The following is a 55,365-nucleotide window of genomic DNA, read 5'->3' on the forward strand; positions in this document are numbered from 1 at the left end:
ATTAAGCCCTTATAGGGCTCGTGCAAGCCACCCCTTTTAGGGGTGGTCTTGACTAATGATGAAAGGCTGTAATTATTCGGCGGATTTTTCCCCATCAGCGGCTTCCTCTTCGGTCGGAGCGGCAGCTTCGGTAACGGGAAGAGCACTGCAGCCGCAGGCATCATCCCTTTTGCTGCTGGCAATATAGGTCTTCAGCGCATTTACAATTGGGCCTGTTGCCTTAGCCAAAAAGATAATGATGAAGATGTACATAATGCACTGCACCAAGGCAACAACATACGGGAAAAAGTTCATAGCATAGTAGAGAAAATCGCTCATGGGGAAACAACCTCCAAAATAATTTTAGTGGAACATATTAGTAACAGTATAACACAGCTTTTTGTCGAGCAGAATCCTTTTAAGGCTAAATTTCCATAAAATTCACAAGTATCACATATTATGCACACAAAAAAGCCTGCAAACACACGGGTGTGTTGGTGAATTTGTCGTAGAAAATACGGACATGGAGTTTTTGAAAAAAAGTTTGTGAAAATTGCAAAAAAAGCTTGCAGTGAAGCGGGTTTCGTGATATTATAATTAAGCGTGACTGCACAGGCACTTGAAAAACAGTGCCAGATATGCGATGAAGCGAGAGGTGGCCGCTGAAAATATGCGGGGAATTTTCGCTGAGTATGTCCGATTTTAAACCGGGCGACCAGAATACTGTTGGCACTGCATGAGACAGCGATGTTGCATTATGCTCATGTGTGTCGTATTTATGACATTTTGACGTGTCAGGTCCCGGGGGAACTTTGCGCTTTCTTTGAAAAAGCAGGGTTCATCCGGTTTTTAAATGCTTAAATACGAAACACACGGCACGGTGTCCAGTTTTTGATTCGTCGTCCCAAAGGCAACAAATAAGGAGGCGATGGTAGTGGCAGTCAAAGAAAAAATCAGAATCAGACTCAAAGGTTACGATCATCAGTTGGTTGATGCATCGGCGGAGAAAATTGTTGAAACCGTAAAGCGCACAGGCGCACGCGTTTCCGGTCCTATCCCCCTGCCGACCGAAAAAGAAATTGTAACAGTTCTGCGTGCTGTGCACAAATACAAAGACAGCCGTGAGCAGTTTGAGATGAGAACCCACAAAAGACTCATCGACATTTTGAGACCTTCCAACAAAACAGTGGAAGCGCTTCAAAGTCTTGAGCTTCCCGCTGGCGTAGAGATTGAGATTAAGCTGTAATCACCTGCAGTGATGCAAGCCACATTGCTCCGCCGAACCAGATGAAGACATTCTTTCTTTGTTCAGGCGGCGGTGGTGAGAAAGTTTAAAACCGAACGAAATGTCCGGCAGGTCATGTTGGCAGGCGCCAACCAATAACCTAAGGAGGTATATGTATGCAAAAGTGCATCATGGGCAAAAAGATTGGTATGACCCAACTTTTTGACGAAAAGGGAAAAATTATTCCCGTAACTGTCATTGAGGCAGGTCCATGTGTCATCGTGCAGAAGAAAACAATTGAGAACGACGGTTATGAGTCGCTTCAGGTTGGCTTCGGCGAGACAAAGGACAAAAATGTAAACAAGCCAAGCAAAGGCCACTTCGCAAAAGCTGATGTAGCTTGCAAAAAGCATCTCAGAGAGTTTAGACTTGACGACTGCTCGGTGCTGAATGTTGGCGACATCATTAAAGCGGACACCTTTGTAATTGGTGACAAGGTCGATGTGAGTGGTACATCGAAAGGTAAAGGTTACGCCGGTACGATTAAGCGCTGGGGCACCCGTTCCTTGAAAGACACCCACGGTACTGGTCCGGTTCACCGTCACCCAGGTTCGATCGGTGCTTGCTCCGATCCTTCCAAAGTAATGAAGGGTAAAAAAATGGCCGGTCACATGGGTGCCGAAACCATAACCATCCAGAATCTTGACGTTGTCAAGGTGGATGCAGAGAACAACCTGATAGCGCTAAGAGGTGCTATTCCTGGCCCTAAGGGCGGAGTAGTGTACATCACAGATAGCGTTAAGGCTTAAGGGGAGGAGGAAGCACTATGCCAAATATTAACGTAGTAGACATGGCTGGCAAAGCTGTTGGTGAAATCACCCTTTCCGATGCTATTTTCGGCATCGAGCCAAACAAAGCTGTTATGCACGCAGTCGTAGTGAACTATCTGGCTAATCAGCGTCAGGGTACACAATCAACACTGACAAGAACCGAGGTTAGCGGCGGTGGCCGTAAACCATGGAAACAAAAAGGCACAGGTAATGCAAGACAAGGCTCCATCAGAGCTCCTCAGTGGAGACACGGTGGTATCGCACTTGGCCCGAAGCCGCGCGATTACAGCTATACTCTGAACAAAAAAGTGAAGAGGCTGGCATTCAAATCTGCGCTGTCTTCCAAGGTTCTTGAGAACAATCTCATCGTTGTCGATAAGATTGAGCTGGCAGAATTCAAAACCAAAGCAGTCATAAAAATGCTCGCAGCAGTCGGTGCAGGCAAAAAAGCCCTCATCGTTATGCCCGAGGTTGATGCAAAAGTTGTAAAAAGCGCAAGCAACGTTCCCGGCGTAAAAACAGCTCTTGTCAACACCTTGAATGTTTATGACATGCTCAACTATGACACTATGATCATAGCCAAAGATGCAGTTGCTAAGCTTGAGGAGGTGTATGCATAATGAGAACGGCACAAGACGTTATCATTAAACCAATCATCACAGAGGATTCTATGGCAGCTCTGCAAATAAAGAAATACACTTTCAAAGTTGCAAAAGATGCGAATAAGATCGAGATTGCAAAAGCGGTTGAGGTGCTGTTTGGCGTTAAAGTGAAAAACGTTAACACCATGAACGTCAACGGCAGAGCAAAAAGACAAGGCCTGCACCAGGGTTACAAACCCGATTGGAAAAAGGCTATCGTAACTCTCACTGAGGAATCCAAAGGTATTGAGTTCTTCGAGAGCATGATGTAAGCAGACCAAACCGGTTTGCGCAGTATGGGATGACTCATAAAATCCCGCAAACCATTTATGAGGAGAGTGAAACCGAATGGCTATAAAAACATATAAGCCGACAACTCCGGCGCGTCGCGAAATGACCGTGACCGATTACACCCAGTTGTCAAAGGTTGCTCCGGAGAGATCGCTTACAGAAATCCTGAAGAAGAACTCCGGCAGAAACAACCACGGTAGAATTACAGTTCGTCACCGCGGTGGCGGCGTAAGAACCAAATACCGTATCATTGACTTCAAAAGAGACAAGGGCGGCATATCTGCTCAGGTTTTGACCATTGAGTACGATCCGAACCGCTCGGCTCACATTGCACTGCTTCAGTATGAAGACGGCGAGAAGCGCTACATTTTGGCGCCGAACGGCCTGTCTGTCGGTGACGCTGTTGTCTCCGGCCCTGATGCAGATATCAAACCAGGCAACGCTCTGCCGATGGCGAACATCCCCGTCGGTACATTTATCCACAATGTGGAGCTGTACCCCGGCAAAGGTGCTCAGTTGGCACGCGCTGCAGGTATTCAGGCACAGCTGATGGCGAAAGAGAACGGCTACGCGCTGGTTCGTCTTCCCTCTGGCGAGCTTCGTAATGTTCCCGCAAACTGCATGGCCACAATCGGCCAAGTTGGTAACATCGACCACGAAAACGTTTCGATCGGTAAAGCAGGTCGTAAACGTCACATGGGTTGGAGACCGACTGTCCGTGGTTCTGTAATGAACCCCTGTGACCATCCGCACGGTGGTGGTGAAGGTAAATCCCCTGTTGGTCGTCCCGGACCTGTTACACCTTGGGGCAAACCTGCTCTTGGCTACAAGACAAGAAAGAAACATCACAGCTCCGACAAGTTTATTGTTAAGCGCCGCGATTCTAAATAAGGCGGTCTGAAAGGAGGCAGATGAATAATGGGTAGAAGTGTTAAAAAAGGACCGTTTATACAGCCTGTTCTGTTGAAAAGAGTTCTTGAGATGAACGAAGCCGGCGAGAAAAAAGTTCTCAAAACCTGGAGCCGTTCTTCCACAATATTCCCTGATTTCGTAGGACACACATTTGCTGTTCATGACGGACGCAAACACGTTCCGGTTTATGTAACTGAAGATATGGTAGGCCACAAACTCGGCGAGTTTGCACCTACAAGAACTTACAGGGGCCACGCTGGCTCTAAAAAAACTAATAGCGGTAAATAACGCAGACCTAAAGGAGGTTTACACATGGAAGCAAGGGCTTATCTCAGACATGCCCGTATTGCACCTCGTAAGGTTCAGATTGTGCTTGATTTGATCAGAAACAAGCCTGTTGATACTGCGATGGCAATATTAAAGCATACACCTAAGGCTGCTTGTGAGCCACTGGAGAAGCTGCTGAAGTCGGCAATAGCGAATGCAGAGAACAATCACAACATGGACAAAAACAGCCTGTATGTTGCAGAGTGCTTTGTGTGCCCCGGTCCGATTATGAAAAGAATCAGACCGCGCGCTCAGGGACGTGCATTCCACATTCTGAAAAGAACTTCTCACGTGACAATGGTCCTGAGAGAAAAGGAATAAGCTGAAAGAGGAGGTAAACTTATGGGACAAAAAGTTAATCCACATGGTCTCCGTGTGGGCGTCATCAAAGATTGGGATTCCCGCTGGTTTGCTAAGGACAACGCTTTCGGCGATATCCTCGTTGAGGATTACAAGCTACGCGAATTCTTGAAAAAGACTTTGTATGCAGCCGGTGTCCCACGCATCGAAATCGAGCGTGACGCAACCAAAGTAAGAATCCACATCCACTGTGCTCGCCCCGGTATGGTTATCGGTAGAGGCGGCTCAGAAATCGAGAAACTTCGCCAGCAGTGCGAGGCTCTCATCAACAAAGGCAAAGCGAACAAGGTTTCTGTTTTCCTGAACATTGTTGAGGTAAAACAGCCCGATAAGAGCGCGCAGCTTGTTGCCGAAAGCATTGCTGCACAGCTCGAGCGCAGAGTATCCTTCCGTCGTGCGATGAAACAGGCAATCGGCAGAAGCATGAGACTTGGCGTTAAAGGTATCAAAACCGCAGTATCCGGTCGTCTTGGCGGTGCTGAAATTGCTCGTTCCGAGCATTATCACGAGGGAACCATTCCCCTGCAAACACTTCGTGCAGACATCGACTACGGCTTTGCAGAAGCAAACACAACCTACGGCAAAATCGGCGTTAAGGTATGGATCTACACCGGTGATGTTCTCTCCGATGTGAAGAGACAGCCCCGTAAGGAAGGAGGCAACAGATAATGCTTCTACCGAAGAGAGTAAAATACCGCAGAGTTCACAGAGGCAGAATGAAGGGTGTTGCTTCCAGAGGCAATACCGTAACTTACGGAGATTTCGGTCTCCAGGCAACCGAGCCTGCTTGGATTACCTCCAACCAGATTGAGGCTGCCCGTATCGCTATGACTCGTTACATCAAACGTGGCGGTCAGGTATGGATTAAAATTTTCCCCGACAAACCAATCACCGAGAAACCGGCTGAAACTCGAATGGGTTCCGGTAAAGGTTCTCCCGAGTACTGGGTTGCCGTGGTAAAACCGGGCAGAGTTTTGTTTGAAATTGGCGGCGTAACCGAAGAGCTTGCTCGTGAGGCTATGCGTCTTGCTGCTCACAAACTGCCCATCAAATGCAAATTTGTATTTAAAAATAAGGAAGAGGAGTGTGAAAAGTAATGAAGGCCACCGAGATTCGCGAAATGTCCGCTGCAGAGCTCACCCAGAAGTTAACTGACCTCAAGGCCGAGCTTTTCAATCTGCGCTTCCAGCACGCTATCAACCAGCTCGATAACCCGATGCGCATTAGCGCTGTCAAAAAAGACATCGCCCGTATCAAAACGGTTATGCACGCGCTGGAGCTGAAAAACGTGCAGTAATTGAAGGGAGGATTTAGCTTTGGAGAGAAACCTGAGAAAAACTAGGGTTGGTAAAGTTGTCAGCGATAAAATGGACAAAACAATTGTCATTGCAATCGAAGATAACGTAAAGCACCCCCTTTACAAAAAGATCATCAAGAGAACCGTTAAGTTGAAGGCTCATGACGAGAATAACACTTGCGGAATAGGCGATAGAGTTCTGGTTATGGAGACACGCCCCATCTCGAAAGACAAAAGATGGAGACTTGTAGAAGTAATCGAGAAGGCTAAGTAAGGTTACACACAAATTAGTCTATTCGGAAGGAGGAACGCTCTGTGATTCAGATGCAGACCTATCTTAAGGTAGCCGATAACACCGGTGCAAAAGAACTGATGTGTATTCGTGTACTGGGAGGCACCCGTAGAAGATACGCCAACATCGGCGACGTAGTTGTTGCTTCCGTTAAAAAAGCAGCACCCGGCGGCGTTGTGAAAAAAGGCGACGTAGTAAAAGCTGTCATTGTTCGTTCTGCTAAAGGACTGGGTCGTGACGATGGAACTTACATCCGTTTCGACGAGAATGCAGCCGTTATTATCAAGGAAGATAAAAACCCAAAGGGCACACGTATTTTTGGCCCGGTAGCGAGGGAACTCCGTGATAAGGATTACCTCAAGATATTAAGCCTCGCACCCGAGGTGCTCTAATTGGAGGTGCACTTATAGTGAATAAAGTTCACGTCAAAAAGGGCGACACAGTCGTCGTTTTGTCTGGTAAAGACAAAGGCAAAAAGGGCAAGGTTCTTGAAGTAAGCCCGCGTGAGGAAAAGGTCATCATCGAAGGGGTCAACATGGTTTCAAAGCATGTTAAACCTCGCAAGATGGGTGAGCCCGGCGGTATCATCAAGGCTGAAGCTCCAATGTATGCCTGCAAGGTAATGCTCGTTTGCCCGAAATGCGGCAAACCTACAAGACTTGCGCATAAAATCATGGCTGATGGTTCTAAACTGCGCGCATGCAAAAACGAAAAATGCGGCGAAACATTCTAAAGAGGAGGAAAAAACATGGCTAGAATGAGAGACTTTTATGCAAAAGATGTAGCCCCGGCAATGATGAAAAAATTCGGCTACAAGAGTGTCATGCAGATTCCGAAGCTCGAGAAAATCGTTGTAAACGTAGGTTGCGGCGAGGCGAGAGATAATCAGAAAATGATTGACGCTATCATCACCGATTTGCAGGCAATCACAGGTCAGAGACCTGTCGTTTGCAAAGCAAAAAAATCGGTTGCAAACTTTAAACTCCGCGAAGGACAGAACATTGGTGCGAAGGTTACACTTCGCAACGAGAACATGTATGAGTTCGTCGACAGACTTTTTAACGTGGCTCTGCCGCGCGTAAGAGACTTTCGCGGAATCAATGCCAACGGCTTTGACGGCCGCGGCAACTACAACATGGGTCTGCGTGAGCAGCTGATCTTCCCTGAGATCGACTATGATAAGATCGACAAGGTACGCGGTATGGACATCTGTTTTGTAACCACCGCAAACACGGACGAAGAAGCTCGTGAGTTACTCACACTAATGGGCGCTCCGTTCGCTAAATAAGGAGGGTAATTTAGTGGCTAAAAAGTCTATGAAAATTAAACAACAGTTGGCACCTAAATTCTCCACTCGCGCTTATAACAGATGTAAAATTTGCGGCAGACCACATGCTTATATCCGCAAATTCGGCATATGCCGTATCTGCTTCAGGGAGCTTGCCTACAAGGGCCAGATCCCCGGCGTGAGAAAAGCTAGCTGGTAAGGCTTAAGAGCGAAGGAGGTTGACTGTATGCATATCACCGATACAATTGCAGATTTGCTGACTCGAATCAGAAACGCAAGTTCTGCAAAACATGATACGGTTGATATTCCCGCGTCTAATATGAAAAAGTCAATCGTACAGATTCTGTTGGATGAAGGTTATATCAAAGCTTTCACCGTTATTGAAGACGGTAAGCAGGGTATCATCCGTGTTACATTGAAATACGGACCAAACAAAACACAGGTTATGACAGGGTTGCGTCGCGTTTCCAAGCCTGGGCTTCGTATCTACACCAACTGTGAAGATATGCCCAAGGTTATGAAGGGTCTGGGTATCGCTATCCTTTCCACTTCCAGGGGAATTATGACCGACAAAAAAGCTAGAAAAGAGAATGTAGGCGGCGAAGTCCTTGCATTCATTTGGTAAGGAGGTGCACTAAATGTCTCGTATAGGTAGAAAACCCATTGCGGTACCTGCCGGTGTAGATGTTAAAATCGACGGCAATACCGTAACAGTAAAAGGACCAAAAGGCTCTTTGACCGAATCCTTCCATAAGGATATGGCAATCACACTTGAAGGCGGAGAGATCATCGTAACTCGTCCGTCCGAAGACAAGTTGCACAGAAGCCTGCATGGTTTAACCCGTACACTCGTAGCCAACATGGTTGAGGGTTGTACAAATGGTTTTAAGAAAGAGCTCGAGATTAACGGCGTTGGTTACCGTGCTGCGAAAGCCGGTAAAAAAGTAACCCTGATTCTCGGTTTCTCTCACCAGGTATTCGTTGAAGATACGGACGAAATCACCGTGGACGTTCCCGCACCGAACAAACTGATTGTTTCCGGTATGGACAAACAAAAAGTTGGTCAGTTTGCTGCGGAAATCCGCGAGCTGCGTCCGCCGGAGCCTTACAAGGGCAAAGGCATTAAGTATGCTAACGAGGTTATTATCCGTAAAGAGGGTAAAGCTGGTAAAGGCAAGAAGTAATGAAAGGAGTGTCGTAACATGGTGAAAAAGCCTGATAGTAACAAGGCAAGGCTTAAGAGACACTACAGAGTCCGCAACAAAATTAGCGGAACAGCTGAGTGCCCGCGCCTTAATGTATTCCGCTCCGCCAAACACATCTACGCCCAACTGATTGACGATGTCAGCGGTGTAACGCTTGCAGCAGCATCCACAATGGATAAGGGCTTCGAAGGTTTCGGCGGTAATAAGGAAGCTGCTCACAAAGTTGGAGTGGCAATTGCAGAGCGTGCTCTGGAAAAAGGCATCAAAGATGTGGTTTTTGATCGCAGTGGTTACATCTACCATGGCCGTGTCAAAGATCTTGCAGAGGGTGCACGTGAAGGCGGACTCAATTTCTAACAAGGAGGGATACTTTTGGCAAGAATAGATGCTTCTACACTCGATCTTCAGGAGAGAGTTGTAGCCATTAACCGTGTTTCCAAAACGGTTAAAGGCGGACGTATATTCAAATTCGCAGCGCTTGTCGTTGTAGGCGACGGTAATGGCACTATCGGATTTGGATTAGGAAAAGCTTCTGAGGTTCCGGATGCTATCCGCAAAGGAATTGAGGACGCAAAGAAAAACTTAATTAAAATTTCGCTGAAGGGCACTACAATTCCACATGAGGTGATTGGTGCGTTTGGCGCTGGCAGAGTTTTGATGAAACCGGCTCCACAAGGTACTGGCGTTATTGCCGGCGGCCCTGTTCGTGCGGTTCTTGAAATTGCTGGCATCCGCGACATTCGTACAAAATGTCTGCGCTCCAACAACCCTTGCAACGTTGTAAACGCTACTATCAACGGACTTGCTGCTCTTCGCAGTGTTGAAGAGGTTGCTGCAATCCGTGGTAAAACAGCACAAGAAATCTTAGGATAGGAGGCGTGCAGTATGGCGCTTAAAATTAAACTGGTTAAGAGTTTTATTGGAAGAAAAGACGACCAGATTGCAACCGCGAATTCAATGGGGCTCCGTAATATCGGTGACCAGACTATCCAACCGGATAATGAATCCACAAGGGGTAAAATCGCAAAAATTTCCCACCTCATTGAGGTAACCGAAGAGTAAGCAAGGAGGTGCGAGTATCATGAAATTGCATGAACTTTCCGCGGTTCCGGGCGCAAACAAAGAATGCTACCGTAAAGGTAGAGGCGCTGGTTCCGGTAATGGCAAAACAGCTGGTAAAGGTCACAAAGGTCAGAACGCCCGTTCAGGCGGCGGTGTAAGACCTGGCTTTGAAGGCGGACAAATGCCACTGCAGAGACGTGTCCCGAAAAGAGGATTCGTCAACATCTTCGCGACAAAGTATGCTACCATCAACGTTTCCGACCTCAACAAGTTTGAAGACGGTGCTGTTGTAGATGCACAGGCGATTGTTGCAGCTGGCCTTTTGAAAAAGACTCTGGATGGCGTTAAAGTACTGGGCAACGGCGAGTTGACCAAAAAACTCACCGTCAACGTAGCTGCTTTCTCGGCTTCTGCAAAGCAGAAAATTGAGCAGGCAGGCGGAACGGCGGAGGTGAAATAGGATGTTTAGTACCTTGAGAAATGCCTGGCGTATTGCCGACATTCGAAAGAAACTTCTATACACCTTAATGATTCTGATTGTTTTCAGAGTCGGCTCTGCCATTCCTGTTCCGTTCTTAGACCCCTCCGTGTTGAAGGAGATGGTATCCACCCAGGGCAACCTGCTTGGGTACATCGACATCCTCACCGGTGGTGCATTCGCGAATGCAACCATCTTTGCAATGTCCATTTCCCCTTACATTACATCTTCGATCGTAATTCAGCTTCTCACCATTGCGATTCCAGCATTGGAGAGACTGGCAAAAGAGGGCGAAGAGGGCAGAAAACAAATCCAAAAGATCACCAGATATACTGCTGTTGGTCTTGCGCTGGTACAGGCAACTGCATATTTCATTATGCTTAGAAACCTCGGCGCACTGACTTACACCCAGGGCTTTGCATTCTGGTTCTCTGCAATTGTCATTATCTGCACCTTCACGGCCGGTGCTTGCTTAATCATCTGGCTGGGTGAAAGAATTGACGAAAAAGGCATCGGCAACGGCATCTCCATGATGCTGTTCGCAGGTATCGTGTCCAGAGGTCCGGCTGCTGCCATGAAGATGTGGGCATACATCCAGATGGCAAACCAGGGCGAAACCCAGTACTATTTCTTAGTACCGGCTGTCCTTGTTTTGTTCGTTGCAATCATTGGTTTCATCGTTCTGATGACCAATGCTGAAAGACGTATCCCCGTGCAGTATGCAAAACGCGTTGTTGGCAGAAAGATGTATGGCGGCCAGTCCACACATATTCCCATTAAGGTGAATATGTCCGGTGTACTCCCCATTATCTTCTCATCGGCCTTGCTTTCCATTCCTGGAACAATCAAGGGCTTTGTGTACACCAGCGCAACCGCAAATACCGAGAGCTTTATGTACAAATTCCTCTCGCTGTTTGATTACAACAACATTGCTTACGCAATTCTTTACTTCTTGCTGATTATTGCTTTCAACTACTTCTATGTAGCTGTTCAGTATAATCCCATTGAGATGGCCAATAATCTGCAAAAGAACAATGGTGGTATCCCCGGTATTCGTCCGGGCAGACCTACCTCTGAGTTTATTGCAAAGGTTATCTCGAAGATCACACTCATTGGCGCTCTGTTCCTTGCTGTTATCGCAATCCTGCCTATCGGTTTGGGTGCGCTGACCAAGATGAACATTTCGCTTGGAGGTACTAGCGTTCTGATCCTTGTAGGTGTTGCGCTTGATACAATGAGACAGCTAGAGTCTCAGATGATGATGCGTCACTACAAAGGTTTCTTGGAATAACCCTTCGGAAAGAGGTGTGTCGGTATGAATTTGATACTATTGGGAGCACCTGGTGCAGGAAAAGGTACACAGGCAGAAATGATTTGTGAAAAGCGAAACATTCCTGCGATCAGCACAGGTAATATTATTCGCGAGGCTTTGAAAAATGGCACCGAGCTGGGGCTGAAAGCGAAATCCTTCATGGATTCCGGCGCATTGGTTCCCGACGAGGTTGTCATCGCAATCATCAAAGAGCGGCTTGCTCAAGATGACTGCAAAAACGGATTTATTCTTGATGGTTTCCCCAGAACAGTTCCTCAGGCGGAGGCTCTTGATAAAATGGGTGTTCGCATTGATAAGGTAATTGATATTGAGGTTGCCGATGAGAAGATCGAGCTGAGACTATCCGGCCGCAGAGTTTGTGAGAAGTGCGGCGCGTCGTACCACGTTTTGTATAAGCCTTCGGTGAACGATACCGACTGTGCAAAATGCGACGGCAAGCTTATCATCCGCAAGGACGACCAGCCGGAGACAATCAGAGAGCGTTTGAAGGTTTACCACGATCAGACTGAACCTTTGAAGGATTACTACGAGAAAACCGGAAAGTTGACCGTAGTAGAGGGTCAAGAGGAAGTTGCGGATACAACGAAACTTACCTTTGCTGCTTTGGAGGCATAGCCAATGGTTGTGTTAAAAACTACCAAGGAGCTTCAGCTTATGAGCGAAGCTTGTAAGCTGTCGGCTCAGGCGCTTAAAATTGGCGGTGCGGCGGTGGAGCCGGGTATAACAACCCGCGAAATCGATCACATCATCAAAAAATTCATCACTTCACAGGGTGCGACTCCTTCGTTCTTGAACTACGGCGGCTTTCCGGCCAGTGCCTGTATTTCCATTAACGATGTGGTAATCCACGGTATCCCCTCTGCACGAAAGATTGTCGAGGGAGACATTGTAAGCATCGATGTCGGTGCATATTACAATGGCTACCACGGTGATAACGCTGCGACCTTTGCAGCGGGTAAGGTTTCGGCCGAGGCAGAAAAACTGATGGAAGCAACTGAAAACAGCCTGTATCTCGCGATAAAGGCAGCGCAGCCCGGTGCTCGAATCGGTGACATCGGTAACACGGTGCAAACCTATATAGAGTCGATGGGATTTGCGGTAGTACGCAAATTTGTCGGACACGGTGTGGGTGCGAAGCTCCACGAAGACCCTGAGGTTCCCAATTACGGAACAGCGGGTCATGGAATCCGCCTACTACCCGGTATGACAATTGCGATCGAACCGATGGTCAACATTTCCGGCGAGGACGTCAAAGTTCTTGGAGATGGCTGGACCACGGTAACCAAAAGCGGAAGCCTCGCAGCACACTTTGAGCATACCATCGCCATCACGGAAAATGGTCCTGTGATTATGACGAAAGCTTAAAGGGGGAGCCGCGATGCAAATAGAAAAAGGCTGTGTAGTCAGGTCGATTTCGGGAAGAGATGCCGACCGCTTTTATGTGGTTATGAGCTTGGAAAAGGACTTCGCGCTTATCAGTGACGGTAAGGTGAGGGTAATTGACAAGCCAAAACGTAAGAATGTAAAGCATCTTCGTCCTACGAAAACGTTCATCGACGTCGATAGCCTAACTACAAACAATCAACTCCGGCAGGCACTGCGGGCGTTTAACAACCCCGAAGCTGTCTAGCCCGTCCACCAAAGGGAGGTATACCGCTTGTCTAAGGAAGACGTAATTGAGATTGAAGGAACAGTCGTTGACGCCCTGCCTAATGCTCAATTTCAGGTTGAGCTGCCAAATGGCCATGTCATTCTGGCACACATTTCGGGTAAATTGCGTATGAATTTCATCCGTATTTTGCCTGGAGATAAAGTTACGGTGGAGATGTCTCCATACGATCTCACCAAAGGACGAATTACCTGGCGTTCGAAATAACGCGGGGGAAGCGTCAATGCGATGTCTGTGAGGACATCTACTAAGGAGGTAATTTCAAATGAAAGTAAGACCTTCAGTGAAACCCATCTGCGAAAAATGCAAGATCATCAAACGCAAAGGTCGTATTATGGTAATCTGTGCTAATCCTAAGCACAAACAGCGTCAAGGCTGATTTGATCGGATTTGCAGAGGAACTAGGTATAGTTTAGATAACTATATAATGGAGGTGCAACAAGTATATGGCTCGTATATCTGGTGTCGATTTGCCTCGCGAGAAGCGAATTGAAATCGGCTTAACCTACATCTTTGGTATCGGTCGTCATATGGCGAGCGACATCATCAAAGCAACAGGCGTTGATCCCAACGTTCGCGTAAAGGATCTATCTGAGGATGATTTGGCTAAGCTTCGTGAATACATCGACAAAAACTGCCACGTTGAGGGTGATCTCCGCAGAGAGACAGCTCTTAACATCAAAAGGTTGGTAGAAATTGGTTGTTATCGTGGCGTTCGTCATAGAAAAGGCCTGCCCGTAAGAGGTCAGCGCTCTAAGACAAACGCAAGAACCAGAAAAGGTCCTAAGAAAACAATCGCTAATAAGAAGAAATAATCCAGGGAGGGATAAATGAGATGGCAAAAGTTGCAACAAAGAAAGCCACTCGCCGTCGCCGCGAAAAGAAGAATATCGAACGTGGCGCCGCTCATATCCAGTCCACATTTAACAACACCATCGTAACCATTACAGATACTCAGGGTAACGCATTATCTTGGGCAAGTGCGGGCGGTCTGGGCTTTAGAGGCTCCAGAAAATCCACACCATTTGCTGCTCAAACAGCTGCTGAAACAGCTGCTAAAGCCGCAATGGAGCACGGTTTGAAATCGGTTGAAGTGTTCGTTAAAGGACCTGGTTCTGGACGTGAGGCTGCTATTCGCGCACTGCAGCAGGCAGGATTGGAAGTTAACATGATCAAAGATGTTACCCCGATTCCGCATAATGGTTGCAGACCGCCGAAAAGAAGACGCGTCTAATCACACAGTAATAGGAGGTGTAACCAAATGGCAAGATATACCGGTGCGGTATGCAGATTATGCAGACGTGAAGGTGGGAAACTTTTTCTCAAAGGTGAGAGATGCTACTCTGATAAGTGCGCAATCACTACAAGAAAAGATTCTTTAACACCCGGTCAGCACGGTCAAAGCCGCAAAAAAGTTTCCGAATATGGTATTCAGCTTCGTGCTAAACAGTCCGCTCGTCGCTTCTACGGCGTACTTGAGGGACAGTTCTATAAATACTATGAAATGGCTGAGCGTCAGGCTGGCGTAACAGGTGAAAACCTGCTCAGAATTCTGGAGAGCCGTCTTGACAACGTAGTTTACAGATCGGGCTTTGCTTCTTCCAGAAAAGAGGCCAGACAGCTGGTTCTGCACTGCCACTATACAGTAAACGGCAAGAAGGTCAACATTCCTTCTTACCTTGTAAAAGCTGGCGATGTCATTGCAGTTGCTGAGAAATTTAAAGCAAGCGATAAGATTAAAGCAATCTTAGAGGCGAACGGATCTCGTCCGGCTCCGAAATGGCTTGAAGTTGACCAGGAGAAATTGACTTCTCGTGTTGCTCAGCTTCCCGACCGTGAGGACATTGACCTTGAGGTTGAAGAGCATCTGATCGTCGAGCTCTATTCTAAGTAATAAGCACGAGCTAATCGGCATGGGAACGCGAAAAATCAGACGGGTTTTAATCAAGCCCGTCATTCAAGGAGGGTTTTAAATGATAGAGATAGAGAAGCCGAGAATTGAGACTGCGGAGATAAAATCCGATGGCACCTATGGCAGATTTGTCGTAGAGCCTCTCGAGCGCGGCTTTGGTACAACATTAGGTAACAGCCTAAGACGTGTGCTACTCTCCTCGCTTCCTGGTGTTGCTGTCACATCTGTAAAGATTGACGGTATACAGCATGAGTTTTCAACCATCCCGGGTGTAAAAGAAGATCTCACTGAGATTATCTTGAACATCAAAGGGCTTACCGCGAAGCTGTATTGTGACGGCCCCAAAACCGTTGTAATCGATGCTACCGGCGAGTGTGAGGTTACTGCCGATTCGATTGCCGATGACGCAGAGGTTGAGATTCTAGATCCAAGTATGCATATTGCTACATTGGGAGCTGGTGCAAAGCTGTATATGGAAATTACGCTTGACCGGGGCAGAGGCTATGTCCCTGCAGAGCGTAACAAACAGAACATGCAAGCGCCAACTGCACAGCAAACATTAGGTACAATACCGGTAGATAGCATTTATACACCGGTTTTGAAGGTAAACTACACTGTAGAAAATACTCGTGTCGAGCAGATTACTGACTACGACAAGTTAACCCTGGAGATATGGACTGATGGCACAATTTCTGCCAAAGAGGCTGTGTCCCTGGGCGCCAAGGTCCTCAACGAGCATCTCAACTTGTTCGTTGACCTTTCCGACGAGGCTTATCACACCGAAATTATGGTGGAAAAGGATGACAACGGTAAGGAAAAGGTCCTTGAGATGACCATTGAAGAGCTTGACCTGTCTGTTCGTTCGTTCAACTGTTTGAAGAGAGCAGGCATCAACACAGTGGAAGACCTGATTAATAAGTCCGAGGATGAAATGATGAAGGTTCGCAACCTCGGCAAAAAATCTTTGGAAGAGGTTATTTCAAAGCTGAAGTCTTTGGGATTTAACCTGAACAAGGAAGAAGAATAATTACTTTCGTTTATGTACTTCATAAACCAGGTAAAGGAGTGAATTTCGATGCCAGGTACCAGAAAGCTCGGTAGAACATCTGACCACAGAAAAGCAATGCTCAGAGCGATGGTAACTTATCTGTTTGAGAACGGTAAGATTGAAACCACCGTAACAAGAGCCAAAGAAGTTCGTGCTATGGCCGAGAAAATGATTACAATAGGCAAACAAGACAATCTCCACTCCAAGCGTCAGGTATTTTCCTTTGTTACAAAGGAAACCGTTGCGAAAAAGGTGATTGACGAGCTCTCCCCGAAATACAAGGAGAGAAACGGTGGTTACACCCGTATCGTTAAAATCGGCCCTCGCCGCGGTGACGCCGCTGAGATGGCAATTATTGAGCTTATCTAATTAATTTTTGATAGCACAAAAAAAGAGGATGGTGTATGCCATCCTCTTTTTGCATGCTTAAATAAAACTCGAGATGATAGTGACCACCTTTGGTTTTATTCGACAAGTGTTTTTCACTTCAGCCAATCCAATCTCTTATAAAGCAGGGTAGGGCCTCTTTTCCTTAGTACGGTCTAACAGGTAATCTACACTTGCGCCATAAAAATCTGCAAGTTTAATGAGAACTTCATCCGTAAATGCAATTTTCCCCGTTTCATACTGCGAATAAGTGTTTTGAGCCATGCCTAGTATTTGTGCAATTTGTGCCTGACTTAAATCAGCGTCTTCTCTCAAGTCTTTAATATGTTGAAAAATCATTACTATCACCTATTATAGTATGCGATATCTGGAATACAGATAACATGTAATAAGGGATAATAATATGCCGGATTACGAAAAAATGTATCATGTCCTTTTTAACAAGGTAAGCCATGTCATTGAGGAACTGCGATCGGTGCAGAGGGTGACCGAGGAAGTTTACATTGGAACAGATACGCAGACAGAAGAAAACGAGGGCGGCTAGTGCCACCCTCGTTTTTAGGTGTTGTAATGGTGGTTAAATAATATATTATACAGTTATAAAAGCCACCCGCTCGCGGCAGATGGATTTTAATTTATGATTAAGGCTGTGCAAGAATTTTTACAGCGGAGGTTGCCCACGTCTGCGGGGTTCCGCCCCCACGCGACGGGAAACATTCTTTGCCCGTGCAAAGAAGTTTCGCAAGAAAGCACGCATAAGGGGGAACGTTGAGGCAAAAAGGCAGGGGCTTCTGACACGTTCCCCCTTATGAATCCCCCGCGTGCCACAACAGAGGTGCACATTCCGCGCGTTTTTTTATGCGTACAAAGTCTTATGGCGCTATACCCGCGCGGTCAGGGTGCAGTACATGCTAGCCTTGCACCCTGCACAATAGACGCACCAATGTAGAACAATGAATTTTTATGATATAACACAGTCCGTCTGCTGCAAAATTTTATGTCTACAAGGGTTATAATTTTGTTTTTTACTAAGCTACGTCTGCATGGGGGTGGGCACCGCCTGCCCCGCCTAGTTTTTGAGCGATTGCAGCGGCGCGGGAATGCGCCCACCGCGGCTAATAAACTGTGCGGGGCTATAGGTGTTCAGCTCCATAACAGGGCCAAAGCCGAGCAGACCGCCAAAGTCGAGCTCCTCGCCCTGCTTTTTGCCGATTGCCGGAATCAGACGCACTGCGGTGGTTTTGGAGTTGACCATACCGATTGCCGCTTCATCCGCAATGATTGCCGAAATCACCTCGGGTGGGGTATCACCCGGAACTACGATCATATCCAGGCCTACCGAGCAGACAGCGGTCATCGCTTCAAGCTTTTCAATGCGCAGTGCACCGCAGCGAGACGCTGCAATCATGCCCGCATCCTCGGTGACAGGGATAAACGCACCGGATAGACCGCCTACATGGGAGGACGCCATCACGCCGCCTTTTTTGACCGCGTCGTTGAGCAGGGCAAGTGCGGCGGTTGTGCCGTGTGCACCGCACTTTTCAAGCCCCATTGCCTCCAGAATATAAGCCACCGAATCACCCACCTCGGGTGTGGGAGCAAGCGACAAGTCGACAATACCGAACGGAACGCCAAGCCGTTTAGATGCCTCGGTGCCGACAAGCTGACCCATGCGTGTAATTTTAAATGCGGTTTTCTTGATGATATCCGCCACACCGGTTAGGTCGCAGTCGCCGGCCTTTTTCAGTGCTGCACGTACTACGCCCGGGCCGGATACACCGACGTTGATGACACAGTCGGGCTCACCCGGGCCGTGGAATGCACCCGCCATAAACGGGTTATCCTCAGGTGCGTTGCAGAATACCACCAGCTTCGCCGCGCCAATGCAGTCGCGGTCTGCGGTGAGCTGTGCCGACTTCAGCACCTGCTGCCCCATCAGCTTGACGGCGTCCATATTGATGCCGCTTTTGGTGGAACCGATGTTAACCGATGAACAGACATGGTCGGTGACCGAAAGAGCCTCGGGAATCGATTCGATGAGAGCGAGATCGCCCGCTGCAAAGCCCTTATGTACCAGTGCGGAGTACCCGCCGATAAAGTTGACGCCAACCGCCTGTGCAGCGCGCTCAAGCGTTTTTGCATACTCAACAGGGTTGCCGCCGCTTGCCGCTACCAGCATGGCAATAGGTGTAACCGAAATTCGTTTGTTGATGATGGGAATTCCGTATTCCGCAGAAATATCCTCACCCGTTTTAACAAGATCTTCCGCTAAACGGGTGATTTTTGCGTAGATTTTATTGCAGCTGCGCTCAATATCGCTGTCACAGCAATCCAGCAGCGAAATTCCCATGGTAATGGTACGGATATCAAGATTTTCATCTTGAATCATGCGAATCGTTTCCAGAATATCATTGGTGTTTAACATGTTTTCGCTCCTTTGCCGCTATATACGGTGCATCGAGTTGAAAATATCCTCGTGCATTACATGAATCTGCAGTCCCATTTCTTCGCCGAGCTTACTCATTTTTGTACCGATTTCTTTAAAATCGCAATTGATTTTAGAAATATCCACCATCATAATCATGGCGAACATATCCTGCATTACCGACTGGGTTACATCGTTCACATTCGCGTTGCAAGCAGCGCAAATTGAAGAAACCTTTGCCAGAATGCCTACCATATCTTTGCCCACTACAGTAATCACTGCACGCATAATCAGAACCTCCGAATATATAAATTTTGTTTCCTTACAGAATAAAGCTTTCCAGCTCTTCGAGCATTGCGGCGCAGCTTGCGTCGGAGGGCATATAGAAGTTTACGCCCAGCAAATTGGTTTCGGTAATGGCGGCGGCGTCGGGGGCGCAGCTGCGTTTAAACTGTGCACCGAAAAACCGTTTGATGAACAGCACTAACTTCTCTTTGATTTCGTCAGGCGAAAGCTGTGTGCCGAAGGCCACGCAGGCATAGCGGTACAGTTTGATAGGACGAAAACCATATTTGACAAAATAGAAGGTGAAAAAATCATGCAGATCGTATTTGCCGAGGATATCCTCGGTTTTCTGCACGATCTCACCGCTGTTATTGGCAGGCAAGAGCTCGGGGCTTACCGGGGTATCGAGTATATCACGTAAAATACGGGAGATCTCTTTGCCCTCGAACAAATCGCTGTCCGCAACGTATTTTACCGCGGCGCGAATCATACTCTTGGTGAGGCAGACGTTTACGTTAAAGCCCGCGAGGTGGTCGCCGCCAAAGGTGCACCAGCCCAGCGCTTCCTCCGAGAGGTCACCGGTGCCCAGTACGAGTGCACCAACTTGGTTGGCAAGGTCGAACAGCACCTGTGTGCGTTCACGCGCCTGTGCGTTTTCATAGGTCACATCGTGTGTGTCAGGGTCATGACCAATGTCTTTGAAATGCTGCAGGCAAGCATCTTTAATGGAAATTTCACGGCATTCGCAGCCAAGAAGCTCCATTAAGCCCAGTGCGTTCTGGTAGGTGCGGTCGGTAGTGCCAAAGCCGGGCATGGTAACTGCAAGAATATTCTCAGCGGGCAGCTCCAAGCAGGCCATGGCGCGTGCAGCAACCAGCAGTGCAAGGGTACTATCCAAGCCGCCTGAAACACCAAGCACCACGCGCTGAATACCGCTGTTTTGAATGCGGCTCATCAACGAAGCAACCTGCAAAGCAAACAGCTCGCTGATATACGCGTCGCGGTTGGGATAGTTGAGAAATGGGTTTTGCGGAATGCGCCGCAGAATCCCTTTCTTGGTTTCTTCGATATCGATGGAATAATAGGGCTTTACATAAACGCCCCCTAGCTTTTGAGCGCCGATGATATCGATGTCGATATCGGCGGTGACAATATCTGCACAGGTTTCGGGGTCGGCGTTTTTGTGCGCGGCAAAGCGTATTTCATCGCCGCATTCGTAAATGCCCGCAAACCCGCCAAACAGGTACGGGCAGGAGGTATCGCCTGTGCCGCCGTTGCAAAGCGCAATGGCGCAGCCCAGCGATTTTGAGATAAGACGTACCGCACGGCGCACGTCGCTGATATAGCCCGCATAGATGGGCGCACAGGAGGGGCACAGCACAAGGTCGCAGCCGCTGGCGAGAATATCGGCGGTTTTGAGGGTAAGCTTGTCGGGTGTGTACGAAAGCACGGTAAAACGGCAGCCGCCCACACTGAATACAGTGCCGGCAGGCAGCACCTTGTCGGAATACTCGCCGTCAAACTTCATGGTGACGCTTTTCTCGGCGGGCACAAAACCAATCAGCTCGCCTTTGTGCAGCACTGCACAAACAGGCGCGGGCTTGTTCCAGTCGTCAATTACCAGCCCCACAATTACAAAACAAGGCAGATCAGCGGTAACCATACGAAGCTCATCCAACGCAGTTTTTGCGCTGTCGAGCAGTGTTATATTATGAAACAAACTGCCACAGCTTGCAGAAGTTAGTGCAAAGCTTGGCAGTACAATAATGTCGGGGGAACTTTCACGCACCTCGTCGATGGCGCTGCAGATATAATCCAGACATGTGTCGGGACGCATGGAACGCACTCGATTGGAGATGCAGCAGACGCGGATTAAGGAATTCACCAGCCACACCCTTTCTAATCAATAATAGATAAAATAATTCTATCACATTTGCACAATTAGTCAAATAAAAAGTTGTCGGGGCATCTACAAAAAAGAAAGTAAATGTGTTACAATAAACACATTGTGGATTTACCAAAATTTTTAACTTATCGGCGGTTGATTTCCATACATTATGCCCAACAACAAAAGGAGTTGTTTTTATGCTTTACAATTTGTTTGATAGCCATACCCACAGCGATAATTCATTTGACGGTACGCACTCGGTTATGTTTATGTGCGAAGCCGCCGTCCAAAAGGGGCTGTTGGGCATTGCCATAACCGACCATGCCGATATGGACTACCTAGAGGAGCAGCAGTTTTTACAGCGCCTCAAGCAGTCGTATTTTGACGTACGCAAGGCGCGTATGGCATATGGAAACAGCTTTATTCTTTCTTCGGGCATTGAACTGGGTGAGCCGGATGCCGACTATGAGCTTGCAGAGCGCGTTCTGGCTCTTGATGAGTTTGATTTTGTGATTGGCTCGATACATACCGTTCAGGATAAAAACGACTTTTACTACAACGATTTTCAGCAGGTTGACCCTTACGGATTGCTTGGCTGCTATTTTGAGCGTATGCTCAAGCTGGTGCAGTGGAACAAATTTGATGTACTGGGGCATTTCACCTATCCCATGCGCTACATTTTACGCGACGGCAGACGAGACGTCACCCTCGAACGCTACGACGATATTATTGACGAAATTCTGCGCCTCACCGTGCAAAACGGCAGGGGCATTGAAATCAACACCTCCGGCCTGAGGCAGGATATGGGGGAGACAATGCCGCCGCTCAAATACATAAAGCGCTTTAAAGAACTGGGCGGAGAGATTATTACCATTGGCTCGGATGCGCACCGCGCCGAGCATTTGGGCAGCAATATAGCCGACGGTATGGAGCTTGCCAGAGAGGCTGGTTTTGCTTATTTTAGCTTTTTTAAACAGCGCGAGCCGCGCATGCTTGCCCTTTACTAAAGTTTTGCTGCAGCCTTGCACAATGGAACTTGCAAAAATAACCAAGTTGTGATAAAATTTCCCTTAATCACCTGCGAAACAGCAGGTAGATAAATTAAAAAAAGATGGAGTGAAAGTGTCATGGATAAACTGTTGAAACTACTTGAAGACAACGCCAGAATGTCGAATGCCCAGCTGGCCGTCATGCTTGATACAAGCGAGGAGAATGTGGCCGCCGCCATTGCGCAGTACGAAAAAGAAGGCGTAATCCATGGCTACACTACCTTAATTGATTGGGAAAAAACCGGCAGAGACCTTGTCATGGCGCGGATTGAAATTAAAGTTTCACCCAAAAAGGACAGAGGCTTTGAAGAAATTGCAGAGACCATTATGGAGTTTGACGAGGTAGAAACCGTTTACCTGATGAGCGGCGGCTATGACCTTGCGCTCACCGTAAAAGGCAAAACCTTTAAGGATGTTGCGATGTTTGTAGCACACAAGCTCTCTCCTTTGGATTCTGTGCTTTCCACGGCAACTCACTTTGTGCTGCGCAAATACAAAGAGCGCGGCTTTCAGGTGATCGGCGAGGAGCGCGACGAGAGGAGTGTCACCCTGCTGTGATGGATTACGAAAATATACTTTCGGGCAAGGTGAAGACCATCAAACCCTCCGGTATCAGAAAGTTTTTTGATATTGCTGCGGAGATGGATGATGTCATCTCGCTCAGTGTTGGTGAGCCCGATTTTAAAACCCCGTGGGAGATTCGCGAGGCAGGCATCCGGTCATTGGAGAAGGGAAAAACTTGGTACACCGCAAATGCCGGCCTTGGCGAGCTTAAAGAAGAAATTTGCAACTACCTGAAGCGTCACTTTAATTTAAAATATGAGCCTAAGGGTGAAACGCTGGTAACGGTTGGCGGTTCTGAGGGCATCGATATCTGTATTCGTGCATTGGTAAACCCCGGCGAAGAAGTGATTGTGGTCGAGCCATGCTATGTCTCCTACGCACCCATTGCGGAGCTTACCGGTGCTGTTGTTGTGCCAATTGCAACCAAAGCGGAAAATGAGTTTCGCCTTACTGCCGAGGAACTCAAAGCAGCGATTACCGATAAAACCAAGCTGCTGATTCTGCCGTTTCCCAACAACCCCACCGGTGCGGTCATGCGCCGTGAGCACCTTGAGGAGATTGCCGAAGTGCTGCGTGGCACTAACATTATGGTGCTTTCGGATGAAATTTATGCAGAGCTCACCTACGGTGACGAGCGCCATGTATCGTTTGCCGAAATTGACGGAATGTGGGAGCGCACTGTTTTAATCAACGGTTTTTCAAAGGCTTATGCTATGACAGGCTGGCGCTTGGGCTATGCCTGCGGGCCGGAGCCCATTATCAAGCAGATGACCAAGATTCATCAGTTTGCCATTATGTGTGCGCCTACCACCAGCCAGTATGCGGCAATCACCGCGCTGAAAAGCTGCGACGAGCAGATTGCAAATATGCGCAACCAGTACGATATGCGCCGCCGCCTGCTGGTAAGCGAGTTTAATAAGCTGGGGCTCACCTGCTTCGAGCCGGAGGGCGCGTTTTATGTATTCCCATGCATCCGCTCAACGGGGATGACCTCGGATGAGTTTTGCCAGCAGCTGCTGCAATCCAAAAGGGTTGCGGTTATCCCCGGCACTGCGTTTGGCGACAGCGGAGAAGGTTTTGTGCGTGTATCCTACTCCTACTCGGTCAATCATCTGCTTGAGGCAGTTAAGCGCATAGGGGCGTTTATTAACGAACTGAAATGAGCATAATACGTACAGAAACTTTGCACTTCGGCAGGAGGTTCTCTTGAACAAGGTATCAATAATCAGTACAGATGATTATATTCCACATTTGCTGGACTCAGCGGTTGAAAGCCACTTTCAACTGCTGGGTCTTGACTCTTTTTTGCGCCCGGGGCTGCGGGTTACGCTAAAACCCAACCTGCTGATGAAGCGCACCCCCGAGGAGGCGACCACCACCCACCCCGAGGTTGTGGCGGCGGTTGTACGTGCACTGAAAAAGCGCGGCGTTACCGACATCACACTGGCAGACAGCCCCGGCGGGCTGTATACAGTGGGTGCGCTCAGCGGTATTTACAAAACCTGCGGGATGACCGACATGGCACAGCGCGAGGAGATTCAGCTCAACCTCGACACAGGCTGGCGGGAGATTACCACCCAAACTCACCGCGTCACAAGCTTCAACATTATAAACCCTGTAGCGCAGGCCGATCTCATGATTAACATCTGTAAGCTGAAAACCCACTGCATGACGGGGCTTTCGGGTGCTGTAAAAAACCTGTTCGGCTGTGTGCCGGGCCTCCAAAAGCCGGAGTTCCACTACCGCTTTAAAGATGGTGCAGAGTTTAGCGACATGCTCATTGACCTGTGCGAAACCGTAAAGCCCGCCATTACCTTTGTAGACGCGGTGGTCTCCATGGAGGGGGATGGACCTTCGGGAGGTACCCCCATTCATACGGGGCTGACGCTATGTGCGGCAAACCCCTACAGCCTTGATGTGGTGCTGTGCAGGCTTATCCATATGCCAAACGAACAGGCATATACGGTAAAAGCGTCGTTCGAGCGCGGGCTTGCGTCCGCCTATGAAGCAATTGAGCTGGTGGGAGATACACAAAAGATAGATTCGATTCAAAGCTTTCGGTTACCCGCCACCAAACCGGTGGATTTTAACACTCGGCTGCCCAAATGGATACAAGGCGCGGTGAATGCTGTAACCGACCGCTGGCTTGTGCCAAAACCTGTCATTCACCTCAAACAGTGCATCGGGTGCGGAAAGTGTGCCGAAAGCTGCCCGGCAAAAACCATTGCAATTACCGATGGCAAGGCGTATATCGATTACGGTAATTGCATCAAATGCTACTGTTGCCACGAAATGTGCCCGGTAAAGGCCATCCATGTAAAACGCAGCAGGTTGTTCCGTTCGTAAAGGAGGTTTTTATGCCTAGTATCAAACTGAAAGCGCCCGCAAAAATTAACCTTACACTTGATGTTGTGGGCAAGCGCGACGACGGCTATCACTATATGAAAATGGTGATGCAGACCATAGACCTGTATAATTTGGTGACGGTCGGGCTCACCTCCGAGCGGGGGATTGCGATTACCTGCACCAACCCCGAGGTGCCATGCGATGAACGCAACTTCTGCCACAAAGCGGCACGGCATTTTTTTGACGCAACAGGTACTGTGTCGCAGGGGCTAAGCATCGATATCCGCAAGGCGATTCCCATGGAGGCGGGGCTTGCGGGGGGCAGCACCGACGCAGCGGCGACAATCGTGGCGCTCAACGAGCTGTTCCACACCGGTCTTACGCCCCAGCAGCTGTGTGAGATTGGGGTAAAGGCAGGGGCGGATGTACCATTTTGTATTGTGGGCGGCACAGCAATCAGCGAGGGGATCGGCGACCTGTTTACCCACCTGCCCGCCCTGCCTGAGTGCTGTATTGTACTTGCGAAGCCGTACGAGAGCATGAAAACCGCCGAGTGCTTTACCCGCTATGACACTACCGAGATTGCTCGACGCCCCGATCTTGATAATATGACGGTGGCGATTATTGCAAGGGATCTGCACGGGATTGCTCAAAACCTGTGCAATGTGTTTGAAGAGGTCACTACATTTGAGAGCATTGGTACAATCAAGCGTGTGATGATGCAGTATGGCTGTCTCGGTGCCGCAATGACGGGCAGCGGAACAGCGGTATTCGGCCTGTTCGAGAGCAGACGTTTGGCGCGGCGCTGCGCAAACAAGTTAATGGGCAGTTGTAAATCGGTGTTCATTACGCATCCCATCGAACATGGGGTAAAAGTTATAGAGGCAACTGAATAAACCCATATTTTCCCGCCCAGACTAGGAGTAACATCTTAGTAAAGGCGGGATTTTACATATGAAACGTTGGGAACTTTCAATACTAATAGGACTTGTATTGTCGATTATAACGGGCAGTATAACAGGCTTTGCTGCTCAGTGCGATACGGTGCGCGGCAGCACCATTCGCCTGCACATTCTTGCGAACTCAGACAGCCAGAGCGACCAAGCGCTGAAGTTGATGGTGCGCGACGCAGTGCTGACCGAAGCGGCCGACGCATTCGGCGGTGCCGAGACCAAGGAACGGGCGGTGAAACTGGCGCGTGAGAACCTCGGTGAAATTACCGCGGTGGCAGAAAAAACCCTACGTGCAAACGGGTGCAACGATAAAGTGACCGCGCAGGTGGTGAACATGTTCTTTACCACTCGCCAATACGGCAGTGTCATGATGCCCGCGGGGCGCTACGACGCGGTGCGTATCCTCATCGGCGAGGGTGCGGGGCGCAACTGGTGGTGCGTAATGTTTCCTCCTATGTGCCTGCCAGCGGCAGAAAAAAAGCAGAGAAGCGAAATGAGCGCGGCGGAACAGATTCTTATTTCGGCAGAGCCGGAATACGAGCTGAAATTTGCAGTGGTAGAGGCTTACGAAAAGCTGAAAGACAAATGGGAGAAAAAGCAGGAAGAAAAGAAAATTGAAGAGGAAAAGCAAACTGTAACCCATGTAAAAGCACAAATAAGCCGGTAAGGGCTACTTCTAAAGTACCCGCAGAGATCACTGCGATATTTTGCAATGAGCACCTATATTGTGACATGCGGGGTGCAACCTCCTAGCTCCCTTTTTATTTCTTTTGCACAAGACGTATCAGCTTCATTTTAAGTTGTTTCGCCGCTGCGGCGGCGAGTACTACTTCTTTTGTCAAACCACAAAAGAAGTGTACCAAGAAAAAGGTTTTAGGTTACGAAAGCAGTTTCGCGCTGTGCGCGAGGTTCTCAATGAAACCCCTTTTTAGGAAAGGGGTTTCAAACTTCCCCAAACCTTTTTAATATTATTCTGTTGTCGCCATGCAGAATGCACTGTTCTTTATTGGCGCGTCTATTATGCGGGGCTCGTTTGCAGCCTGACCGCGCGGACAAAGAGCGCGCGGTTTTTGTTTATACATGGGCGCGCGGAATGAGCACCTCCGTTGTGGCACGCGGGGTGCAACCTCCCAGCTCCCTTTTTATTTCTTTTGCACAAGACGTACCAGCTTCATTTTAAGTTGTTTCGCCGCTGCGGCGGCGAGTACTACTTCTTTTGTCAAACCACAAAAGAAGTGTACCAAGAAAAAGGTTTTAGGTTACGAAAGCAGTTTCGCGCTGTGCGCGAGGTTCTCAATGAAACCCCTTTTTAGGAAAGGGGTTTCAAACTTCCCCAAACCTTTTCAATATTATTCTGTTGTCGCCATGCAGAATGCACTGTTCTTCATTGGCGCGTCTATTATGCGGGGCTCATCCTCTTTTGTTTCAACTGCATGAAACAGATAAAACCTTTGAAGATGCATGACAATCGTGTTTTTCTTGACAAGTAAGGGATAATATTCTATAATTTAAATGATAATGTAATATGCGTTGAAAAGACCAGTCAAGCCGATTTTGCACCCACAGAGAGAGGATTGCGCCGCTGAAAAATCCTTGTTGCATCAGTTTGACAGCCATCTTGGAGCACCGCGAGAGATTGCGGCGTCTGCCCTGCGTTAAAGGGGTGCAAAGTGGCACAGAAATGTGCAATTTGGGTGGTACCACGGAGTATTGACAAGACCTTCGTCCCTATCGGGATGAGGGTCTTTATCTATTTTTACAACTAATTGGAGTATTATGAAGTTTTATTACAAAGAGGAGAGTACACGCAAATGAAATGGATGGGACTAAACGAGATTCGAGAGAAATATCTCTCTTTTTTCGAGAACAAAGAACATACAAGGCTTCCCAGTTTTCCGCTGATTCCAATCGATGACAAAAGCCTGCTGCTGATTAATTCGGGCATGGCACCTATGAAAAAATTCTTTTTGGGGCAGGCAGTGCCGCCGAACAAGCGTGTCACCACCTGCCAGAAATGCATTCGTACACCCGATATTGAGAACGTGGGCAAAACCGCACGTCACGGCACCTTTTTTGAGATGCTGGGAAACTTCTCGTTCGGCGACTACTTTAAGGTGGAGGCTACCGCCTGGGCGTGGGAGTTCCTCACCGAAGTGATGGAGATGCCCGCAGACCGCCTGTGGATTACCATCTATGAGGATGACGATGAGGCATTTGAAATTTGGACCAAACATGTCGGCATTCCCCCTGAAAAAATTGTCCGCATGGGCAAAGAAGATAACTTCTGGGAGATCGGCTCCGGCCCTTGTGGTCCCTGCTCCGAAATCCATTGGGACAGAGGCCCCGAGCATGGCTGCGGCAAACCGGATTGCGCACTGGGCTGTGATTGCGACCGCTACATGGAGATTTGGAACCTTGTATTCTCGCAGTTTGATGGTGACGGAAACGGCAATTACGAGCGTCTGGCACACCCCAACATCGACACCGGCATGGGGCTTGAGCGTCTGGCATGCATCATGCAGGGCGTCAACAACCTGTTCGAGGTTGACACCGTACAGAATATCATGAAGCATATTCGTGAGATTGCCGGCGTTGAATACGGCAAAGAGTACAAAACTGATGTTTCTCTGCGTGTCATTACCGACCATATCCGCAGCACCGTGTTCATGATCGGCGACGGTGTTATCCCCTCCAACGAGGGCAGAGGCTATGTGTTGAGAAGATTGCTCCGCCGTGCTGCGCGCCATGGCAGGCTGCTTGGCATCAATGAGCCGTTCCTTTATAAAGTGTGCGATACGGTGATTAAAGAAAACGAAACCGCTTACCCCGAGCTTGTTGAGAAAAGAGAGTACATTGAGAAGGTCATTAAGGTGGAGGAAGAGCGCTTTGCCAAAACCATCGACATGGGCATTGAAATGCTCAGCAATCTGATGGACAAGCTTTCGGCAGAGAGCATCAACGGTAAGCTGCTTTCGGGTGAAGAAGCCTTTAAGCTGTACGATACCTTCGGCTTCCCCATTGACCTCACCAAAGAGATTATTGCCGAGCGCGGCATCGAAGTAGACGAAGACGAGTTTAAGCGCCTGATGAACGATCAGCGCGACCGTGCAAGAACCGCGCGCCTTTCGGGCAACGTCATCAGCTGGGCAGACGACGTATTTGCCGATCTGAAAGATCGCCATGTCACCTTTACCGGCTACGCCAAGCTGGCGGATGAGGGCAGTATCATTGCGATTGTTAAGGATAACGAGATGACTGACAGCATGCATGCAGGCGACAAGGGTACCATTATTTTAGATCAGACGCCTTTCTATGCGGAAGGCGGCGGACAAATTGGCGATACCGGAGTTCTCAAACTGGGTGACAGCCTGTTTAATGTTTACGAGACCAAAAAAACCGCGACCGGCTTATTTTTACACAACGGCGAGATGATGAACGGTATGTTCACCATGGGTGACAAGGTCACCGCAAGAATCGACGATGAACGCCGCCGTGCTATTATGCGCAACCATACCGCGGCGCATCTGCTGCAAAAAGCATTGATCGATGTACTGGGCAACCACGTGCAGCAGGCCGGCCAGATGGTGGACGAGGGCCGTGTACGCTTTGACTTCACCCATTTCAGCGCAATGACCCCCGACGAGATCAAGCAAGTGGAAGATGTTGTAAACGGGCTGATTATGCGTGCATATGATGTTTGCATCAAGGAAATGCCGATCAAAGAGGCGAAAGAGATTGGTGCTACTGCGTTATTTGGCGAAAAATACGGCGATGTGGTTCGTGTAGTAAACGTTTCGGGCGAGAGCATTGAGCTGTGCGGCGGTACCCATGTTTCCAACACCGCTAAAATTGGCCTGTTCAAGATTGTTTCAGAGACCTCGGTTGCGGCAGGTGTGCGTAGAATTGAAGCTGCTACCGGCCTAAATGTACTGGAGCTGCTAAACGAAAGCCATGAGATGATGGTAAAAACTGCTGAGAACCTCAAGGCAAGCAACCCGCACGAGCTGGTAGCAAAATCGGCACAGGTTATGGCAGAACTCAAAGAAAAGGTAAGAGAGCTTGAGGAAATCAATACGAAGATTGCCGAGGCAAAATCGAATGAGCTGTTTGGTCAGGCAAAAGAAATCTGCGGTGTAAAATACATCTGTGCTTCATTTACCGGTACCAAGCCCGAGGCGATTCGTGCCATGTGCGATAAAATCAAAGCAGAAGCACCAAACATGGTTGGTATTATCTCCACCGTTACCGACGGAAAAGCGTCTATTTTCGCATCTTGTGGTAAGAATACCATTGAAAAAGGTATGCATGCGGGCAAGCTGGTGAAGGCAATTTGTGAGTTGGTAGGCGGCAAAGGTGGCGGACGCCCCGACAGTGCACAGGGTGGTGCAACCGAGCTGTTTAAAATTGATGAAGCGTTTGCACAGGTTCCATCGCTGATTGAAGAGATGGTAGGCAAGCAACATTAACCGGGGCATCCCCGTGTGAGACACCATTAAAATACTAAGGGAGAACCCGCTGAGCGGGCAGAGTGGCTGGCATAGAGCTGGTACCCTGTCGGCTTGCCTGCGGGGGTATCCCCGCAGGAGGCGAAAAAGATGGATTGTTTGTTTTGTAAGATTGCAGCCGGTGAAATCCCCTCCAACAAAATTTACGAGGACGACAAGGTGCTTGCCTTTTATGACATTGACCCAAAGGCACCGGTACACTTTCTCGTCATTCCCAAAGAGCATATTGCAAGTGCGGATTGCATTACGGCTGAAAACAGCACGCTGATTGCACACGTGTTTGAGGTAATTGCAAAAATTGCAGCAGATCTAAAGCTTGAAAAAGGCTACCGCATTGTGAATAACTGCGGTGAGCACGGCGGGCAGACCGTCGGTCATCTGCATTTTCACATTCTGGCAGGCAGAAGCCTGACATGGCCCCCGGGCTAGCGGGCAGCGCCTGCCGGCAAGCGGGACACAAAACTAAGGCTGCATACAGTAAACCTTAGCCGCTGTGCATTTTAGGTAAGGCCTTTTAACAAGATTATTTGAAAGAGGTGCCATTATGGACAAATACTATAAATTAACAGTTGCCGGGTTGCAGCGCGATTTAAAAATCTGCCCAGTCAGCGATCACTTGGACATTGCTTCCTTCATCATGTTTAGTGATGTAGAATTGACGGTGCGCTGTGCAGAAGAGCTGCTAAAGCTTGCCCCCGAGTTTGATGTTCTGCTTACCGCAGAGGCAAAAAGCATTCCTCTCGCTTACGAGATGGCGCGCCAGTCCGGCAAGCCGTATATTCCGGTGCGCAAGGGTAAAAAAGCATATATGACCGATCCTGTTTGCGTCAATGTAAAATCAATTACTACCGCAAATGTGCAGACGTTGTATCTTGATAAAAAAGACCTCGAGTCACTCAGAGACAAACGCGTGCTGATTGTAGACGATGTCATCAGCACAGGTATGTCGCTAAAGGCGATGGAGGAGTTTGTTGAAAAGGCACAGGGCATTATTGCCGCCAAGGCTGCTGTACTTGCCGAGGGCGAGGCAGCCGACAGAACCGATATTATCTTTTTAGAGAAGCTACCCGTATTCCCAAAGTAATAGAACCATCTACAGGCTTTAAATAACCGCGTCATTTTTTGCAGGGCATGGGGCAACGCCCCCGTAGGCTCTTAGTAAAGAATAAGTGAGGGTAACAATATGAAGCGACCGATTGCTGTAATAGGGCTGACCTATCTTTTTACAGCGGCGGTCGCTGTCTGTTTTTCGTGGACAATCAGCTTTGCAGCAGGTATTGCAATGGGATTGTGCGGGCTGCTTGCGTTGCTTTCGCGCCACCCGATGAAGCGTTGTGTCAGTATGGTTTTGCTTACCGCAAGCGTGGCATGTATAGCGGTAATGCTTTTTACCCTGTGGCGCATAGAGCCACAGCGCAAGCTGGCGGGCAAAACGGTGCCTGTCTCCGGCACGGTAACCAGGGTTGTGGGTGAACGCTCCATTGAGTTGGAATTGGCGAATGGTACGGTTATGGCGGTTTCGTCGCGCGAAACACTGGATACCGACCTTGGAGACCGCTTTTCGGCAACCGTTACGCTCTCGCTCTATGAAAGTGGCAGCACCTCGCTGTATGCACAGCGCAAAGCGAAAACGGTACCCCTGCGTGGTTTTGTGCTGGGCGATTACATCACCGCGCCGCCGCAGGGAAATCTGCGCGGCTGGCTGAATCAGCAAAAGCAGGCGATGTCCAATCAGCTGCGGCGCATGCTACCCAAAACAGAAGGCAATGTGCTGGCAGGCATGCTGCTCGGGCAGCAGCACCTTATTCCGCAGGAGACGAGAGACGACTATGCCGCCGCGGGTATTTCGCATATTATTGCAATCTCAGGTTTTCATATTGCGGTAATATCCGCCTTTTTTCAGATGGTGTTTCAGCGGCTGCGCTTGGGGCATAAGCTGAGCACGATTCTGACGGCTGCTGCTATTCTGCTTTATATGGCACTGGTGGGGTATACTCCCTCGGTGGTGCGAGCGGGCGTTATGGTTATTTTGCATTTGGTTGCACAACTTGTTTGGCGCAAGGCAGATTCGCTCACCTCGCTCGCGGTGGCAGGGCTGTTCATCTGCGTGCCAAACCCGCTTGCCGCAGGTGACATCAGCTTTCAGCTCACATTTTTGGCAACGCTGGGCATGGTATTGTGTTCCTCTAAGCTGTACGGTGCCATTCAAAAGCGACTGGGCAGAGCGCGTTTTCCAAAAACACAGGAGTTTGCCGTTTCTTCGCTGGCGATGACGCTTTGCGCTACACTTTTCACCCTGCCTGTTATCGTGTTTAGCTTTGGGCGTGTTTCGCTCTATGCACCACTCACCAATTTACTCATTGCACCTCTTATACCGCTTTCGCTTGTTTTGGGTTTGTGCGCCGCTGTGCTGAGCGCGGTGCCGCTGATCAGCGTGGCAGCAGTGCCGTTTGCGTTCTTGGCGGGTATTGCGATTAAAATTATCTCCTCGGTATCGGCGATGATGGCAGCTCTGCCGTTTGCACAGCTGCCGGTGGGAGCCGGTTTCGTGCCGGTGTGGATGCTTGGTGCGGCGGTACTCATTGCACTGGCAATGATACGCCCAACGCGCAAAAAGACGATTGTTTGTGGTGCCTTGTGCGCCATTTCGCTGATGGTAGGTATCTTCTCTTATCAGCTTTTGCTGCGAGGCACGGTGCGTGCCACCACTCTCGTCACCGAAAATTCGGTGATATTTGTGGTGGTAAAAGACCGCCGCGCCGCAGTGCTCGGCGACATCAACAGTAAAAACGACGCATACCGGGTGCAGTCGGTGCTCGAACGGTACTCCATCGACAGTATCGACCTGCTTGCGCTGCAGCCCACCACACGGCGGCGAAACAGTGCGGCAGGCAGCTTGCTTGAGCGCTACCAGGTCGGCACTGCGGTTTTAAGTATGGAAGATTACCAGGATGAACGGCTTGCCCAGGCGGTACAGAAGGCGGGTGCGGTGTATGAGTGGGGAGATATGCAGGTTTCGCTGCTTAGTGGGGGAAAGGTACAGCTTTACCAAAACGACATTTCAGCGGAATTTAACGGGATAAAAACTTTCATTCTGACAGGGGAATGTGATATACTAAGCAGTAGCAGAAGGTTTGGCGACTGCGCCATTGCCGTTCTGGCTGGCGATACCCCGCAGGGTATCAGCCGTCTGCGCTGCGATACTTTGGTCACCAATCGCATTTATAGCGGCGAGGTACATACAGGGCTTGCGGTATCCGCCTATGTGCTGGATGACGACAAGTCTGAAATCAGCTGGATGATAAAGGACGGGAAGCTGAAGGTGCTTGCAGGCTGATATGCAGCAAAAAACAAGGGGGCTGTAAAATTGATTTATAAAACCGAAGCCGATTTTGCGGCCAAACTGAAAAATTATAACCCATGTAACGTGTATTTTTTATATGGTGAGCAGAATTACCTGAAAAAAATGTACCTAAAAAAGATTATTGATAAAACTGTGGATAAGGCGTTTGCCGATTTTAACCTCAACCGTTTTGATGGCACGAGTGCCAGCCTTGATGATATTTCAGACGCGGTGGAAGCACTGCCCATGATGGCGCCGCGCAAATGTGTTGTGGTAAACGACCTGGATGTTGGCAAGCTTACCGCAACCGACAACAACAAGCTCAAAGAACTGTTGGCAAGCCCGCCCGAATCCACGGTACTGGTGTTCACCACCACCGATGTTATGGTAGATATGAAAAAGAGTGCGAAATGGAAGGCGTTTGTCAAGCTGGTGGATGCTGTTGGCGACGTAATTGAACTGGGCGCCCGCTCCCCGAGCGATACCAACCGCTTTTTAAAAGTAATTGCCGACAAAAATGGCTGTACAATATCGTCGGACAACTGCTACTATTTAATCGAGCGCTGCGGCGACGATATGCAGGTGCTTCAAAATGAGATGAACAAGCTGTGCGCCTACAAAAGCACGGGCGAAATTACCAAAGCGGATATTGACCTTTGTGCGGTTGCTGTTTTGGATGCAAGCGTATTCGATCTTTCCAAACTGATTATCAAGGGGGATTATCAGGGTGCGATGCAGAACCTTAGCGAGCTGCTGTACCTACGTGAGGAGCCTGTCATGATCCTCGGTGCACTTTCAGCCAGCTTTATCGATCTTTACCGCGCAAGGGTAGCGCGCGAAAACAGCAAAACCGCCGCCGACCTCAGCCGTATCTTCGGTGCGTATAAGGGGAAGGACTGGCGCGTGAGAAATGCCATGCGCGACTGCGACCGTTTTGGCAAGGCTCAGCTCGGCAGTATTTTAGAGTTGCTTGCAAAAGCCGACTACAAGCTGAAAAGCAGCAAAACCGATAACGTAATCATCCTACAAGAGACCATTACCCGCATTTTTGCCGTGGGCAACGCCCGGCGATAAAGGAGAATACCTGTGATTAAACTAAAGCAGGCTGTCGTGGTGGAGGGCAGATATGACAAAATCAAGCTGTCATCTATTCTAGATGCCACCATCATTGAAACCAACGGCTTTCGCATTTTTAAGGATAAAGATAAAATCGCCTTGCTCTCGGAGCTTGCAAAGCGCACAGGACTTGTAGTGCTGACCGATTCCGACACGGCGGGCTTTACGATACGCAACCATATCAAAAACTGTGTGCGCGAAGGTAAAATCTATCATGCTTATATTCCCGAGATTTTGGGCAAAGAAAAACGCAAAGCCAAGGGCTCAAAGGCCGGTACGCTGGGTGTAGAGGGCGTACCGGTAGATGTGATTCTCACGGCGCTTGAAAAAGCAGGCGTGCATGCGCAGCAGGGCGGCGGGGGAACACATCAAATCACCAAAGCCCACCTGTTTGAGGACGGGCTTTCGGGTACAGCGGGCAGCCACGAGCTGCGCATAAAGCTGCTGAAAAAACTGGGCCTACCGCAATATCTCTCGGCAAATTCCATGCTTGATGTGCTGAACACGCTGTTCAGCTTTGAAGAATATAAAAATTTAGTGGCAGAGCTGCAAAGGACGGAGTAATAGTTGACGCTATACAGTTTGACGTTTATCTACTTGTTTTTGCCGTTTTCGGTGCTGATTTATTACATTACGCCAAAGCGCGCGAAAAACGCAATACTGGTTCTTATTTCACTGAGCTTCTATACACTGGCAGAACCGAAGTATCTGCCGCTGATGGTGGGCTCGGTGCTGTTCGATTATGCCGTTTGCAGGCTGATGGAGCGTTTGGACGACAAAGAAAAGCTGCGTAAGGCACTTATGCTTACGGTGCTGATTAAAAATGCGATGCTTGTTATTTTGCTTTCAGCGTTTACCCAAAACCGCGAGCTGTGGCGCCCGCTTGGTGTGATGATTTATGCGGTTACCAGCCTGGGCTACACCTTGGATGTGTACGAGCGCGAGACCGAGTGTGAGCATAATCTCATTGATTTTGCGTTGTTCTGTGTGCTGTTTGTCAAGCTGCCTGCCGGCCCGCTGGTGCGCTGGAACGAGCTGCGCGGCCAAATTAAAGACCGCCGCCCCTCGCTTTCTACGATGAGTGAGGGGGTAATCCTATACATTCAGGGGCTTGCCAAAAAGGTGCTCATTGGCGGCAATATGACTGCGATTTACGACCAGCTTGCCGCGTTTTCGCGCTCTGAGCAATCGGTGGTTTCGTCGTGGCTGATGACCGCGGCGTTGGCGTTTGCCATCTACTTTAACCTTTCATCGCTGTGCGATATGGCGCGCGGGCTTGCAAAAATGTTCTCGCTCGAGCTGCCGCGCAACTTTTATTATCCCTACCAGTCGCGCAGTGTCACCGAGTTTGTCAGCCGTTTTAATATTACCGTCAGCGATTTCTTCCGTGCGTATTTGCCCGAGCGCTTGCGTGGCGAGCTGCAAAACGGCACCGCCTTGGTGCTGAACATCGGTATCGTCACCCTGTTTTGGGGCGCGTGGTTTGGCTTTCGCGTCAACTACATTATCTGGGGGCTTTATTTTGTACTGTTTCAGCTTCTCGAAAAGCTGGGGCTTGGCACACTGCTGAAAAAACTTCCGGTGCTGTTTACACGCATGTACACTTTTGCGGTGGTGCTGCTATCGTTCGTTATTTTTGCGGGCAACAATGTCGATCAAAGCATTCGTTATTTTAAAACGATGCTGGGCATTGGCAGCCCTAAGCTTTATACCGATACGGCCATGTACATCGCATCGTCCAACTATATACTGCTCATCATAGCGTTTGTGCTGTGTACCAGCTTGGTGCACACCCTGCTTGTGTCGCTGCGCAAAAAGGTGCCGGTGTTCTGCCAAATTGTTAACATCGTTATCAACACGCTTTTGCTGGTGGTTTCCACCGCGTTTTTGGTGGTGTAGCGAGCAGAAGCCTATTTTGAAAATTTTGTATTGGTAAGGAGGGTTTTTTATGATGGGAAAACGAGTAAGCGCGTTGATTTTTTTGCTGTTAATGCTGCTTGTACCGGCATGGACGTGGATTTCCGGCGGCTTTGACGCATTCCCCGTCTTTGATATCCTCCAGGTTGCGTCGGGGGACTATGCCAAAGAGGCTGAAAAGAGCTTTCGACAGGTTTTTCCGCAGCGGGAGCAGCTTTCAAACTTTGCGTGGAACTTGCGTTACCGTACCGGAGCCAAGGAGATTGACGGCTATTTCATCACAGATACGAGCATTATTAAAAACGTTGCAAAGCCCAATAGAAAGCTGGTCGAGGCCAACAACGCTGCAATTATGCAGTTTGCGCAGCGCGTAAAAACCAAGACCTATTTTATGCTGCTGCCCACAGCTTCGGCAGTCAAGCAGCAGTCGCTTCCCGATTTTGCGACGCCGTACAATCAAAAAAGCTTTATCGATGATATTTATCAGAGCTTTGGCGGCGAGCTACTCACCGTGGATGTTTACCCCATGCTGTTTGCAAACCAAAGCAAAAACCTCTACTACAACACGGAGGATCAGATCACCCCTCTGGGCGGCTATTATACCTATATGGTGCTCGGCGATAAGCTGGGAACAAACGTCAACTCGCTGGATAAATACACCATTGAGTATGTAAAACACGATTATGAAGGCAGCTTGAAAACCAAGTTCCCCTATGCGCAGGTGAAAAACGACGTTATCACCCTTTACCATTACCGCCTAGATAAATTTTACCGCACCTATACCATCCGAAGAACCGAAGACAATGAGTATGCTTCGCTCAACGATTTGTACGACCGCAGCTGCCTGCTGGGTGAAAAACCGCTGGACGTCTATTTTGGCGGTATGTCGCAGATTGTGGATATCACGATTAAAACAGGTGCGGATAAGCCCAGCCCCAATAAAACCAAGCTGCTCATCATTGGGGATGAAACCGCCAAAAGCTATGTGCCGTTTCTCACCCCGCACTACAGCGAGATTCAGATTATCAATGCAGCAACCGCAACACCCCAGCAGCTATCTGATGCAGATATTTTATACTACGACCAGGTGCTGTTTGCTTTTTCCACCGATACCTATATGCATTGTGAAAACCTTTCGGTACTTGGCGAACTGTAAAAACAAAGCTCCTGCCGGTTTGGCAGGAGCTGCTTTTATTTGTGATACAATTTTTTGGTTTGGTACTGCGGCTCGCAGGTAAGGTTCATACCCAGCTTTTTGAACACCGAGTCATCTACCTGTGAGAGAATTACCGAGGAATGTGCCTCGCAGCCGCGTAGTTTTTCCAGCTGCTTCATGGCGAGCTCTGCAGTGGGGTTGGTTGCCGCACCCATCGAAAGGGCAATCAGCGTTTCGTCGGTATGCAGGCGGGGGTTATGGTTGCCAAGGTGGTCTACTTTAAGGTGCTGAATCGGCTCAATAATAATCGGTGAAATGAGGTGCATATCGTGGCTGATACCGCCGAGATACTTGAGCGCGTTGAGCAGCGCCGCGGAAGAAGCCCCCAACAGTGAGGAGGTTTTTCCGGTAATAACAGTACCATCGGGAAGCTCTATAGCTGCGGCAGGCAAGCCGGTGTCGGCGGCGCGCTTTTTGGCAAGTACGGCAACCGTACGATCGGTGGCACAAACGCCTGCCTGCTTCATCAGCAGCTCCAGCTTGTACACCGAATCGGCCTCGGCACGGCCGGTACGTTGATCGCACAGCATATGGTAGTAGCGGCGAATAATCTCTTGTTTCGAGGCTTCGCGCACCACTTCATCGTCGGTAATGCAGGAACCCACCATGTTAACGCCCATGTCGGTGGGCGATTTGTAGGGGCTCTGCCCAAGAATCTTTTCGAAAATTGCGTTGAGCACGGGGAAAATCTCGACGTCACGGTTGTAGTTGACGGTGGTTTTGCCGTAAGCCTCAAGGTGGAACGGGTCGATCATATTCACATCGTTAAGGTCGGCGGTAGCAGCCTCGTAGGCCAGATTCACCGGGTGTTTGAGCGGTAAATTCCAAATGGGGAAGGTCTCAAATTTGGAGTAGCCCGCTTTCACGCCGCGCTTGTATTCGTGGTAAAGCTGAGAGAGACAGATTGCCATTTTACCGCTGCCGGGGCCCGGTGCGGTTACCACCACCAGCGGGCGGGTTGTTTCAATGTATTCGTTTTTGCCGTAACCCTCGTCGCTTACAATAAGCGGAATATTGGAGGGATAGCCCGAAATGGGATAGTGCAGAAATACGCGAACGCCAAGGTTTTCGAGGCGCTTTTTAAAGGCGTCTGCAGCAGGCTGCCCGGAATATTGCGAGATGACAACACTGCCTACAAACAACCCGATGTCGCGAAATGCATCAATCAGGCGCAGAACATCTACGTCGTAGGTAATGCCGAGGTCGCCGCGTACTTTGTTTTTTTCAATATCTGCCGCACAGATTACAATCACGATTTCCGCGCTGTCCTTCATCTGCATCAGCATTTTCACCTTGCTGTCGGGTGCAAAACCCGGCAGCACGCGGGATGCGTGAAAATCATCGAACAGTTTGCCGCCAAATTCAAGATATAGCTTATTGTCAGACTGTGAAATGCGCTCCAGAATATGCTCCGATTGCATTTTCAAATATTTGTCGTTATCAAATCCAATTACTTTCATGTTTCCCTACCCTTCTATCTTTAAACATACACTCTATATTATAAGTAAGTTTCATTTTTTTTACAACCGTAAATACAACTATTTTGCAAATTAGTGCATGATTGTGCGAAAAAGGTCAAAATCTGTTTGACACGGGAAAATTTAGTCGTTATAATTTTAACCATAAGCAGCGATGCGGTGTAAGTACAGAAAATGCGGTTGCATACTGCCGGCATAGAATAAAGTGGGGAGGTAAGATAATATGCTAGAACTTTTACTGGATTTTTTACCGTGGATTGTTGGAGTAGTGGTGTTTTTACTGCTTCTGATGATCTGCTGGAAGCGTGTGCCTGCCGATAAGGCGATGGTGATTACCGGTTTGCGCAAGAGGGTTTTATCGGGCAAGGGCGGTATTCAAATTCCATTTTTAGAGACCTCGTGCCAAATTTCGCTGGAGGCAATGTCGATGACCACCGATATTACCGAAGCGCCTGCAAAGGGCGGTATCTTTGTTGATATTACCGGCACTGCGGTGGTTAAGGTGGACAATAACCCCGATAAAGTGCTGATTGCCGTGGAGCAATTTTGCAACGGCAACACCGAGCGCACGACCCAAAACATTAAAGCGGTGGTCGAACAGATTCTTGAGGGTAAGCTGCGCGGCATTGTGTCTACCCTTACCGTTGAGCAGATTAATGAAGACCGTGTAGCGTTTGAGAACTCTATTGAAGACAGCATTACTCACGAGCTGGGCGGAATGGGGTTAAAGCTGCTTTCTTATACCGTGCTCAAAATTGCGACGCAGGGCGGTTACCTTGAGAACCGTGCGATCCCGCAGATTGCGCAGTCGAAATCAGATGCCGATATTGCATCTGCAGAGCGTAAACGCGATACTGAAATCAAAACTGCCGAGGCAACCCGCGAGGGTGAAAAGGCACGCCTGAATGCACAGGCGGAGGTTGCACAAAGCGAGCGTGACAAAACCATTCGCACCGAGCAGTACCGCGCAGAGCAGGATAAGGCAAAAGCGGATGCCGACGTTTCCTATCGCCTGCAAGAAATTCAAAACAACAAAATTGTTGCGGAACAGAACATTGAGCTTGCGAAAAAAGAGGCGCTCGTAGTAGAAGAAAAACTGGTTGCAACGGTAAAGAAACCTGCCGATGCAGAAAAATACAAAACGCAGGTGGAAGCAGAGGCCAACAAAATAAAATCGATTCACGAGGCAGAGGCGCGTGCAGAAGCAATGCGCATTGAGGCAGAAGCACGCGCGGCAGCCAAAAGGGTGGAGGCACAGGCTGAGGCAGATGCCATTAAGGCGCGTGGCGAGGCAGAGGCATCCTCCATCAGAGCGAAAGGCCTTGCAGACGCAGAGGCGAAGGATAAATTGGCTGAAGCAATGAAAAAATACGGCGAAGCCGCTGTGGTTGAACTGGTTATTTCACGCCTGCCCGAAATTATGAGTGCCGTTGCCAAGCCGATGGAACAGATTGATAAGATTACCGTTATTGATAACGGCGGAAATCAGGGGGCTTCTAAGGTGGCAAAGGTGGTCTCTGATGTAACGCTGAATGGTTTTGATGTGCTCAACGACCTTACGGGAGTGGATGTTGCGGCTTTAATGCGTAACTTCGTTGAAAAATCTAAGACCGAGGCTAAGGAAGAGGAAGCGGTACCCAACCTGCAATACACAGTTGAAGAATAAAAACAAATAGTGAGGCGCCCGACAGATAGTCGGGCGCCTTCATTTTTTACTATAAAACAAAAACAAAATTGTCGTATTATGCAACGGTTAAGGAAAAAATATCAATGCACAAAGTTTGATATAAGAATTGATTTACATGTGCCAATGCGTAATATTGCCGGAGAGGTTGTCAGTCTGAAATATGTTATTTTTAATTTCTCCAGAGCCACTGCGCTGAATATCACTAAATTCCGGCGTGGAGTTCGCATCTGCTTCATAGGCAACCAGAACAATGTTTTTTCCGGTATCGTGCTGAATTTGTTTTTGAAATCGATCCAGCTCACCTGTGAGGCGCGGCGAGATTTTCGCTATTTTATAGTTGGAATCCAAATTAATCACCTCGGCATTAGTATTACCGAGTACCAAATGATTAAAAGCGGTAAGTTTTTGCAGCTAAAATAGAAAAAACAGCCGAAATACCCGACGTACAGAAAAAGAAAACCGCCCCTAAAAAGGAGCGGGAGGTATTATCTGGTATGAATGTCGCTTGCATCTGCTGCAATCTGGTACCCCATTTTGTTCAGATAATTTTCTATTTTATCGTATGACGTGCCGGCGCTGTTATAGCGGACAGAAACCAAATTTGTCTTAGCGTCAACAGCAGCCGATGTGACACCATGCAAGGTATCGAGTTTCGCTTTAATATCGGTTACGCTCTGGTTGCTTTTTGTACCTTTGACAATAAAATAGGCATTTTCAATCATACTATCACCTCAATAATAGTTTCCCCAAGATGGTGATACAGATTAAAAGCAATTTTTTGAAAATAAACTTAACCAGCTTAATCGTTTGGTTTACTTTGCTTTAAGCTGTCGTCATACGATACTCCCGGCTGTGGGATAGCGTAAATGTTGGTGTAAGATTCTGCTTCATCTTCGGTTGTCGGAGGTATCGGAATCAGCCCGGTGCATTCAGTGGCAGATACAACCGTATCCAAATCCCAAAAATCATCAAACAACTCATCTCGCGGCGGAATACATTGCTTATCATTATCGCTCATAAGTAAACTCCTTTTCCTTTTTTATAGTGTTAGTTTAACCGTAATATCGGTTTTTAACAGGATAGGGAAAAGTTTATAGCCGTTCGTACCATTTCTTATTAGTATATTTCACTGGGCAAGCGTTTTAGCACATCATTTTAAAACAATATAAAAAACAAAGTGGACATGTGTCCTTTTTTAAGATAAAATAAACGTATAGAATAAAGGCAGAAAGCTGATAAAGGCTTCAGTGTTTTTGCCGGATGGGAGAGACCGATGGGTAAACTCAGAGAAGCGGCTGCAGAGCTGCATGGTGCACAAAAAGAGGGGCTTTTCGAACTGATCAAAAACATGCCGGAACCGATTGAAGAGAAGGTAAGAATTATAAAAAAGAGCGCCGGCGACATCCTGGTTAGAATGCAGGACACAGCGAAGAACGTGTATATCCTGCTGGAGGGAGACATCAAGGCAATGAACCAGCAGGTATCGGGCGCCGTTTATGTTTTTGCAACCTTCTCCGCACCCAGCCTTTTCGGCGAATTCGAGGCCTTTTCCCAATGCAGCTACTACAGGGGAACGCTCACCTGTGTGACAAAGTGCACACTCGCGGTAATGCCGACCGAAGCTTATTTGAACTGGATGAGAAAGGACCACGAGGCGCTCTTTCAAAGAACACAGCAGATTACAAAACAGTTGGTAGATCAGGCGGGCAGCGAAAGAAACTTTCTTTTCTTTACCGGAAAAGACCGTCTTGTGGCTTTTTTGATATCCTGCTATCAAAAAACACAGGTTAATGGCATGTGCCATATAAAAGTTACACGCCAGCAGATTGCAGATGAGACAGGCTTTTGTGTAAAAACGGTTCAGCGCGGCTTAAACCAGCTTAAAAGAAAAGGGATGCTGACCTTTGACCGGCGTGAGATTGTAATAAACCAAGAGCAGTACCGGCAGTTGGACGAGCTTGCTTCAGAAAAAATCAACTAATTCAAAGGGGAGTATGCAACATGAGTAACAGAACCTACGATGTGCTTACATCAAAAAAACAAACCTACCGCCAAAAAATTATCGCTTTGGCACGCGAGGCAGAGAATTCTCTGGATGTCTTAAACCTTCCTGAAAGATTTCGCTACTACTTTGAAACACGCGCACTGTGCGACATGGGAGAAGGCAATGCCCCCTACCGCCCGCGTTACGTTATGGTTGACTTTGAGAAGTTTTTAAGGCAGGGCAGTAAATTCTTGAAAATTGACCCGCCTAAGGATTTGAACGGGGCACTGACAGCGCTGCAGATTATTTACTACCACACACCGTCCATCACAACTATGCCGGTATACTTAGGCAACCTCGACAAGCTGATCGACCCGTTCCTTGACGGCGTAAGCGACGAGGACGCAAAAAAACAGATCAAAAACTTCTTAAACTACATAGACCGAACCGTTGCAGACGGCTACTGCCATGCAAACCTCGGCCCGGAGGCCACCCGTGCAGGCAGGCTTATCCTTGAGCTGGAGCAGGAACTGCAAAATGCCGTTCCCAACTTTACTCTCAAGTACGACCCCGAAATTACACCCGATGATTTTGCGGAGCTCGCAATCAAGTGCTCGCTTGCGTGTTCCAACCCTGCAATCTGCAACGACAAAATGAACCGAGACACATACCCCGGCGGGTATGGAATTTCCTCCTGCTACAATCTGCTTCCTATCGGAGGCGGTGCATACACACTTTCCCGCGTGGTTATTCCGCGTCTTGCAAAGCTTTCGAAAGGGATTGACGACTTCCTTGAGAATGTACTGCCCGACGCACTGGCTGCACTGGGTGAGTACATGAACGAACGCATTGCATTCCTTGTTGAAAAATCCGGCTACTTTGAGAGCGATTTTATGACACAGGAGGGCCTTGTTGAAAGAGAAAGATTCGTCGGCATGTATGGTGTTGCCGGCCTTTGCGACGGTGTTAACTACCTGCTGCAAGATAAGGGCCTGCGCTACGGTCACGATGAGGAAGCAAACCTGCTCGCTGAAAAGATTCTGACAATTATTGATAGTACGGTAAAAGAACTGCCCGCAAAGTACTCTGAAATTGCAGGCGGACACTTTATGCTTCATGCGCAGGCAGGGCTTTCCGACGATGTCGGTGTAACCTCCGGTGTGAGAATTGTTGTGGGTGACGAGCCGGAAAACATCCTCGACCACCTGCGCCACTCCACCCGTTACCACCGTTTCTTCCCCACAGGCTGCAGCGATATCTTCCCGTTTGATACAACCGCAAGCAGAAACCCCGCTGCCGTTCTTGATATTGTGAAAGGCGCGTTTAAGCTGGGTGACCGTTACTGCGCATTCTATGGTTCGGACAGCGACCTTGTCCGCATTACAGGTTACCTTGTAAAGCGCAGTGAGCTTCAAAAGTACGACAGCGGAGAAGTTGTTCTCCACGATACGGTTCAAAACGGCAGTGCAAACTACAAGCTGAACCGTCTTAACGAAAGAAAGGTAAGGAACGTATAAAATGCTTACGGCTATCGTCAATAAAATACTGCCGACCAGCGTGGTAGACGGGCCGGGGAACCGGGTGTCGATATTCCTACAGGGGTGCAACATTCACTGTGCCTACTGCCATAACCCCGAAACGCAGCGCCTTTGTGTACATTGCGGCGCCTGTGTGCCGGGGTGCCCCGCACAGGCCTTGGCTATAGAAAATAGAAAAGTGGTTTGGAACGAGGATAAGTGCATAGACTGTGATGCCTGCATTAAAATCTGCCCCAATTTTTCTTCCCCCAAGGTCAAAGAGATGACCCCGCAGCAGGTGTATCAAAAAGTTCTGGAAAGCGTGCCCTTTATTAGGGGGATCACGGTATCGGGCGGCGAATGTATGCTGTACCCCGAATTCCTTGCAGAGCTTTTTCGTATGGTCAAAGCAGAGGGGCTTACCTGCCTGATAGATTCCAACGGAATGGTGGATTTAAGTGCATACCCTGAGCTTGTTGCACTTTGTGACGGCGTTATGCTGGATATAAAATCGTGGGATAACGAGGTGTATCGCACTTTGGTAGGCTTTGATAACCTGCCGGTAAAAAAGAACCTTGTGTACCTCTCGCGCAACGATAAAATAGAAGAGCTTAGAATTGTCTGCTTGCCGGGCGAAGTGGATGCCGAAGCGGCACTGCAAGGCATTGCACAGACCATAGGACCCGAAAAAACAAAAACCACCCGCATCAAACTGATTAAGTTTCGCCCGTTTGGGGTAAAAGGCAGGCTGGCAGAGATGACTGCGCCGGAAAACAGCTATATGCAGATGCTGGAGGCAAAAGCAGCAGAGCTTGGATTTGAACATGTGATGGTTGTATAAAGGCAGTGTCCTATTTATGTAAAAGCACATGAGAAATAGTAATCTCTTTTAGTGTCTATCGTAAAAAGAATAAAAGCAAAAACCTCCCGGCACCGTGGTGCCGGGAGGTTTTCGCTTTAAGGAGGAGGGACATCGGCTTTCGACGTTGCCCCTGAGGTTTGTATTGTTTAAGCGTTGTTTTCTTTTTCTTTGTCTTTTCGAATCGTGATTCTGAGAGCCTCGATAGCGGTCTCAATTGCAGGTGCGGTATCCCAAGATGTTTCTGTTTTGTTGTAAAGGGCTTCTCTTTCGCGGTTGCGGCACAGCAGAAGCACGGTTGCAGCGCGAACACGGCGAGCTGCGGCTACAATAAACAGCGTTGCACTTTCCATTTCGCTGCCAAGCGCACCGGCCATTTTCCATGCCTTCCATTTCCCTTTCAGCTCATCGCCGGTTGGCATGCTGTCGGGGTCGTGCTGGCCATAGTAACTATCTTTGCACTCAACAACGCCCATGTGGTGAGTTTTGCCGAGGTTGGTAGCAGCCTGATCGAGGGCGGTAAGAAGCTCGTAGTTTGCAACAGCAGGGTACTCGATTGGCACGTACTCACGGCCGGTGCCTTCTTTTCGAATGGCGCCCGTTGCAACAATAAGGTCGCCGGGGATGAGGGTAGGGTCCATACCACCGCAGGTGCCGACACGAATAAAGGTATCGGCGCCGCATTTGATCAGTTCTTCCACAGCAATGGATGCGCTCGGTCCGCCAATGCCGGTAGAGCAAACACTTACCTTAACACCCTCGAGGTATCCGGTCCATGTATTGTATTCACGATAAGTTGTGACATGCTCTGCATTGTCCAGGTAAGCGGCAATCTTTTCAACTCTGCCGGGGTCGCCCGGAAGAATAACATAGCGGCCAACATCTCCTACGCCACACTTAATATGATGCATCAGTTCTTTTTCCATCTGCAATATACCTCATTTCTTACGGGCAAGGTAACAGCCTCATCATAGTTTCTTTTGAAAATCCTAAGTCTTTATCGATTTTGGCTGTTTCATGTTCTTAGAAAAGCCCTAATCCGCTGCGCCTATAACCGTTATATTTTTGTACCAAGTATAGCACAAAAAAAGTGATAATACAATAGTTGTATTATCTTTTGTTAAATTGTAATATGATTAGTGTGTCAAATTTGTAAACTATATGAATTGACCGTGCATTTTTTGTAGGATATAATAACATTACTGAGTAACAAGGAGATATTATGAACAAATTTAGTCCCGAATCAAGATTTCCCAAAAATAAAAACGACTTGAAAAATAAGACAATAAAATTTACAAAAGATACAATTGTAATAACTCTTGGCTTGATGATCTCTGCACTTGGCACAGCACTCTTTTATGCAGCGGAGTTAGGCTCATCGCCGATGGCAACCTTTTGCGACGGACTCCATAACATTCTTGGAATATCCTATGGCGCAGCAAATACGCTGGCAAACCTATTGTTATTGTTTGTACTTTTCCTTGTTGAGCGCAGTTATATCAATGTAGGTACCGTGCTTTGCGTTTTTGTAATTGGGCCATTTGTAAACCTGTTTACACCGCTTCTCATCGGGTTTAATATAGGCAAATGGTCGCTGCTGTTAAAGATACTGTGTACAGCAGCGGGCACTGCGCTGATGGGAATTGGACTTGGACTCTATGTTGCCGTGGACAGGGGCTTTGGTGCACTGGAAGGCCTGGTCAAGTTCTTTTGCGCTAAGAAAGGTGTTTCGTATACCAAAGCTAAAATCATTCAAGATTTGATTCTCGTTATCGGCGGTATTGCGCTGAGCGCACGCTGGGGCATCGGCACAGTGGTTGCCATTTTCCTTACAGGCCCGGTGCTTCAGGCATCCATCCAGTTTTTTAGCAAACGTTTGGCAAGTTCATCCCACCCGCAGGCCGTTAAATAGTTTTTAATTTCACAGTAAAATGTGAGTTAACTAAATTAAGCACATAAATTTCAGGAGGAGAAATAACATGAAAAAAATTCTTGCAGTAGTTCTTGCAATGATGCTCGTTCTGGGCTCTTTTGCAGGCTGCGCCGCTAAACCTGGGGAAAGCACCTCAGAACCGGATGCTTCCAGCAGCGATGCCGTTACAAAGGACCCAAGCGAACTTGGCGTTGTTATGATCGTTAACACAAACCTCGGCGACAAATCTTTCTGCGACCTTTCTAACGAAGGCCTTCAGCAGGCAGCTCGTGAGTTTGGTTTCCGTTTTAAGGTTGTAGAGCTTAATGGCGACGCAACAAAACAAATTCCGACTATGACTGAGTTTGCAGAAGACCCTGAGTGGGATATCATCATTGGTGGTACCTACAACATTCTTGAAAGCATGCAGACAGTTGCAGAGGAGTTCCCTGACAAAAAATTTATCCTCTACGATGCAAAAGATGATCTGAACCTGCCCAACATCTATGCGGTTGAGCACCTTCAGAACGAGGGTTCCTTCATTGTTGGTGCTGCTGCAGCGCTGCTCACAAACTCCGATGCACCTCTGGCAAACAAAGAGAAGCTGATCGGTTTTGTAGCAGGCAGCGAGAACACAGCAATCAACGACTTCCTCGTTGGTTACATTCAGGGTGCACAGGCAGTTGATCCTGAGGTTAAGGTTCTCATCTCTTATATCGGCGACTTTAAAGACAGCGCAAAAGCAAAAGAGATGGCAATTGCACAAATCAATCAGGGCGCAGACGTTGTATTCCAGGTTGCCGGCGGTGCAGGCCTTGGTGTTCTGGACGCCTGCAAAGAGAAAAACGTTTATGCAATCGGCGTTGACGCTGACCAGGCTGTAGCATTCGAAGAGACAAACCCTGAACTCTCCAAAATCATTGCTACCTCTATGCAGAAAATGGTTAACAACACCGTTTACAACGCACTGAAAGCTGCAGTTGAAGGCACACTGCCTTGGGGCGCATACGAGACAGCCGGTTTGGCTCAGAAATCTGTTGGTGCAGCAAAGAACCAGTACTTTGATGCAATCTTCTCTGACGAAGCACAAACCAAGCTTGATGAGCTTGAAGCAAAAGTTGCTTCCGGTGAGATCAAGGTTGAAACTGCAGTTGGTATGGCCAACGACAGACTCAACGAAATTCGTGATTCCGCAAGACCTTAATTAAAAAAGAGATACGAAACGGGCTGGCATTGCGCTTTCGGGCGCAATGCCCAAACCCTTGATGGATGCTTTTCTGCCCGCATAGCAGATCAAAGTGCGCAGACTCTGTATTGGTAAGCTTTCAGAAACGAGTCTAACGACCGGAGGATAATTATGCTTAAAAACATACTCTCAATGGAAAACATCACAAAGGTGTATTCGAACGGCTTTGTTGCCAACAAAAACGTGAGCCTCTCTGTGCATGAGGGCGAAGTACATGCATTGGTTGGAGAAAATGGCGCAGGTAAAAGCACTTTGATGAAGGTTCTTTTTGGCGTTGAGAAGCCTGAGGAAGGCCGTATTCTTCTTCGCGGCGAAGAAATTCATATTGACAACCCCACAGTTGCCATCAAGCTTGGAATAGGAATGGTACATCAGCACTTTATGCTGGTGCCCTCGCTTACGGTTGCTGAAAACCTTGTAATTGGCATGGAGCCCAAAAAGAATGGTTTCTTTAGCATGAGCGAAGCGGTAAAGATTACACGCGAAGCTTCAGAGAAATACAATTTTAAAGTTGACCCGTTGGCAAAAATAGAAGACCTGTCTGTTGGACAGAAACAAAAGGTCGAAATTCTTAAGGCTCTGGTTCGCGGAGCTAAAATACTAATACTTGACGAACCCACCGCAGTTTTGACACCACAGGAGACAAAAGAGCTATTTGTAGAGCTCAAGGGCCTTAAAAAAGAAGGCTATACCGTTATTTTCATTTCTCATAAGCTCCACGAGGTGACAGAGCTCTGCGACAGAGTTACCGTTATGAGAGCAGGGCGCACAATTGGCGTTGAAGATATTGGGAATCTGACAGAAAGTGACATCTCACGTATGATGGTAGGACGTGACGTAGTACTTAATTTTGATAAAGATGAAGCGAAAATCGGCGAGGTGGTTGTTGACCTCAAAGGAATTACCAAATACGCGCATGGTACCAAAAAGGTTTTGGACGATGTAAGCTTCTGCATCCGCGGCGGCGAAATTCTTGGCATTGCCGGAGTAGAGGGCAATGGTCAGAAGGAAATTAGTGAAATCATCACCGGGATGGACAAGATTTTTGAAGGCGAAGTTAAGGTTGGCGATTTGGATGTGAGAAATCTCAGCATTCGTGAAATTCGTGAGGCTGGCGTCGCTCACATTTCGGAGGACCGTATGACCTATGGTATTGTAGGCGACGGCAGTATTGCAGAAAACATTGTTTCTGACCGGTACTACAAGCCTGAATTCCAAAAGAAGATGCTGATGGACCTTAAAAAGGTAGATGAGCTTGCAGTTGACCTGATCAAAAAATTTAACGTAAAGTGCGATGGTAAAGATCAGCCGATTCGTATGCTTTCCGGCGGTAACATGCAGAAGGTTGTTGCAGCCCGTGAGTTTACCTCGAATTCCAAGCTGATTATTGCAAACCAGCCAACCCGTGGTATCGATATAGGTGCAAGCGAATTTATTCGAAGAAAGCTTGTTGAACTGCGTGACGGAGGTGCGGGGGTACTTCTCATCAGCGCCGACCTGAACGAAGTTATGGAAGTTAGTGACAGCCTGATTGTTATGAGTGAAGGCAGAATTGCCGCATACTTTAAGGATGCCAAAACAGTGACCGAGGATGAACTGGGCGAGTACATGCTGGGTATCAAGAAAATGGCACCGGAGGAGATTAGGAGAGTGGCAAATAATGGGTAGTGCTAAAGTAAAAGCAGTTAAAACTGCGAAAGATATTGAAAAGCAATTTAACATGTTGAGAATGCTGCTCGCGGTTGGTATTGCTCTTGGTGTGGCTTTCTTGATCATTGTTTTTATAAGTGATAATCCAATGGGCGCAATTAAGAGCTTTATGTTCGGGCCGGTTTCCACCATGCGTCGTATGGGTAACCTCATTGAAGTTATGACTCCGCTGCTGTTTACCGGTGTTGCCGTATGCCTTATCTTTTCGGCAAACCAAACAAACATGAGCGTAGAGGGCGGCTTCTTGGTTGGCGCGGTTGGTGCAACCATTGTCGCCACCAAGCTTACGTTGCCCGGAATTATTCACCCGATTGTCAGCATCGCCCTTGGCGGTGTGTTTGGTGCAATTGTTTGCTTTATTCCTGCAATTTTATATGTAAAGTGCGATGCAAAGCCGGTTGTCAGCTCGCTGATGATGAACTATGTTTGCCTTTACTTTTCACTCGGTATCATAAACCACATTCTGCGCGACCCTGCAGCGGGCTTTCTTGCATCCTTTAAGTTTGCTGAAACCTCGCGTCTTTCCAGACTGCTGCCGGGCACCAGCATCCACAGTGGTATTATCATAGCACTTGTTGTAGCTACTCTGGGTTATTTTTACCTGTACAAGAGCAAGCGCGGCTATGAAATCCGTATGGTGGGTAAAAACCCGGAATTCTCTGCTTATTCCGGAATTCCTGTTAAAAAAGTTTTGCTGAATGCGCAGATTTTGGGCGGCTTTGTTGCCGGTATGGGCGGCGCTGTTGAGGTTTTGGGAATGTACAAGCGTTTTCAATATCAAGGGCTTACAAACCACGGATTTGATGGAATTTTGGTGGGAATTATTGCGGGATACAACCCCAAGCTGGTTCCGCTTGCTGCCGCATTCCTCGCATACGTTCGTGTAGGTGCCGACGTAATGGCACGTACCGATGATATTCCAATCGAGCTTGTAAGTATTATTCAGGCAATCATTATTATGCTTGTAGTTGCTGAACGCTTCCTCCACAAGCTCAAACATAAGAAGCTGGTGGAAGCAGCTGAGAAACAGCTTAGTATTAAGGAGGTGGCGGTAAATGGGCAATAATGTGATGTCAGCAATTTTTTCCGCCGAATTTGTTTATTCTGTCATCCGTGTTACAACACCACTTCTTTTTGCAGCGCTTGCCGCGCTGATTTGCAACCGCGGCGGTGTACTGCACATTGCTTTTGAAGGTACTATGCTTACCGCTGCATTCTGCGGCGTGGTTGGCAGTGCGTATTCCCAGAGTCTTCTGGTTGGTCTTCTGTCCGGCCTTGCAGGCGGTATTGCAATCATGGTACTGCTTGGCTACTTTAACCTTGTGCTTAACGCAAACGTGGTTCTCACAGGTATTGCACTCAATACGTTTGCCTCCGGCGGTACCATCTTTATGCTGTATGTTTTGGTGCAAGATAAGGGCTTGTCCACTTCTCTGCCCAGCCTTACCTTTCCAAACATACAAATTCCGATTATCAAAGACATCCCTGTTTTGGGGTCTATCCTTTCAGGACATAATGTTCTCACTTACCTCAGTTTCCTCTCTGTTATCGTGGTCTATCTTCTTATCTTTAAAACACCGCTTGGTCTGCGCATTCGTACCGTTGGTGAAAACCCGAATGCCGCATCCTCCGTTGGTATCAATGTAGTCAAGACAAAGTTTATTACGCTCATTATTGGTGGCTTTTTTGCTTCTCTTGGCGGAATTTACATGTCTATGGGTTATCTTTCTTGGTTCGCGCGAGACATGGTCGCCGGCCGTGGCTTCATGGGTATTGCCGCCCAGAACCTGGGCAATGCCGCACCAATTCCGACGTTCCTCTCTGCATTGGCATTTGGTGTAGCAAACGCACTTTCTAATGTTCTTCAGACGATTAATGTTCCGGCTGAAGCCGTTCAGGCAATCCCTTACGTTGCAACGCTCATTGGTCTGGCTGCTTATTCTTCCTCCGTGAAAAAGGGTAAGAAAAAGGTAAAGGAAGCTTCAAAAGATTAGTGATGATATTGTAAAAATAGCTCATTAATGCTAAAATGGTAAATATTACTGTTGGATGGTGGTGTTAAAAATGGCTTACAGTGTTCAGGCTGCTAATATAGTTTTTAACTATATTGTACAGAAAATTAAGACCGGGGAATGGCTGCCTGGCACAAAGATCGAAACAGAAGTTCAGCTGTGTGAAAAGCTGAATGTCAGCCGGATCGCTGTTCGGCAGGCGTTGGAGAAGCTCTCTACACTTTCTGTTTTGCGAAAGGTGCAGGGTTCTGGTACTTATGTTGAGGAGTTTGAGAATGCTACGCTGTTGGGGCTGCCGTATTTTGCAACAACAAGGCGGACAATGATTACCATACTTGAGTTTCGTCGTATGTTTGATTCCTACAATGCCGAGCTATTTATCAGCAAATATACCGATGAAGATCTAAAACTTCTGGAACAAAATTATGAAGAGATGAAGAAATCGGTTCATGATCGAAAGAAGTTTCGGTATTGCGACAATGAGTTTCATCAGATCATTGCAAAAGGTACGCGAAATGCGATTATTGCTCAGATATCCAATCTGTTTACGGGGCTTTTAACCGAGCATCAGACGGTGCTGTACCACAATGTTGGCCCTGAACATGCCATCCAATATCATGGAATGATATTAGACTGCATACGAGACAAAAACGCGGAGCTTGCTGCCATCTACTCCCGCATGCACATCGAAAATTCGCTTCAAAAGCTGTTGGAGAAGACCGATGAAGATTTTGTTTCGGAATACGAAGTATAATGAACCAATTCATAAGAAAGAGCGGATGCTAATGCATCCGCTCTTTCGCATTTTATAAGGCCTACAGCCATTGAATGAACTGGCCGATGCACTTATCCCAATAGGCCCAATCATGTAAGCCGTCGCCATCGCAGAAGGTAGTGTCGCTGCCGGCTTCTTTTAGCTTTTCGTAAAGGGCAACATTCATGTCGTGGTTCGCAACGTCCTGAATACCGCAGAAAATATAGCTTCTTGGTTTATGCTCTGCGTGGGTGAGGCCACCCGCAAGCTTATAAAGGTCATGGTTTGTGCCCGGAATTTTATCGGTTCCATCAAAAATAAGATCATAGCGGAAGAAATCAAAGCCCATTGCTTTCATACGTCCTTCCAGCACAGGGGGGTTCACAGCGCCCGAAAGGCAGCCGAATGCCCCATACTGCTCCGGCTTTGAGAGTGCACACTTAGATGCCCCATAGCCACCCATAGAGGGTCCTGCAATGAAATTATCCTCGCGCTTTGAAGAAAGATGGAAAGTTGCCTGCACAAAGTGGGGCAGCTCCTCGGTAATAAAGTCGAAGTAATCGTGCCCGCTGACCGCGTTGGTATAAAAACCGTTTTGGCCAGATGGCATTACAACAGCGATGCCCTTTTCCTCAGCGTATCGCTCAATGTTGGTGTGGCGCAGCCACGAGGAATAATCATCCAAGGCGCCATGGAGAAGATAAAGCGTTTTGTGCTTTTTGCCCTCGGGGTAAATTTCGCTGTAAGAAGCATGCAGGCAGTCGTTGTCGGGCATACTCGGTATCAAGACGTTTAAGGTCACATGGTTTTTCAGTGCTTTGGAAAAGAAATTGCACTGGCAAAGAATCATTTATAATTGCCCCCTTCTGATTACATATAGAACTAGTATAACCTTTTTGCAGGTGGCATAAAAAGGACACATGTCTTTTTTCCTTAATCAAAATATGGAACTGGAAGCGGAATATAAGTTTCGGAGGAATAATTGTTAGAAATGGGCAAAATAGATGAGATTCACTCCATACAGTTGGAAAAGCAAACCCTCTCACACGATATCGTGCAAGAAGGCTTTTGGTAACAGCATCCTAGAAAATGCTCATTTTACAGCTCGATCTGCGTTGAACAACTGATTAAAGGCAGTTCCTCCCAAAATCAATAATCCACCCACAATTTGCAGCGCAGATAGCCTTTCATGCAAAAAAATCGCAGAAAAAATCAGTGCAGAGGATGGATCGATATAGCTCATAACAGAGATGGTCTGCCCCGGCAGCTCCTGCATGGACGAGAAATATAAGTAACAGGCAATGCCGGTATGCAAGATACCCACAACAACAACCAGTAGGAGATCATTTCCGGCAGGTATATGCAGTATGCTACCGGTTGTAACAATAACATATACCGCCATAACGAATGACGATATCAACAGTTGTATAAACGTGCTTTCTAAGCCGGATAGGCCTTTTATAAATTTGTTGACTATCATCAGCGTGGCATACAACAGTGCAGCAGTAAGACCATAGATCACTCCAAGTGAGGAATCGGCTCCGTTAACGCTTGTACCATTGATAATCATCATGCCAATAATAGCCGCTGCTATACCAACTGCTTTGCTGCAGGTTATTTTCTCCTTAAAGAGGATGGATGAGAGCAAAAACACCACAATTGGTGCACTATAATACAACAATGTTGCCGCGCTCACCGTAGCATGACGATAGGCTTCAAACAAAAAAGCCCAACCGCCCCCCAAAACAGTTCCGGCAACCATTAATTGAGGCAGATTTTTTCGAATGCCCTTTCTATCAATCGGTTGTTTCCTCAGTAAAAGCACCGTTGCGAGAAAAATGCTGCCTATAATTGTGCGCCATAAAACAATGACGGTACTTGGCAGAGTAATGTTTTTTACAAAAATCCCTATGCTTCCGAATATCAGCATTGCAATGGTCAGCTTTAGTTCCGGACTTTTTTTCATCATATCCCGTATATCCTATCTGTCAGTTTAGCACTTAGCCTTGTGAATTTTGATATGCAATACGCGGTGTACCGTCCTCCACATAAACCGTTCCGCA

At 48.0% G+C, this 55,365-nt stretch carries 70 protein-coding genes (1 of these 70 only partly in view); 57 read left to right on the forward strand and 13 right to left on the reverse strand.

Features of this window, described 5'->3' with window-relative positions:
* Positions 1-72: 72 nt before the first annotated feature.
* Entirely contained in the window at positions 73-318 is a 246-nt protein-coding gene (locus RTV33_RS02865) for a hypothetical protein (RefSeq protein ID WP_312641355.1), read from the reverse strand.
* A gap of 595 nt (positions 319-913) precedes the next feature.
* On the opposite strand from RTV33_RS02865, the gene rpsJ reads away from it, so the two are divergent.
* The 32 genes from rpsJ to rplQ all read left to right on the forward strand — a co-directional run bounded on the left by rpsJ (position 914) and on the right by rplQ (position 16,518).
* Complete coding sequence (rpsJ, locus tag RTV33_RS02870; protein WP_312641357.1) at positions 914-1,225, forward strand: 30S ribosomal protein S10; 312 nt, start codon at positions 914-916, stop codon at positions 1,223-1,225.
* A gap of 155 nt (positions 1,226-1,380) precedes the next feature.
* Entirely contained in the window at positions 1,381-2,013 is a 633-nt protein-coding gene (gene rplC, locus RTV33_RS02875) for a 50S ribosomal protein L3 (RefSeq protein ID WP_312641359.1), read from the forward strand.
* A gap of 17 nt (positions 2,014-2,030) precedes the next feature.
* Positions 2,031-2,654 (forward strand): 50S ribosomal protein L4, encoded by a 624-nt coding sequence (gene rplD, locus RTV33_RS02880; protein ID WP_312641361.1) that lies wholly within the window; start codon positions 2,031-2,033, stop codon positions 2,652-2,654.
* The gene (rplW, locus tag RTV33_RS02885) at positions 2,654-2,947 is read left to right on the forward strand and encodes a 50S ribosomal protein L23 (RefSeq protein WP_312641363.1); all 294 of its coding nucleotides are present in this window, start codon (positions 2,654-2,656) and stop codon (positions 2,945-2,947) included. The genes rplD and rplW overlap by 1 nt, the downstream gene beginning before the upstream one ends.
* A gap of 76 nt (positions 2,948-3,023) precedes the next feature.
* Complete coding sequence (rplB, locus tag RTV33_RS02890; protein WP_312641365.1) at positions 3,024-3,857, forward strand: 50S ribosomal protein L2; 834 nt, start codon at positions 3,024-3,026, stop codon at positions 3,855-3,857.
* A 27-nt stretch (positions 3,858-3,884) separates the two neighbouring features.
* Positions 3,885-4,166: a 30S ribosomal protein S19 gene (gene rpsS / locus RTV33_RS02895; protein WP_312641367.1), complete on the forward strand. Its 282-nt coding sequence runs from the start codon at positions 3,885-3,887 to the stop codon at positions 4,164-4,166.
* Between the two features lie 24 nt (positions 4,167-4,190).
* A complete protein-coding gene (gene rplV, locus RTV33_RS02900; protein WP_312641369.1) occupies positions 4,191-4,526 on the forward strand; it encodes a 50S ribosomal protein L22 in 336 nt (111 codons plus the stop codon).
* Between the two features lie 21 nt (positions 4,527-4,547).
* Positions 4,548-5,234 (forward strand): 30S ribosomal protein S3, encoded by a 687-nt coding sequence (gene rpsC, locus RTV33_RS02905; protein WP_312641371.1) that lies wholly within the window; start codon positions 4,548-4,550, stop codon positions 5,232-5,234.
* Positions 5,234-5,662: a 50S ribosomal protein L16 gene (gene rplP, locus RTV33_RS02910; protein WP_312641373.1), complete on the forward strand. Its 429-nt coding sequence runs from the start codon at positions 5,234-5,236 to the stop codon at positions 5,660-5,662. Before rpsC ends, rplP begins: the two co-directional genes overlap by 1 nt.
* Entirely contained in the window at positions 5,662-5,862 is a 201-nt protein-coding gene (gene rpmC, locus RTV33_RS02915) for a 50S ribosomal protein L29 (protein WP_312641376.1), read from the forward strand. Before rplP ends, rpmC begins: the two co-directional genes overlap by 1 nt.
* 19 nt (positions 5,863-5,881) lie before the next feature.
* Positions 5,882-6,136: a 30S ribosomal protein S17 gene (rpsQ, locus tag RTV33_RS02920; RefSeq protein ID WP_312641378.1), complete on the forward strand. Its 255-nt coding sequence runs from the start codon at positions 5,882-5,884 to the stop codon at positions 6,134-6,136.
* Positions 6,137-6,177: 41 nt separating this feature from the next.
* Positions 6,178-6,546 carry a 50S ribosomal protein L14 gene (gene rplN, locus RTV33_RS02925; protein WP_092755268.1) on the forward strand — a complete coding sequence of 123 codons (369 nt, stop codon included), beginning with the start codon at positions 6,178-6,180 and terminating at the stop codon, positions 6,544-6,546.
* 17 nt (positions 6,547-6,563) lie between these two features.
* Positions 6,564-6,887 carry a 50S ribosomal protein L24 gene (gene rplX / locus RTV33_RS02930; RefSeq protein WP_312641386.1) on the forward strand — a complete coding sequence of 108 codons (324 nt, stop codon included), beginning with the start codon at positions 6,564-6,566 and terminating at the stop codon, positions 6,885-6,887.
* Positions 6,888-6,902: 15 nt separating this feature from the next.
* Positions 6,903-7,442, forward strand: a complete 540-nt coding sequence (rplE, locus tag RTV33_RS02935; RefSeq protein ID WP_312641388.1) for a 50S ribosomal protein L5 — start codon at positions 6,903-6,905, stop codon at positions 7,440-7,442.
* Between the two features lie 13 nt (positions 7,443-7,455).
* On the forward strand, positions 7,456-7,641 hold the full coding sequence (locus RTV33_RS02940; RefSeq protein WP_312641390.1) for a type Z 30S ribosomal protein S14: 186 nt from the start codon (positions 7,456-7,458) through the stop codon (positions 7,639-7,641).
* A 27-nt stretch (positions 7,642-7,668) separates the two neighbouring features.
* Positions 7,669-8,067 carry a 30S ribosomal protein S8 gene (rpsH, locus tag RTV33_RS02945; protein WP_312641392.1) on the forward strand — a complete coding sequence of 133 codons (399 nt, stop codon included), beginning with the start codon at positions 7,669-7,671 and terminating at the stop codon, positions 8,065-8,067.
* 13 nt (positions 8,068-8,080) lie between these two features.
* Positions 8,081-8,626: a 50S ribosomal protein L6 gene (gene rplF / locus RTV33_RS02950; RefSeq protein WP_312641394.1), complete on the forward strand. Its 546-nt coding sequence runs from the start codon at positions 8,081-8,083 to the stop codon at positions 8,624-8,626.
* Between the two features lie 18 nt (positions 8,627-8,644).
* The gene (gene rplR, locus RTV33_RS02955) at positions 8,645-9,004 is read left to right on the forward strand and encodes a 50S ribosomal protein L18 (RefSeq protein WP_312641396.1); all 360 of its coding nucleotides are present in this window, start codon (positions 8,645-8,647) and stop codon (positions 9,002-9,004) included.
* 15 nt (positions 9,005-9,019) lie between these two features.
* Positions 9,020-9,520, forward strand: coding sequence for a 30S ribosomal protein S5 (gene rpsE / locus RTV33_RS02960; RefSeq protein WP_312641397.1), 501 nt, complete (start codon positions 9,020-9,022; stop codon positions 9,518-9,520).
* A 12-nt stretch (positions 9,521-9,532) separates the two neighbouring features.
* Positions 9,533-9,709, forward strand: coding sequence for a 50S ribosomal protein L30 (gene rpmD, locus RTV33_RS02965; RefSeq protein WP_312641399.1), 177 nt, complete (start codon positions 9,533-9,535; stop codon positions 9,707-9,709).
* A 19-nt stretch (positions 9,710-9,728) separates the two neighbouring features.
* Positions 9,729-10,169: a 50S ribosomal protein L15 gene (gene rplO, locus RTV33_RS02970; RefSeq protein WP_312641401.1), complete on the forward strand. Its 441-nt coding sequence runs from the start codon at positions 9,729-9,731 to the stop codon at positions 10,167-10,169.
* Position 10,170: 1 nt separating this feature from the next.
* Positions 10,171-11,478 (forward strand): preprotein translocase subunit SecY, encoded by a 1,308-nt coding sequence (gene secY, locus RTV33_RS02975; protein ID WP_312641403.1) that lies wholly within the window; start codon positions 10,171-10,173, stop codon positions 11,476-11,478.
* A 24-nt stretch (positions 11,479-11,502) separates the two neighbouring features.
* Positions 11,503-12,135, forward strand: coding sequence for an adenylate kinase (locus RTV33_RS02980; RefSeq protein WP_312641405.1), 633 nt, complete (start codon positions 11,503-11,505; stop codon positions 12,133-12,135).
* A gap of 3 nt (positions 12,136-12,138) precedes the next feature.
* Positions 12,139-12,885, forward strand: a complete 747-nt coding sequence (map, locus tag RTV33_RS02985; RefSeq protein ID WP_312641407.1) for a type I methionyl aminopeptidase — start codon at positions 12,139-12,141, stop codon at positions 12,883-12,885.
* A 13-nt stretch (positions 12,886-12,898) separates the two neighbouring features.
* On the forward strand, positions 12,899-13,150 hold the full coding sequence (locus RTV33_RS02990; protein ID WP_312641409.1) for a KOW domain-containing RNA-binding protein: 252 nt from the start codon (positions 12,899-12,901) through the stop codon (positions 13,148-13,150).
* A 27-nt stretch (positions 13,151-13,177) separates the two neighbouring features.
* Positions 13,178-13,396 carry a translation initiation factor IF-1 gene (gene infA, locus RTV33_RS02995; RefSeq protein ID WP_092755310.1) on the forward strand — a complete coding sequence of 73 codons (219 nt, stop codon included), beginning with the start codon at positions 13,178-13,180 and terminating at the stop codon, positions 13,394-13,396.
* A gap of 58 nt (positions 13,397-13,454) precedes the next feature.
* A complete protein-coding gene (rpmJ, locus tag RTV33_RS03000) occupies positions 13,455-13,568 on the forward strand; it encodes a 50S ribosomal protein L36 (protein WP_016317597.1) in 114 nt (37 codons plus the stop codon).
* Positions 13,569-13,635: 67 nt separating this feature from the next.
* Positions 13,636-14,004, forward strand: a complete 369-nt coding sequence (gene rpsM, locus RTV33_RS03005) for a 30S ribosomal protein S13 (RefSeq protein ID WP_312641418.1) — start codon at positions 13,636-13,638, stop codon at positions 14,002-14,004.
* Positions 14,005-14,024: 20 nt separating this feature from the next.
* On the forward strand, positions 14,025-14,423 hold the full coding sequence (gene rpsK / locus RTV33_RS03010; protein ID WP_092755316.1) for a 30S ribosomal protein S11: 399 nt from the start codon (positions 14,025-14,027) through the stop codon (positions 14,421-14,423).
* A 27-nt stretch (positions 14,424-14,450) separates the two neighbouring features.
* Positions 14,451-15,083 (forward strand): 30S ribosomal protein S4, encoded by a 633-nt coding sequence (rpsD, locus tag RTV33_RS03015; RefSeq protein ID WP_312641422.1) that lies wholly within the window; start codon positions 14,451-14,453, stop codon positions 15,081-15,083.
* Between the two features lie 79 nt (positions 15,084-15,162).
* Positions 15,163-16,128: a DNA-directed RNA polymerase subunit alpha gene (locus RTV33_RS03020; protein ID WP_312641424.1), complete on the forward strand. Its 966-nt coding sequence runs from the start codon at positions 15,163-15,165 to the stop codon at positions 16,126-16,128.
* A 48-nt stretch (positions 16,129-16,176) separates the two neighbouring features.
* Positions 16,177-16,518: a 50S ribosomal protein L17 gene (rplQ, locus tag RTV33_RS03025; protein WP_092755326.1), complete on the forward strand. Its 342-nt coding sequence runs from the start codon at positions 16,177-16,179 to the stop codon at positions 16,516-16,518.
* A 135-nt stretch (positions 16,519-16,653) separates the two neighbouring features.
* Here rplQ and RTV33_RS03030 read toward each other — a convergent pair whose 3' ends face one another.
* The gene (locus tag RTV33_RS03030; protein WP_312641429.1) at positions 16,654-16,875 is read right to left on the reverse strand and encodes a helix-turn-helix transcriptional regulator; all 222 of its coding nucleotides are present in this window, start codon (positions 16,873-16,875) and stop codon (positions 16,654-16,656) included.
* A 64-nt stretch (positions 16,876-16,939) separates the two neighbouring features.
* Between RTV33_RS03030 and RTV33_RS03035 the strand changes: the two genes are divergently transcribed.
* Positions 16,940-17,080, forward strand: a complete 141-nt coding sequence (locus RTV33_RS03035) for a hypothetical protein (protein ID WP_312641431.1) — start codon at positions 16,940-16,942, stop codon at positions 17,078-17,080.
* A gap of 525 nt (positions 17,081-17,605) precedes the next feature.
* Here the strand turns inward: RTV33_RS03035 and RTV33_RS03040 are convergent.
* The 3 genes from RTV33_RS03040 to nadE are packed head-to-tail and all read right to left on the reverse strand — an operon-like array spanning position 17,606 to position 21,131.
* Complete coding sequence (locus tag RTV33_RS03040) at positions 17,606-18,961, reverse strand: PFL family protein (protein WP_312641433.1); 1,356 nt, start codon at positions 18,959-18,961, stop codon at positions 17,606-17,608.
* A gap of 18 nt (positions 18,962-18,979) precedes the next feature.
* Positions 18,980-19,249 (reverse strand): ACT domain-containing protein, encoded by a 270-nt coding sequence (locus RTV33_RS03045; protein WP_312641435.1) that lies wholly within the window; start codon positions 19,247-19,249, stop codon positions 18,980-18,982.
* A gap of 34 nt (positions 19,250-19,283) precedes the next feature.
* The gene (nadE, locus tag RTV33_RS03050) at positions 19,284-21,131 is read right to left on the reverse strand and encodes an NAD(+) synthase (protein WP_312641437.1); all 1,848 of its coding nucleotides are present in this window, start codon (positions 21,129-21,131) and stop codon (positions 19,284-19,286) included.
* A 200-nt stretch (positions 21,132-21,331) separates the two neighbouring features.
* On the opposite strand from nadE, the gene RTV33_RS03055 reads away from it, so the two are divergent.
* From RTV33_RS03055 to RTV33_RS03120, 14 genes are all read left to right on the forward strand, one after another.
* Positions 21,332-22,141 carry a histidinol-phosphatase HisJ family protein gene (locus tag RTV33_RS03055; protein WP_312641439.1) on the forward strand — a complete coding sequence of 270 codons (810 nt, stop codon included), beginning with the start codon at positions 21,332-21,334 and terminating at the stop codon, positions 22,139-22,141.
* Positions 22,142-22,261: 120 nt separating this feature from the next.
* Positions 22,262-22,741 (forward strand): Lrp/AsnC family transcriptional regulator, encoded by a 480-nt coding sequence (locus RTV33_RS03060; protein ID WP_312641441.1) that lies wholly within the window; start codon positions 22,262-22,264, stop codon positions 22,739-22,741.
* Positions 22,741-23,910, forward strand: coding sequence for an aminotransferase class I/II-fold pyridoxal phosphate-dependent enzyme (locus RTV33_RS03065; protein WP_312641443.1), 1,170 nt, complete (start codon positions 22,741-22,743; stop codon positions 23,908-23,910). Before RTV33_RS03060 ends, RTV33_RS03065 begins: the two co-directional genes overlap by 1 nt.
* A gap of 43 nt (positions 23,911-23,953) precedes the next feature.
* Positions 23,954-25,093 (forward strand): DUF362 domain-containing protein, encoded by a 1,140-nt coding sequence (locus tag RTV33_RS03070; RefSeq protein WP_312641445.1) that lies wholly within the window; start codon positions 23,954-23,956, stop codon positions 25,091-25,093.
* Positions 25,094-25,104: 11 nt separating this feature from the next.
* Positions 25,105-25,989, forward strand: a complete 885-nt coding sequence (ispE, locus tag RTV33_RS03075; protein WP_312641447.1) for a 4-(cytidine 5'-diphospho)-2-C-methyl-D-erythritol kinase — start codon at positions 25,105-25,107, stop codon at positions 25,987-25,989.
* Positions 25,990-26,047: 58 nt separating this feature from the next.
* Entirely contained in the window at positions 26,048-26,713 is a 666-nt protein-coding gene (gene spoIIR / locus RTV33_RS03080) for a stage II sporulation protein R (RefSeq protein WP_312641449.1), read from the forward strand.
* Positions 26,714-27,857: 1,144 nt separating this feature from the next.
* Complete coding sequence (gene alaS / locus RTV33_RS03085) at positions 27,858-30,512, forward strand: alanine--tRNA ligase (RefSeq protein ID WP_312641451.1); 2,655 nt, start codon at positions 27,858-27,860, stop codon at positions 30,510-30,512.
* A 129-nt stretch (positions 30,513-30,641) separates the two neighbouring features.
* Entirely contained in the window at positions 30,642-30,980 is a 339-nt protein-coding gene (locus RTV33_RS03090; RefSeq protein WP_312641453.1) for a histidine triad nucleotide-binding protein, read from the forward strand.
* A gap of 115 nt (positions 30,981-31,095) precedes the next feature.
* Positions 31,096-31,635: a phosphoribosyltransferase family protein gene (locus RTV33_RS03095; protein WP_312641455.1), complete on the forward strand. Its 540-nt coding sequence runs from the start codon at positions 31,096-31,098 to the stop codon at positions 31,633-31,635.
* Positions 31,636-31,734: 99 nt separating this feature from the next.
* A complete protein-coding gene (locus tag RTV33_RS03100) occupies positions 31,735-33,888 on the forward strand; it encodes a ComEC/Rec2 family competence protein (protein WP_312641457.1) in 2,154 nt (717 codons plus the stop codon).
* A gap of 30 nt (positions 33,889-33,918) precedes the next feature.
* Positions 33,919-34,968, forward strand: a complete 1,050-nt coding sequence (gene holA / locus RTV33_RS03105) for a DNA polymerase III subunit delta (protein WP_312641458.1) — start codon at positions 33,919-33,921, stop codon at positions 34,966-34,968.
* 12 nt (positions 34,969-34,980) lie between these two features.
* Positions 34,981-35,574, forward strand: a complete 594-nt coding sequence (locus RTV33_RS03110; protein WP_312641459.1) for a DUF4093 domain-containing protein — start codon at positions 34,981-34,983, stop codon at positions 35,572-35,574.
* 3 nt (positions 35,575-35,577) lie between these two features.
* Positions 35,578-36,909 carry an MBOAT family O-acyltransferase gene (locus RTV33_RS03115; protein WP_312641460.1) on the forward strand — a complete coding sequence of 444 codons (1,332 nt, stop codon included), beginning with the start codon at positions 35,578-35,580 and terminating at the stop codon, positions 36,907-36,909.
* A 49-nt stretch (positions 36,910-36,958) separates the two neighbouring features.
* A complete protein-coding gene (locus tag RTV33_RS03120) occupies positions 36,959-38,083 on the forward strand; it encodes a DHHW family protein (RefSeq protein ID WP_312641461.1) in 1,125 nt (374 codons plus the stop codon).
* Positions 38,084-38,118: 35 nt separating this feature from the next.
* Here the strand turns inward: RTV33_RS03120 and RTV33_RS03125 are convergent, their stop codons facing one another.
* Positions 38,119-39,603, reverse strand: a complete 1,485-nt coding sequence (locus RTV33_RS03125) for a DUF1846 domain-containing protein (RefSeq protein WP_312641463.1) — start codon at positions 39,601-39,603, stop codon at positions 38,119-38,121.
* A gap of 241 nt (positions 39,604-39,844) precedes the next feature.
* Here RTV33_RS03125 and RTV33_RS03130 point away from each other — a divergent pair, with 241 nt between their 5' ends.
* Positions 39,845-41,287, forward strand: a complete 1,443-nt coding sequence (locus tag RTV33_RS03130; protein ID WP_312641464.1) for an SPFH domain-containing protein — start codon at positions 39,845-39,847, stop codon at positions 41,285-41,287.
* A 132-nt stretch (positions 41,288-41,419) separates the two neighbouring features.
* On the opposite strand, the gene RTV33_RS03135 is transcribed toward RTV33_RS03130, so the two are convergent.
* The 3 genes from RTV33_RS03135 to RTV33_RS03145 all read right to left on the reverse strand — a co-directional run bounded on the left by RTV33_RS03135 (position 41,420) and on the right by RTV33_RS03145 (position 42,326).
* Complete coding sequence (locus RTV33_RS03135) at positions 41,420-41,656, reverse strand: hypothetical protein (protein ID WP_312641466.1); 237 nt, start codon at positions 41,654-41,656, stop codon at positions 41,420-41,422.
* A 137-nt stretch (positions 41,657-41,793) separates the two neighbouring features.
* Entirely contained in the window at positions 41,794-42,030 is a 237-nt protein-coding gene (locus RTV33_RS03140) for a cation transporter (protein WP_312641468.1), read from the reverse strand.
* Positions 42,031-42,107: 77 nt separating this feature from the next.
* A complete protein-coding gene (locus RTV33_RS03145; protein WP_312641470.1) occupies positions 42,108-42,326 on the reverse strand; it encodes a hypothetical protein in 219 nt (72 codons plus the stop codon).
* 255 nt (positions 42,327-42,581) lie between these two features.
* On the opposite strand from RTV33_RS03145, the gene RTV33_RS03150 reads away from it, so the two are divergent.
* Genes RTV33_RS03150 through RTV33_RS03160 form a run of 3 tightly spaced genes read left to right on the forward strand, consistent with a single transcriptional unit; the run spans position 42,582 to position 45,650 of the window.
* The gene (locus RTV33_RS03150) at positions 42,582-43,289 is read left to right on the forward strand and encodes a Crp/Fnr family transcriptional regulator (RefSeq protein ID WP_312641472.1); all 708 of its coding nucleotides are present in this window, start codon (positions 42,582-42,584) and stop codon (positions 43,287-43,289) included.
* Between the two features lie 20 nt (positions 43,290-43,309).
* On the forward strand, positions 43,310-44,809 hold the full coding sequence (locus RTV33_RS03155; RefSeq protein WP_312641474.1) for a YjjI family glycine radical enzyme: 1,500 nt from the start codon (positions 43,310-43,312) through the stop codon (positions 44,807-44,809).
* Position 44,810: 1 nt separating this feature from the next.
* The gene (locus RTV33_RS03160) at positions 44,811-45,650 is read left to right on the forward strand and encodes a YjjW family glycine radical enzyme activase (RefSeq protein WP_312641476.1); all 840 of its coding nucleotides are present in this window, start codon (positions 44,811-44,813) and stop codon (positions 45,648-45,650) included.
* 167 nt (positions 45,651-45,817) lie between these two features.
* Here RTV33_RS03160 and udp read toward each other — a convergent pair whose 3' ends face one another.
* Positions 45,818-46,594 (reverse strand): uridine phosphorylase, encoded by a 777-nt coding sequence (gene udp / locus RTV33_RS03165; RefSeq protein ID WP_312641477.1) that lies wholly within the window; start codon positions 46,592-46,594, stop codon positions 45,818-45,820.
* A gap of 296 nt (positions 46,595-46,890) precedes the next feature.
* On the opposite strand from udp, the gene RTV33_RS03170 reads away from it, so the two are divergent.
* The 6 genes from RTV33_RS03170 to RTV33_RS03195 all read left to right on the forward strand — a co-directional run bounded on the left by RTV33_RS03170 (position 46,891) and on the right by RTV33_RS03195 (position 53,302).
* Positions 46,891-47,580 carry a YitT family protein gene (locus RTV33_RS03170; RefSeq protein WP_312641478.1) on the forward strand — a complete coding sequence of 230 codons (690 nt, stop codon included), beginning with the start codon at positions 46,891-46,893 and terminating at the stop codon, positions 47,578-47,580.
* Positions 47,581-47,647: 67 nt separating this feature from the next.
* A complete protein-coding gene (locus RTV33_RS03175; RefSeq protein WP_312641479.1) occupies positions 47,648-48,784 on the forward strand; it encodes a BMP family ABC transporter substrate-binding protein in 1,137 nt (378 codons plus the stop codon).
* Between the two features lie 153 nt (positions 48,785-48,937).
* Entirely contained in the window at positions 48,938-50,494 is a 1,557-nt protein-coding gene (locus tag RTV33_RS03180) for an ABC transporter ATP-binding protein (RefSeq protein ID WP_312641480.1), read from the forward strand.
* Positions 50,487-51,602, forward strand: a complete 1,116-nt coding sequence (locus tag RTV33_RS03185; RefSeq protein ID WP_312641481.1) for an ABC transporter permease — start codon at positions 50,487-50,489, stop codon at positions 51,600-51,602. Before RTV33_RS03180 ends, RTV33_RS03185 begins: the two co-directional genes overlap by 8 nt.
* Positions 51,592-52,530: an ABC transporter permease gene (locus RTV33_RS03190; RefSeq protein ID WP_312641483.1), complete on the forward strand. Its 939-nt coding sequence runs from the start codon at positions 51,592-51,594 to the stop codon at positions 52,528-52,530. The genes RTV33_RS03185 and RTV33_RS03190 overlap by 11 nt, the downstream gene beginning before the upstream one ends.
* A gap of 70 nt (positions 52,531-52,600) precedes the next feature.
* The gene (locus tag RTV33_RS03195; RefSeq protein WP_312641484.1) at positions 52,601-53,302 is read left to right on the forward strand and encodes an FCD domain-containing protein; all 702 of its coding nucleotides are present in this window, start codon (positions 52,601-52,603) and stop codon (positions 53,300-53,302) included.
* Positions 53,303-53,363: 61 nt separating this feature from the next.
* Here RTV33_RS03195 and RTV33_RS03200 read toward each other — a convergent pair whose 3' ends face one another.
* The 3 genes from RTV33_RS03200 to RTV33_RS03210 all read right to left on the reverse strand — a co-directional run.
* A complete protein-coding gene (locus RTV33_RS03200; protein WP_312641485.1) occupies positions 53,364-54,152 on the reverse strand; it encodes an alpha/beta hydrolase family protein in 789 nt (262 codons plus the stop codon).
* 243 nt (positions 54,153-54,395) lie between these two features.
* The gene (locus RTV33_RS03205) at positions 54,396-55,271 is read right to left on the reverse strand and encodes a DMT family transporter (RefSeq protein ID WP_312641486.1); all 876 of its coding nucleotides are present in this window, start codon (positions 55,269-55,271) and stop codon (positions 54,396-54,398) included.
* Positions 55,272-55,302: 31 nt separating this feature from the next.
* Positions 55,303-55,365, reverse strand: the final stretch of a protein-coding gene (locus RTV33_RS03210) for a GNAT family N-acetyltransferase (RefSeq protein ID WP_312641487.1). The gene runs 423 nt beyond the window's last position; 63 of the gene's 486 nt are visible here — the last part of the coding sequence; its start codon lies beyond the right edge, outside the window; the stop codon is at positions 55,303-55,305.

This window comes from Hydrogenoanaerobacterium sp. (genome assembly GCF_032017025.1).
Classification (GTDB): Bacteria; Bacillota; Clostridia; order Oscillospirales; family Ruminococcaceae; genus Hydrogenoanaerobacterium.

Coding starts and splice junctions, on each gene's coding strand:
- RTV33_RS02865 (WP_312641355.1), bottom strand. CDS start 318: ATGAGCGATTTTCTCTACTATGCTATGAACTTTTTCCCGTATGTTGTT.
- rplC (WP_312641359.1), top strand. CDS start 1,381: ATGCAAAAGTGCATCATGGGCAAAAAGATTGGTATGACCCAACTTTTT.
- rplD (WP_312641361.1), top strand. CDS start 2,031: ATGCCAAATATTAACGTAGTAGACATGGCTGGCAAAGCTGTTGGTGAA.
- rplW (WP_312641363.1), top strand. CDS start 2,654: ATGAGAACGGCACAAGACGTTATCATTAAACCAATCATCACAGAGGAT.
- rplB (WP_312641365.1), top strand. CDS start 3,024: ATGGCTATAAAAACATATAAGCCGACAACTCCGGCGCGTCGCGAAATG.
- rpsS (WP_312641367.1), top strand. CDS start 3,885: ATGGGTAGAAGTGTTAAAAAAGGACCGTTTATACAGCCTGTTCTGTTG.
- rplV (WP_312641369.1), top strand. CDS start 4,191: ATGGAAGCAAGGGCTTATCTCAGACATGCCCGTATTGCACCTCGTAAG.
- rpsC (WP_312641371.1), top strand. CDS start 4,548: ATGGGACAAAAAGTTAATCCACATGGTCTCCGTGTGGGCGTCATCAAA.
- rplP (WP_312641373.1), top strand. CDS start 5,234: ATGCTTCTACCGAAGAGAGTAAAATACCGCAGAGTTCACAGAGGCAGA.
- rpmC (WP_312641376.1), top strand. CDS start 5,662: ATGAAGGCCACCGAGATTCGCGAAATGTCCGCTGCAGAGCTCACCCAG.
- rplE (WP_312641388.1), top strand. CDS start 6,903: ATGGCTAGAATGAGAGACTTTTATGCAAAAGATGTAGCCCCGGCAATG.
- rpsH (WP_312641392.1), top strand. CDS start 7,669: ATGCATATCACCGATACAATTGCAGATTTGCTGACTCGAATCAGAAAC.
- rplF (WP_312641394.1), top strand. CDS start 8,081: ATGTCTCGTATAGGTAGAAAACCCATTGCGGTACCTGCCGGTGTAGAT.
- rplR (WP_312641396.1), top strand. CDS start 8,645: ATGGTGAAAAAGCCTGATAGTAACAAGGCAAGGCTTAAGAGACACTAC.
- rpmD (WP_312641399.1), top strand. CDS start 9,533: ATGGCGCTTAAAATTAAACTGGTTAAGAGTTTTATTGGAAGAAAAGAC.
- rplO (WP_312641401.1), top strand. CDS start 9,729: ATGAAATTGCATGAACTTTCCGCGGTTCCGGGCGCAAACAAAGAATGC.
- secY (WP_312641403.1), top strand. CDS start 10,171: ATGTTTAGTACCTTGAGAAATGCCTGGCGTATTGCCGACATTCGAAAG.
- RTV33_RS02980 (WP_312641405.1), top strand. CDS start 11,503: ATGAATTTGATACTATTGGGAGCACCTGGTGCAGGAAAAGGTACACAG.
- map (WP_312641407.1), top strand. CDS start 12,139: ATGGTTGTGTTAAAAACTACCAAGGAGCTTCAGCTTATGAGCGAAGCT.
- RTV33_RS02990 (WP_312641409.1), top strand. CDS start 12,899: ATGCAAATAGAAAAAGGCTGTGTAGTCAGGTCGATTTCGGGAAGAGAT.
- rpmJ (WP_016317597.1), top strand. CDS start 13,455: ATGAAAGTAAGACCTTCAGTGAAACCCATCTGCGAAAAATGCAAGATC.
- rpsM (WP_312641418.1), top strand. CDS start 13,636: ATGGCTCGTATATCTGGTGTCGATTTGCCTCGCGAGAAGCGAATTGAA.
- rpsK (WP_092755316.1), top strand. CDS start 14,025: ATGGCAAAAGTTGCAACAAAGAAAGCCACTCGCCGTCGCCGCGAAAAG.
- rpsD (WP_312641422.1), top strand. CDS start 14,451: ATGGCAAGATATACCGGTGCGGTATGCAGATTATGCAGACGTGAAGGT.
- RTV33_RS03020 (WP_312641424.1), top strand. CDS start 15,163: ATGATAGAGATAGAGAAGCCGAGAATTGAGACTGCGGAGATAAAATCC.
- rplQ (WP_092755326.1), top strand. CDS start 16,177: ATGCCAGGTACCAGAAAGCTCGGTAGAACATCTGACCACAGAAAAGCA.
- RTV33_RS03030 (WP_312641429.1), bottom strand. CDS start 16,875: ATGATTTTTCAACATATTAAAGACTTGAGAGAAGACGCTGATTTAAGT.
- RTV33_RS03035 (WP_312641431.1), top strand. CDS start 16,940: ATGCCGGATTACGAAAAAATGTATCATGTCCTTTTTAACAAGGTAAGC.
- RTV33_RS03040 (WP_312641433.1), bottom strand. CDS start 18,961: ATGTTAAACACCAATGATATTCTGGAAACGATTCGCATGATTCAAGAT.
- RTV33_RS03045 (WP_312641435.1), bottom strand. CDS start 19,249: ATGCGTGCAGTGATTACTGTAGTGGGCAAAGATATGGTAGGCATTCTG.
- RTV33_RS03055 (WP_312641439.1), top strand. CDS start 21,332: ATGCTTTACAATTTGTTTGATAGCCATACCCACAGCGATAATTCATTT.
- RTV33_RS03060 (WP_312641441.1), top strand. CDS start 22,262: ATGGATAAACTGTTGAAACTACTTGAAGACAACGCCAGAATGTCGAAT.
- RTV33_RS03065 (WP_312641443.1), top strand. CDS start 22,741: ATGGATTACGAAAATATACTTTCGGGCAAGGTGAAGACCATCAAACCC.
- ispE (WP_312641447.1), top strand. CDS start 25,105: ATGCCTAGTATCAAACTGAAAGCGCCCGCAAAAATTAACCTTACACTT.
- spoIIR (WP_312641449.1), top strand. CDS start 26,048: ATGAAACGTTGGGAACTTTCAATACTAATAGGACTTGTATTGTCGATT.
- alaS (WP_312641451.1), top strand. CDS start 27,858: ATGAAATGGATGGGACTAAACGAGATTCGAGAGAAATATCTCTCTTTT.
- RTV33_RS03090 (WP_312641453.1), top strand. CDS start 30,642: ATGGATTGTTTGTTTTGTAAGATTGCAGCCGGTGAAATCCCCTCCAAC.
- RTV33_RS03095 (WP_312641455.1), top strand. CDS start 31,096: ATGGACAAATACTATAAATTAACAGTTGCCGGGTTGCAGCGCGATTTA.
- RTV33_RS03100 (WP_312641457.1), top strand. CDS start 31,735: ATGAAGCGACCGATTGCTGTAATAGGGCTGACCTATCTTTTTACAGCG.
- RTV33_RS03120 (WP_312641461.1), top strand. CDS start 36,959: ATGATGGGAAAACGAGTAAGCGCGTTGATTTTTTTGCTGTTAATGCTG.
- RTV33_RS03125 (WP_312641463.1), bottom strand. CDS start 39,603: ATGAAAGTAATTGGATTTGATAACGACAAATATTTGAAAATGCAATCG.
- RTV33_RS03130 (WP_312641464.1), top strand. CDS start 39,845: ATGCTAGAACTTTTACTGGATTTTTTACCGTGGATTGTTGGAGTAGTG.
- RTV33_RS03140 (WP_312641468.1), bottom strand. CDS start 42,030: ATGATTGAAAATGCCTATTTTATTGTCAAAGGTACAAAAAGCAACCAG.
- RTV33_RS03145 (WP_312641470.1), bottom strand. CDS start 42,326: ATGAGCGATAATGATAAGCAATGTATTCCGCCGCGAGATGAGTTGTTT.
- RTV33_RS03150 (WP_312641472.1), top strand. CDS start 42,582: ATGGGTAAACTCAGAGAAGCGGCTGCAGAGCTGCATGGTGCACAAAAA.
- RTV33_RS03155 (WP_312641474.1), top strand. CDS start 43,310: ATGAGTAACAGAACCTACGATGTGCTTACATCAAAAAAACAAACCTAC.
- RTV33_RS03160 (WP_312641476.1), top strand. CDS start 44,811: ATGCTTACGGCTATCGTCAATAAAATACTGCCGACCAGCGTGGTAGAC.
- udp (WP_312641477.1), bottom strand. CDS start 46,594: ATGGAAAAAGAACTGATGCATCATATTAAGTGTGGCGTAGGAGATGTT.
- RTV33_RS03170 (WP_312641478.1), top strand. CDS start 46,891: ATGAACAAATTTAGTCCCGAATCAAGATTTCCCAAAAATAAAAACGAC.
- RTV33_RS03175 (WP_312641479.1), top strand. CDS start 47,648: ATGAAAAAAATTCTTGCAGTAGTTCTTGCAATGATGCTCGTTCTGGGC.
- RTV33_RS03180 (WP_312641480.1), top strand. CDS start 48,938: ATGCTTAAAAACATACTCTCAATGGAAAACATCACAAAGGTGTATTCG.
- RTV33_RS03185 (WP_312641481.1), top strand. CDS start 50,487: ATGGGTAGTGCTAAAGTAAAAGCAGTTAAAACTGCGAAAGATATTGAA.
- RTV33_RS03190 (WP_312641483.1), top strand. CDS start 51,592: ATGGGCAATAATGTGATGTCAGCAATTTTTTCCGCCGAATTTGTTTAT.
- RTV33_RS03195 (WP_312641484.1), top strand. CDS start 52,601: ATGGCTTACAGTGTTCAGGCTGCTAATATAGTTTTTAACTATATTGTA.
- RTV33_RS03200 (WP_312641485.1), bottom strand. CDS start 54,152: ATGATTCTTTGCCAGTGCAATTTCTTTTCCAAAGCACTGAAAAACCAT.
- RTV33_RS03205 (WP_312641486.1), bottom strand. CDS start 55,271: ATGATGAAAAAAAGTCCGGAACTAAAGCTGACCATTGCAATGCTGATA.